This is a genomic window from Pseudomonas sp. (genome assembly GCF_049300855.1).
In the GTDB taxonomy this organism is placed as follows: domain Bacteria; phylum Pseudomonadota; class Gammaproteobacteria; order Pseudomonadales; family Pseudomonadaceae; genus Aquipseudomonas.
Genome location: NZ_JBAQKH010000032.1, coordinates 1 through 56,459 on the forward strand (window position 1 = coordinate 1; position 56,459 = coordinate 56,459).

The 56,459-nt window shown below is 59.7% G+C and carries 54 protein-coding genes (1 of these 54 running past the window's edge); 34 read left to right on the top strand and 20 right to left on the bottom strand.

Annotation, left to right across the window (positions count from 1 at the left end; all coding sequences use genetic code 11):
* Positions 1-102 precede the first annotated feature (102 nt).
* Both WA225_RS19015 and WA225_RS19020 read right to left on the bottom strand, forming a co-directional pair.
* The gene (locus WA225_RS19015) at positions 103-1,140 is read right to left on the bottom strand and encodes an alpha/beta hydrolase family protein (protein WP_064118184.1); all 1,038 of its coding nucleotides are present in this window, start codon (positions 1,138-1,140) and stop codon (positions 103-105) included.
* Positions 1,141-1,376: 236 nt separating this feature from the next.
* A complete protein-coding gene (locus tag WA225_RS19020; protein WP_422609123.1) occupies positions 1,377-1,988 on the bottom strand; it encodes an FMN-dependent NADH-azoreductase in 612 nt (203 codons plus the stop codon).
* Between the two features lie 125 nt (positions 1,989-2,113).
* Here WA225_RS19020 and WA225_RS19025 point away from each other — a divergent pair, with 125 nt between their 5' ends.
* Together WA225_RS19025 and WA225_RS19030 are read left to right on the top strand one after the other, a co-directional pair.
* Positions 2,114-3,022, top strand: a complete 909-nt coding sequence (locus WA225_RS19025) for a LysR substrate-binding domain-containing protein (protein ID WP_422609124.1) — start codon at positions 2,114-2,116, stop codon at positions 3,020-3,022.
* Positions 3,019-3,378, top strand: a complete 360-nt coding sequence (locus tag WA225_RS19030; RefSeq protein ID WP_422609125.1) for an MmcQ/YjbR family DNA-binding protein — start codon at positions 3,019-3,021, stop codon at positions 3,376-3,378. The genes WA225_RS19025 and WA225_RS19030 overlap by 4 nt, the downstream gene beginning before the upstream one ends.
* A gap of 34 nt (positions 3,379-3,412) precedes the next feature.
* Here WA225_RS19030 and WA225_RS19035 read toward each other — a convergent pair whose 3' ends face one another.
* Positions 3,413-3,844: a DUF1294 domain-containing protein gene (locus tag WA225_RS19035; RefSeq protein WP_422609126.1), complete on the bottom strand. Its 432-nt coding sequence runs from the start codon at positions 3,842-3,844 to the stop codon at positions 3,413-3,415.
* The gene (locus WA225_RS19040; RefSeq protein ID WP_422609127.1) at positions 3,841-4,671 is read right to left on the bottom strand and encodes an undecaprenyl-diphosphate phosphatase; all 831 of its coding nucleotides are present in this window, start codon (positions 4,669-4,671) and stop codon (positions 3,841-3,843) included. Before WA225_RS19040 ends, WA225_RS19035 begins: the two co-directional genes overlap by 4 nt.
* Before the next feature lie 304 nt (positions 4,672-4,975).
* Between WA225_RS19040 and WA225_RS19045 the strand changes: the two genes are divergently transcribed.
* The 10 genes from WA225_RS19045 (at position 4,976) to WA225_RS19090 (ending at position 13,331) form a co-directional block, all read left to right on the top strand.
* Complete coding sequence (locus WA225_RS19045) at positions 4,976-6,610, top strand: methyl-accepting chemotaxis protein (RefSeq protein WP_422609128.1); 1,635 nt, start codon at positions 4,976-4,978, stop codon at positions 6,608-6,610.
* A gap of 270 nt (positions 6,611-6,880) precedes the next feature.
* On the top strand, positions 6,881-7,444 hold the full coding sequence (pnuC, locus tag WA225_RS19050) for a nicotinamide riboside transporter PnuC (RefSeq protein WP_422609129.1): 564 nt from the start codon (positions 6,881-6,883) through the stop codon (positions 7,442-7,444).
* Positions 7,441-7,965: an AAA family ATPase gene (locus WA225_RS19055; protein ID WP_422609130.1), complete on the top strand. Its 525-nt coding sequence runs from the start codon at positions 7,441-7,443 to the stop codon at positions 7,963-7,965. The genes pnuC and WA225_RS19055 overlap by 4 nt, the downstream gene beginning before the upstream one ends.
* 160 nt (positions 7,966-8,125) lie before the next feature.
* Positions 8,126-8,347, top strand: coding sequence for a hypothetical protein (locus tag WA225_RS19060; protein ID WP_422609131.1), 222 nt, complete (start codon positions 8,126-8,128; stop codon positions 8,345-8,347).
* Positions 8,323-8,772, top strand: a complete 450-nt coding sequence (locus WA225_RS19065; protein ID WP_422609132.1) for a hypothetical protein — start codon at positions 8,323-8,325, stop codon at positions 8,770-8,772. The genes WA225_RS19060 and WA225_RS19065 overlap by 25 nt, the downstream gene beginning before the upstream one ends.
* A gap of 1 nt (position 8,773) precedes the next feature.
* On the top strand, positions 8,774-9,349 hold the full coding sequence (locus tag WA225_RS19070) for an adhesin (protein ID WP_422609133.1): 576 nt from the start codon (positions 8,774-8,776) through the stop codon (positions 9,347-9,349).
* A 74-nt stretch (positions 9,350-9,423) separates the two neighbouring features.
* Positions 9,424-10,443: a heme utilization protein gene (locus WA225_RS19075; RefSeq protein WP_422609134.1), complete on the top strand. Its 1,020-nt coding sequence runs from the start codon at positions 9,424-9,426 to the stop codon at positions 10,441-10,443.
* Between the two features lie 63 nt (positions 10,444-10,506).
* Entirely contained in the window at positions 10,507-11,187 is a 681-nt protein-coding gene (locus WA225_RS19080; RefSeq protein WP_093432815.1) for a C39 family peptidase, read from the top strand.
* Between the two features lie 44 nt (positions 11,188-11,231).
* The gene (locus WA225_RS19085) at positions 11,232-11,978 is read left to right on the top strand and encodes a hypothetical protein (protein WP_422609135.1); all 747 of its coding nucleotides are present in this window, start codon (positions 11,232-11,234) and stop codon (positions 11,976-11,978) included.
* Positions 11,979-12,023: 45 nt separating this feature from the next.
* Positions 12,024-13,331 carry a hypothetical protein gene (locus WA225_RS19090; RefSeq protein ID WP_422609136.1) on the top strand — a complete coding sequence of 436 codons (1,308 nt, stop codon included), beginning with the start codon at positions 12,024-12,026 and terminating at the stop codon, positions 13,329-13,331.
* 64 nt (positions 13,332-13,395) lie between these two features.
* Here the strand turns inward: WA225_RS19090 and WA225_RS19095 are convergent, their stop codons facing one another.
* Positions 13,396-14,721: a sigma-54 dependent transcriptional regulator gene (locus WA225_RS19095; protein WP_064118198.1), complete on the bottom strand. Its 1,326-nt coding sequence runs from the start codon at positions 14,719-14,721 to the stop codon at positions 13,396-13,398.
* 355 nt (positions 14,722-15,076) lie between these two features.
* On the opposite strand from WA225_RS19095, the gene WA225_RS19100 reads away from it, so the two are divergent.
* The 3 genes from WA225_RS19100 (at position 15,077) to nhaB (ending at position 18,508) form a co-directional block, all read left to right on the top strand.
* Positions 15,077-15,343: a hypothetical protein gene (locus WA225_RS19100; protein ID WP_422609137.1), complete on the top strand. Its 267-nt coding sequence runs from the start codon at positions 15,077-15,079 to the stop codon at positions 15,341-15,343.
* Between the two features lie 278 nt (positions 15,344-15,621).
* Complete coding sequence (locus WA225_RS19105; protein ID WP_422609138.1) at positions 15,622-16,911, top strand: delta-60 repeat domain-containing protein; 1,290 nt, start codon at positions 15,622-15,624, stop codon at positions 16,909-16,911.
* Positions 16,912-17,005: 94 nt separating this feature from the next.
* The gene (nhaB, locus tag WA225_RS19110; protein WP_422609139.1) at positions 17,006-18,508 is read left to right on the top strand and encodes a sodium/proton antiporter NhaB; all 1,503 of its coding nucleotides are present in this window, start codon (positions 17,006-17,008) and stop codon (positions 18,506-18,508) included.
* A 60-nt stretch (positions 18,509-18,568) separates the two neighbouring features.
* On the opposite strand, the gene WA225_RS19115 is transcribed toward nhaB, so the two are convergent.
* Genes WA225_RS19115 through gnd form a run of 3 tightly spaced genes read right to left on the bottom strand, consistent with a single transcriptional unit; the run spans position 18,569 to position 21,887 of the window.
* The gene (locus WA225_RS19115; RefSeq protein WP_422609140.1) at positions 18,569-19,390 is read right to left on the bottom strand and encodes an HAD family hydrolase; all 822 of its coding nucleotides are present in this window, start codon (positions 19,388-19,390) and stop codon (positions 18,569-18,571) included.
* Positions 19,387-20,910, bottom strand: coding sequence for a glucose-6-phosphate dehydrogenase (gene zwf / locus WA225_RS19120; protein WP_422609141.1), 1,524 nt, complete (start codon positions 20,908-20,910; stop codon positions 19,387-19,389). Before zwf ends, WA225_RS19115 begins: the two co-directional genes overlap by 4 nt.
* Positions 20,907-21,887: a phosphogluconate dehydrogenase (NAD(+)-dependent, decarboxylating) gene (gene gnd / locus WA225_RS19125; protein WP_122609492.1), complete on the bottom strand. Its 981-nt coding sequence runs from the start codon at positions 21,885-21,887 to the stop codon at positions 20,907-20,909. Before gnd ends, zwf begins: the two co-directional genes overlap by 4 nt.
* A gap of 273 nt (positions 21,888-22,160) precedes the next feature.
* Between gnd and WA225_RS19130 the strand changes: the two genes are divergently transcribed.
* The 3 genes from WA225_RS19130 to WA225_RS19140 all read left to right on the top strand — a co-directional run bounded on the left by WA225_RS19130 (position 22,161) and on the right by WA225_RS19140 (position 24,729).
* A complete protein-coding gene (locus WA225_RS19130) occupies positions 22,161-22,340 on the top strand; it encodes a DUF6026 family protein (RefSeq protein WP_422609142.1) in 180 nt (59 codons plus the stop codon).
* Positions 22,341-22,536: 196 nt separating this feature from the next.
* Positions 22,537-24,285, top strand: coding sequence for a phosphoethanolamine transferase CptA (locus WA225_RS19135; RefSeq protein WP_422609143.1), 1,749 nt, complete (start codon positions 22,537-22,539; stop codon positions 24,283-24,285).
* A gap of 234 nt (positions 24,286-24,519) precedes the next feature.
* The gene (locus tag WA225_RS19140; protein WP_422609144.1) at positions 24,520-24,729 is read left to right on the top strand and encodes a hypothetical protein; all 210 of its coding nucleotides are present in this window, start codon (positions 24,520-24,522) and stop codon (positions 24,727-24,729) included.
* Positions 24,730-25,053: 324 nt separating this feature from the next.
* Here WA225_RS19140 and WA225_RS19145 read toward each other — a convergent pair whose 3' ends face one another.
* From WA225_RS19145 to zapE, 3 genes are all read right to left on the bottom strand, one after another.
* On the bottom strand, positions 25,054-25,551 hold the full coding sequence (locus WA225_RS19145) for a GNAT family N-acetyltransferase (RefSeq protein ID WP_422609145.1): 498 nt from the start codon (positions 25,549-25,551) through the stop codon (positions 25,054-25,056).
* A 116-nt stretch (positions 25,552-25,667) separates the two neighbouring features.
* Positions 25,668-26,249, bottom strand: a complete 582-nt coding sequence (locus WA225_RS19150; RefSeq protein WP_422609146.1) for a DinB family protein — start codon at positions 26,247-26,249, stop codon at positions 25,668-25,670.
* Between the two features lie 17 nt (positions 26,250-26,266).
* Positions 26,267-27,385 carry a cell division protein ZapE gene (zapE, locus tag WA225_RS19155; RefSeq protein ID WP_422609147.1) on the bottom strand — a complete coding sequence of 373 codons (1,119 nt, stop codon included), beginning with the start codon at positions 27,383-27,385 and terminating at the stop codon, positions 26,267-26,269.
* Positions 27,386-27,577: 192 nt separating this feature from the next.
* Here zapE and WA225_RS19160 point away from each other — a divergent pair, with 192 nt between their 5' ends.
* Positions 27,578-28,630: an aldo/keto reductase gene (locus tag WA225_RS19160; RefSeq protein ID WP_422609148.1), complete on the top strand. Its 1,053-nt coding sequence runs from the start codon at positions 27,578-27,580 to the stop codon at positions 28,628-28,630.
* A gap of 154 nt (positions 28,631-28,784) precedes the next feature.
* Here WA225_RS19160 and speB read toward each other — a convergent pair whose 3' ends face one another.
* Positions 28,785-29,744 (bottom strand): agmatinase, encoded by a 960-nt coding sequence (gene speB, locus WA225_RS19165; protein ID WP_422609149.1) that lies wholly within the window; start codon positions 29,742-29,744, stop codon positions 28,785-28,787.
* A 16-nt stretch (positions 29,745-29,760) separates the two neighbouring features.
* On the bottom strand, positions 29,761-30,852 hold the full coding sequence (locus WA225_RS19170) for a polyamine ABC transporter substrate-binding protein (protein WP_422609150.1): 1,092 nt from the start codon (positions 30,850-30,852) through the stop codon (positions 29,761-29,763).
* Between the two features lie 99 nt (positions 30,853-30,951).
* On the opposite strand from WA225_RS19170, the gene WA225_RS19175 reads away from it, so the two are divergent.
* The 3 genes from WA225_RS19175 to WA225_RS19185 all read left to right on the top strand — a co-directional run bounded on the left by WA225_RS19175 (position 30,952) and on the right by WA225_RS19185 (position 33,985).
* Complete coding sequence (locus WA225_RS19175; RefSeq protein ID WP_422609151.1) at positions 30,952-31,845, top strand: LysR family transcriptional regulator; 894 nt, start codon at positions 30,952-30,954, stop codon at positions 31,843-31,845.
* Between the two features lie 132 nt (positions 31,846-31,977).
* On the top strand, positions 31,978-33,444 hold the full coding sequence (locus tag WA225_RS19180; protein ID WP_422609152.1) for a nucleobase:cation symporter-2 family protein: 1,467 nt from the start codon (positions 31,978-31,980) through the stop codon (positions 33,442-33,444).
* 67 nt (positions 33,445-33,511) lie between these two features.
* Complete coding sequence (locus WA225_RS19185) at positions 33,512-33,985, top strand: LEA type 2 family protein (RefSeq protein ID WP_422609153.1); 474 nt, start codon at positions 33,512-33,514, stop codon at positions 33,983-33,985.
* 62 nt (positions 33,986-34,047) lie between these two features.
* On the opposite strand, the gene WA225_RS19190 is transcribed toward WA225_RS19185, so the two are convergent.
* A complete protein-coding gene (locus WA225_RS19190; RefSeq protein WP_422609154.1) occupies positions 34,048-34,971 on the bottom strand; it encodes a carbon-nitrogen hydrolase family protein in 924 nt (307 codons plus the stop codon).
* An 84-nt stretch (positions 34,972-35,055) separates the two neighbouring features.
* Here WA225_RS19190 and WA225_RS19195 point away from each other — a divergent pair, with 84 nt between their 5' ends.
* A complete protein-coding gene (locus WA225_RS19195; RefSeq protein ID WP_422609155.1) occupies positions 35,056-35,964 on the top strand; it encodes a LysR family transcriptional regulator in 909 nt (302 codons plus the stop codon).
* A gap of 6 nt (positions 35,965-35,970) precedes the next feature.
* Here WA225_RS19195 and WA225_RS19200 read toward each other — a convergent pair whose 3' ends face one another.
* The gene (locus WA225_RS19200; RefSeq protein WP_038363082.1) at positions 35,971-36,225 is read right to left on the bottom strand and encodes a hypothetical protein; all 255 of its coding nucleotides are present in this window, start codon (positions 36,223-36,225) and stop codon (positions 35,971-35,973) included.
* A gap of 154 nt (positions 36,226-36,379) precedes the next feature.
* Between WA225_RS19200 and WA225_RS19205 the strand changes: the two genes are divergently transcribed.
* Positions 36,380-36,697, top strand: coding sequence for a DUF883 family protein (locus WA225_RS19205; protein ID WP_016982860.1), 318 nt, complete (start codon positions 36,380-36,382; stop codon positions 36,695-36,697).
* A 182-nt stretch (positions 36,698-36,879) separates the two neighbouring features.
* Here WA225_RS19205 and WA225_RS19210 read toward each other — a convergent pair whose 3' ends face one another.
* Positions 36,880-37,920 (bottom strand): Ldh family oxidoreductase, encoded by a 1,041-nt coding sequence (locus tag WA225_RS19210; protein ID WP_422609156.1) that lies wholly within the window; start codon positions 37,918-37,920, stop codon positions 36,880-36,882.
* A gap of 236 nt (positions 37,921-38,156) precedes the next feature.
* Here WA225_RS19210 and WA225_RS19215 point away from each other — a divergent pair, with 236 nt between their 5' ends.
* Positions 38,157-42,998 (top strand): dermonecrotic toxin domain-containing protein, encoded by a 4,842-nt coding sequence (locus WA225_RS19215; RefSeq protein WP_422609157.1) that lies wholly within the window; start codon positions 38,157-38,159, stop codon positions 42,996-42,998.
* 67 nt (positions 42,999-43,065) lie between these two features.
* Here WA225_RS19215 and WA225_RS19220 read toward each other — a convergent pair whose 3' ends face one another.
* A complete protein-coding gene (locus tag WA225_RS19220) occupies positions 43,066-43,335 on the bottom strand; it encodes a PepSY domain-containing protein (RefSeq protein ID WP_422609158.1) in 270 nt (89 codons plus the stop codon).
* Positions 43,336-43,487: 152 nt separating this feature from the next.
* On the opposite strand from WA225_RS19220, the gene WA225_RS19225 reads away from it, so the two are divergent.
* Positions 43,488-44,489, top strand: coding sequence for a FecR family protein (locus tag WA225_RS19225; protein ID WP_422609159.1), 1,002 nt, complete (start codon positions 43,488-43,490; stop codon positions 44,487-44,489).
* A 54-nt stretch (positions 44,490-44,543) separates the two neighbouring features.
* On the opposite strand, the gene WA225_RS19230 is transcribed toward WA225_RS19225, so the two are convergent.
* Positions 44,544-46,892 (bottom strand): acylase, encoded by a 2,349-nt coding sequence (locus tag WA225_RS19230; RefSeq protein ID WP_422609160.1) that lies wholly within the window; start codon positions 46,890-46,892, stop codon positions 44,544-44,546.
* Positions 46,893-47,136: 244 nt separating this feature from the next.
* On the opposite strand from WA225_RS19230, the gene WA225_RS19235 reads away from it, so the two are divergent.
* Positions 47,137-47,514: a fe2+ zn2+ uptake regulation protein gene (locus WA225_RS19235; RefSeq protein ID WP_422609161.1), complete on the top strand. Its 378-nt coding sequence runs from the start codon at positions 47,137-47,139 to the stop codon at positions 47,512-47,514.
* An 18-nt stretch (positions 47,515-47,532) separates the two neighbouring features.
* Here the strand turns inward: WA225_RS19235 and WA225_RS19240 are convergent, their stop codons facing one another.
* Complete coding sequence (locus tag WA225_RS19240) at positions 47,533-47,721, bottom strand: hypothetical protein (RefSeq protein ID WP_064118226.1); 189 nt, start codon at positions 47,719-47,721, stop codon at positions 47,533-47,535.
* A 157-nt stretch (positions 47,722-47,878) separates the two neighbouring features.
* On the opposite strand from WA225_RS19240, the gene WA225_RS19245 reads away from it, so the two are divergent.
* The 6 genes from WA225_RS19245 (at position 47,879) to WA225_RS19270 (ending at position 55,351) form a co-directional block, all read left to right on the top strand.
* Entirely contained in the window at positions 47,879-48,019 is a 141-nt protein-coding gene (locus WA225_RS19245) for a hypothetical protein (RefSeq protein WP_007918111.1), read from the top strand.
* Between the two features lie 275 nt (positions 48,020-48,294).
* Positions 48,295-49,542 (top strand): MFS transporter, encoded by a 1,248-nt coding sequence (locus WA225_RS19250; protein ID WP_422609162.1) that lies wholly within the window; start codon positions 48,295-48,297, stop codon positions 49,540-49,542.
* Positions 49,543-49,553: 11 nt separating this feature from the next.
* Positions 49,554-50,684 carry an acyl-protein synthase gene (locus WA225_RS19255; protein ID WP_422609163.1) on the top strand — a complete coding sequence of 377 codons (1,131 nt, stop codon included), beginning with the start codon at positions 49,554-49,556 and terminating at the stop codon, positions 50,682-50,684.
* A 1-nt stretch (position 50,685) separates the two neighbouring features.
* A complete protein-coding gene (locus tag WA225_RS19260; protein ID WP_422609164.1) occupies positions 50,686-53,082 on the top strand; it encodes an acyl-CoA reductase in 2,397 nt (798 codons plus the stop codon).
* 41 nt (positions 53,083-53,123) lie between these two features.
* Entirely contained in the window at positions 53,124-54,425 is a 1,302-nt protein-coding gene (locus WA225_RS19265) for an AMP-binding protein (protein ID WP_422609165.1), read from the top strand.
* Positions 54,413-55,351 (top strand): GNAT family N-acetyltransferase, encoded by a 939-nt coding sequence (locus WA225_RS19270; RefSeq protein ID WP_422609166.1) that lies wholly within the window; start codon positions 54,413-54,415, stop codon positions 55,349-55,351. The genes WA225_RS19265 and WA225_RS19270 overlap by 13 nt, the downstream gene beginning before the upstream one ends.
* A gap of 60 nt (positions 55,352-55,411) precedes the next feature.
* Here the strand turns inward: WA225_RS19270 and WA225_RS19275 are convergent, their stop codons facing one another.
* Positions 55,412-55,939 carry a hypothetical protein gene (locus WA225_RS19275; protein WP_422609167.1) on the bottom strand — a complete coding sequence of 176 codons (528 nt, stop codon included), beginning with the start codon at positions 55,937-55,939 and terminating at the stop codon, positions 55,412-55,414.
* 384 nt (positions 55,940-56,323) lie between these two features.
* Between WA225_RS19275 and WA225_RS19280 the strand changes: the two genes are divergently transcribed.
* Positions 56,324-56,459, top strand: partial view of a methyl-accepting chemotaxis protein gene (locus WA225_RS19280; protein ID WP_422609168.1) — the start only. The gene runs 1,856 nt beyond the window's last position; only the first 136 of its 1,992 coding nucleotides appear in the window; its start codon is at positions 56,324-56,326; its stop codon lies beyond the right edge, outside the window.

The window sequence follows — 56,459 nt, forward strand, 5'->3', positions numbered from 1 at the left end:
GGGAGCGAGCTTGCTCGCGAAGGCGGGGAGTCAGTCAGCACATGTATTGACTGACACTACGCCTTCGCGAGCAAGCTCGCTCCCACAGTATTCTTCGGCTGACTATTGATCCGCAGTTTGCATCCCCGCGCGGGTCGGTTGACCCAACGCATGGGAGAAGAACCGCCCGGCCTCTGAGATGAGGTTGCGATGGATGTCCTCTCGATCCACGCCATCGGCATCGGTACACAACGCCGGCATGGCGCGAATCTGCTCTTCGTTGCACGGCGCCATGAACACGAAGTGCCCTGCCCCGGCCAACAATTTGAAATCCGGTGCGGTCGGCAGTTTGCGCGCCAGAGCCGCCGCATTCTTGTCGAAAGCCACCAGTTTGTCGCCATCGCCGCTGTAGAGCAGCACCGGCACATGCACGTCGGCCAGGGTGTGGCGGCCGAACTTCAGACTCAACGGCGCCATCAACAGCAAGGCGTGCACGCGTGGGTCAGCCACCGGTTGCAGGTCATCGCGATCGACGATCAGTTCACCCTGCGTGTTGCAGGCATCACGGTCATCCGGACGTTCCTGGCAATAACGCCGCAAGCGATCCAGGTCTGGCTGCGCGCCTGACAGAATCAACGCGGTCTCGCCGCCCGCCGAATAGCCGATCACGCCGACCTGATCGGCGTTGACGTAAGGCGCGAGCATGCGGTCGCCGAGGGTGGCGGTAATCGCTTCGGAAATCTGGATTGGCCGCCCGTAAAGATTGCTCAGGGTGCCGAGGCGGCTGTGGTCTTTGGAGTTGTCGCCGGGATGGATCACCGCAACCACGACAAAGCCTTTGCGCGCCAGGGAGGTGGCGAGGTCGTGCAAGGCCAGCGGCGTGCCGGTGTTGCCGTGCGAGAGCATCAGCATCGGAAAGCGGCCAATGGCGACTTTGGTGTCTTCGCCGGCTTCCACCGAATAGCCTTCGAGCAGGCTCATGTGCTCACGATCGCTGGACGGATAGAAGGCGATGGCGCGCATCGGTTGCAGGTCGAGCGGATCGAGGAAGGTCATCTCGTGATAACCGACGCTCCACACCGGATGCCGCCCAGGCGCAGCCTGCACTGAATTCAGGCTGCCAAGCAGGCAAATCAGTAACGCTGCACAAAGACGCATCATGGGATGCCCCACCCTGTTGTTACTCAATCGAGAGATCCGTTGCCTTGCGGGCCAGAAATGCCGGGGATTCGGCGTTTCGGTACGACACTGCACTCAGACGCTGATCGTGTGACTGCATAACCCGGGCCAGATTATGTAACAGTCAGAAACAAAAAACTCCGTAACTGGCCCTTGCAGAACCAGAATACAGAGTTTTTTGAGCGTTACCTGAACATCAGCTGTTCTTTACGCAAGCCTTACGCAGCGGCAAACAGTTGCTCGCTGATTTTCGCTTGAGCAGCGGTCATCGCGTTGTTGCGCACTTCGTCACCATACGCCAGGCCTTCAGCACGAACGATTTCGATGTCGGTGATGCCGAGGAAGCCCAGTACCAGCTTCAGATATTCTTCGTGAGCGATGCCGCTGGCCTGACCGGCATGGATGCCACCGGAGGTCGACACGATCACCACTTTTTTGCCACCGCACAGACCTTCAGGGCCGGCTTCGGTGTAACGGAAGGTCTGACCGGCAACGGCTACGCGGTCGATCCACGCCTTGAGTTGGGTCGGTACGGTGAAGTTGTACATCGGCGCAGCGATCACCACGGCGTCGGCAGCAATGAATTCGGCCAGGGTCGAAGCGCTCAGTTCGGCTTCGTGCTGTTGTGCGGCGTTGCGCAGTTCAGCGGTGGTGCCGGCGGCGACCAGAGTGGTCGACGAGAAGTGGCTGATGGCATCAGCGGCCAGATCGCGGTAAGTGACCACGGCGCTTGGCTCGGCGGTCTGCCAGGCTTTGACGACTTGGCTGCTCAACTGACGGGAAGCCGAATTGTCGCCCAGAATGCTCGAATCGATATGCAGCAGTTTCATGTGGAATCTCCTGGAAGGAATCGCCGGTGGCGACGGAATGGAGACAATCCTACGGAAGAAACCAATGGATGATTAGCCGCCGACAATGCGATAGTTCGTCCCACTGATAGAACAGTTGGAGCGCCATGCAAGATCTCAACGATCTCTACTATTTCGCCAAAGTGGTCGAGGCCGGCGGTTTCGCTGCGGCTGGCCGCTTGCTGGGCATACCCAAATCGCGCTTGTCCCGACGCATTGCCGAGCTGGAAGAACGCCTCGGCGCGCGGCTGCTGCAACGCACCACGCGTCAATTGAACCTCACAGCCGTTGGCGAACGCTATCTACGTCACTGCCAGGCGATGCTGCTGGAAGCGGAAATGGCCGATGAAGCGGTCGCCAGCATGTCCAGTGAACCGCGAGGACGCCTGCGGGTGTCCTGCCCGACCGGACTGGCTCGGGAAATGTTGCCGTGGGTCATCAGCGAATTTCTCGGCAAGTTTCCGCAGGTGCAATTGGAGGTGGTGCTGCTCAATCGCCGGGTCGATCTGGTCGCCGAAGGCTTCGATGTGGCGCTGCGCGTGCGTGAACTGGGCGACGAAGACCCGTTACTGGTCACCCGGCGCCTGCGTCAGGCGCAAATGGTCGTGGTCGCCAGCCCGGATTTTGTACAGGGCCAGTCGATCAACCATCCGCAAGACCTGAAAAATCTGCCGGTGCTCGGCGCACTGGAACCTGATCGCATGGTGCATGTGCGCTTGCTTGATGAGCAGGGTGAAAGCTTCGAGTTGAACATGGAAGCACGCCTGGGCATCGATGACTTTATTGTGCGCAAAGCCTGCGTGCTGGCCGGTCAGGGTTTTACCTTGCTGCCGATGATGTACTGCGAAGAAGAACTGAGAAACGGCACGCTGGTGCAATTGCTGCCAGAGTGGTCGCTGCCCGGCGGCTGGCTGCAAGCGGTGTATCCGCACCGACGCGGGGTGATGCCGGCGGTGCGCGCGTGGATCGATCACCTGGTCGAGTCGTTCAATGCCTGTGGAGAGCGGTTGTTATGAGCAAAGGGAAGATGAGCGAAGCCGACGTCGCGGCGTTCTGCCTGGCATTGCCCGGTGCACGAGAGGATTACAAATGGGGCGGCGTGCGGGTGTTTTCGATTGCCGGCAACAAGATGTTTGCGCTGCAGGGTTTGCGCGGCGATTCGCTGGCGTTCAAGGTCGACAAGGATCTGTTTCTCGGCCATTGCGACCGCCCGGGGATTCACCCGGCGCCGTATCTGGCGCGGGCACAGTGGATCATCATGCACCCGCCCTACCCGCTGGGTGCCGAAGAGTTGCAGGGTTTGTTGCAGCGCTCGCATCAGCTAGTGGTAAGCAAACTGCCAAAGAAAACCCAAATCGGTTTCTTGCTGTAAACCCGATCCCTGTAGGAGGGAATTGCGGTGCGGTTTAAAACAGGGTCAGCAAGTTCGAGCCGAGAAACAGCTGGTCGATCCAGAACACTTGATGCAGCAGCACAATCACCCAGAACAGAATCTGAAACGAGACCTTGCGCGTTTTGTGCCGGAACACCTGCTGGGCGATCAATGCGCCCGGCCAGCCGCCGGCCAGTTCCACAGCATGCAGGATATTCTCCGGGGTACGCCAGGCATCAGCGCGAGCCTTGCGCTTGTCGGCCCAGTACATGAAGAACGCCAGCACGCTGACGACGCCGTAAGCCGTTAGCGGCACCAACGAGATCCCGCGCAGCCACATCGACAGCGAGCCGAACAGCGGCAGCGCGCAGACGATCAGCAGAACCAGCAGTTTCAGCTTCAGATGCTGGATGTTGTTGCCGCCCGAAGGTCGTCCTTCGGGCCGGCGTGCGCGGGAGTCACTCATGGCTTGGCCGCCGCCCAGTCAACCCAGCCGAACTGCCAGGTCGCCAGAATCAGCAGACCAAACACAATCCGGTACCAGGCAAACACCGCATAGCTGTGGCTGGCGATGAACTTGAGCAGCCCGCGCACGGCGATCATGGCGAAGATGAACGCTGTGACGAAACCGATGGCGAACACCGGAAAATCCGCCGGGACGAACAAATGGCGGTACTTGAAGCCCGAGTAAACCGCCGCACCGACCATGGTCGGCATGGCCAGAAAGAACGAGAACTCGGTGGCGGTCTTGCGCGACAGGCCAAACAGCAGGCCGCCGATAATCGTCGAGCCGGAGCGCGAGGTGCCGGGAATCATCGCCAGGCACTGCGCGAAGCCGACTTTCAGGGCGTCTTTCCAGGTGATCTCGTCGACTGTTTCGGCGTGCACCTCATGCTGACGCTTTTCCGCCCACAACATGATGATGCCGCCCACGACCAGCGCGGTCGCGACGGTAATCGGGTTAAACAGGTATTCGTGGATCAGGTCGGCAAAGATCACGCCCAGCACCACGGCGGGCAAGAACGCGATCAGCAGATTGGCGGTAAAGCGCCGTGCACTCGGCTGGGTCGGCAAGCCGATGACCACGTCGAGAATCTTGCGCCGAAACTCCCAGACCACCGCGAGAATCGCGCCGAGCTGGATGATGATATTGAACGCCATGGCCCGTTCGCCGCCGAAATTCAGCAAGTCGGCAACGATGATCTGGTGTCCTGTACTGGAAATGGGCAAAAACTCCGTCAGCCCCTCTACAACTCCTAGTATCAGTGCCTGCAAGGCCGTCCAAAGATCCATCAATCCCCCAAAGAGCGATGCGCGCCGGCATGCCCCGATAGTATTTTTTTACGTTCACTGCGATCAGCGTAGCTGGTTATGGCTGTACCGATTCCGCACGCACAGGATCCACACGAAACGGTCAAAATTCCGTGAAATATCAATTTGGATTCAGGTTTTCACGCGCGGGGCCGAAATCCTAACAGACACGCCTTAATAGCGCTGCCGCGTTATACGACTTGGGTCGCGTATGCCCGCTCACAAATTCGTGGTTGGATGCTGGCGGTCGTTTATTACAAGAAAAAGAATCCGGAGTGACAGCGTTATGAACAGCTTGCGCAGTGTGTCGATCAGCCGACGCTTGTGGCTCATCTTGATTGTGGCGGTGGTCATGTTGCTGACCTTGGGCATGTTGATGCTCAAGCAGATCCACGACGACCTGTATCACGCCAAGGCCCAGAAAACCCAGCATGTGGTGCAGACCGCCAGCGGCCTGCTGACCTATTACCACGACCTCGAAACGGCCGGCACGCTGAGCAAAGAGGCCGCGCAGAAACAGGCCCTCACTGCGATTCGCGGTTTGCGTTACGACCAGAGTGATTACTTCTGGATCAACGACCTCACACCCGTGATGGTCATGCACCCGACCAACCCGAAACTCGAAGGCCAGAACCTCTCGGCGATCCGCGACCCGGACGGTTTTGCGGTGTTCAACGAAATGGTTGCCATCGCTCGCGCCAAAGGCGCCGGCATGGTCGACTACCGTTGGCCGAAACCGGGTGCCAGCGAGCCGGTGGCCAAGACCTCCTACGTCAAACTGTTCGAGCCGTGGGGCTGGGTGCTCGGTTCCGGGGTTTACGTCGACGATGTGCAGGCGGAATTCCAGGGCCAGGTGATCAAAGCCACCGTCATCGGTCTGGCGATTGCCGTGATCATGGCGTTGCTGGTGATCCTGATCGCGCGCAGCATCGTCCGGCCGCTGCAGGAAACCGTGAACGCCATGGCCAACATCGCCAGCGGCGAAAGCGACCTGACCCGCAGCCTCGATACCCACGGCAAAGATGAAGTGACTGAGCTGGCGCATCATTTCAATGCTTTCACCGCCAAGCTGCGTCGGGTGATCGGTGACTTGCAGGTGTCGGCCAGCGCGCTCGGTCAGTCGTCCAGCGAACTGGGCAACGACGCCTCGCAGGCGCAGCAACGCAGCCAGCAGCAATCGCAGCAGATGGAACTGGTGGCCACCGCGATCAACGAAGTGACCTATGGCGTGCAGGACGTGGCGAAAAACGCCGAGAACGCCGCCGCTGAAATGCGTGACGCCGAAGCGCAGGCGCAGCAGGGCCAGATCAACATCGATGGCAGCCTGCAGCAAATCGACAAACTGTCCGGCACGATTGATCAGGCGGTGGAAGTGATTCGTACGTTGGCCGCTGAAAGCACGCAGATTGGCAGTGTGCTGGAGGTGATCCGTTCGATTGCCGAGCAGACCAACCTGCTCGCGCTCAACGCCGCGATTGAAGCGGCCCGTGCCGGCGAACAAGGTCGCGGCTTTGCCGTGGTTGCCGATGAAGTGCGCTTGTTGGCGCAGCGTACGCAGAAGTCGACGGCGGAAATCCAGTCGATGATCGAGCGTTTGCAGAATCACTCCGAAGCGGCCGTGAAGGTCATCGGCGACAGCAGCAAGGCGTCGCAATTGACCATTGAACAAGCCGGGTTGGCTGGCGCGAGTCTGAATGCCATCGGTCAGGCATTGCGCAACCTCAATGGTCTGAATGCCTCGATTGCCAGCGCCACGCTGCAACAGGCGCATGTGGTCGAGGACATCAATCAGAACGTGACTCAGGCGGCCGGTCTTTCGCACAGCACGGCGATCGCTGCCGAACAATCGAGTGCGGCCAGCCTGAAACTTGGCCAGTTGAGCGAACAACTCAACGGCCTCCTGCGCCAGTTCCGCGTCTGATCCGTTTAACTTTGGTGAGCCCACCCCTCACCCCAGCCCTCTCCCGGAGGGAGAGGGGGCCGACCGAAGTGTCTCAAGCTATACGTCGACCTGAAAAATCGAGTCGATTATGGATTCAACGCAGAAGGTCAGGTCGGCGGATCTCGAACATCCAACCCGGTCAGTCCCCTCTCCCTACGGGCGGTCCGACGTTTCGGGAGGGTTAGGGTGAGGGGCTTGGGCGAATGCAGTACAATCCGCCCCCTTCTTTCACTCCCCCAAGGAACCCCCATGTCCGGGCTTGAACTGTTTGCCGCCGCCCTCGGTGTGATCGCCGTCTGGCTGACGGTCAAACAGAATCCGTGGTGCTGGCCAATCGGCCTGGTCATGGTGTTGCTGTATAGCTGGATCTTCTTTGAAGTGAAGCTGTATTCGGACATGTTGCTGCAAGTGATTTACGCCGCGCTGCAAGTGTATGGCTGGTGGCAATGGACCCGCGCCGGGACGATGCATGACGGTCGTGAGGTCACGCGTCTCGATCAACGCTCTATCCTTCTCGGCCTCGGTGCAGGTGCCTTCGGCAGCCTGCTGCTCGGTGCGGCCATGGCCCACTGGACCGACGCCGCGCAACCGTGGCTCGATGCCGCGCTGACCGGTTTCAGTCTGGTCGCACAATTGTGGATGGCACAGAAACGCCTGCAATGCTGGGCACTGTGGTTTGTCCTTGATGTGATCTTTGTCGGCTTGTTCATCTATAAAGGGCTGTACCTCACTGCGGCGCTGTACGGCCTGTTCACCTTGCTGGCGATTCAAGGCTTTCGCGAATGGCGTGCTGATCCGGCGTTGCGCACATGAAGGTCGTGGTTCTGACCGGCCCCGAATCGACCGGCAAGAGCTGGCTGGCGGCGGGCCTGCAACAACGCTTTGGCGGCTGGCGGGTGGACGAGTACGTGCGCCGGTTTATCGAGCTCAACCCGCGCGACACCTGTCTGGCTGATATCCCGGAAATCGCCCGGGGCCAATTGCAATGGGAAGATCAGGCACGGGCGCAACAGCCTGCACTGCTGATCCTCGACACGCACTTGCTGAGCAATATGCTCTGGAGCCAGACGCTGTTCGGCGATTGCCCGGCCTGGCTGGAAGCCGAACTGTTGGCGCGGCATTACGACCTGCACCTTTTACTCTCGCCAGAGCAAATTGACTGGACCGATGACGGCCAGCGCTGCCAGCCGGATCTGGACGAGCGACTGGCGTTTTACCAAGCCACCCGAGACTGGCTGGAAAACCACCACCAGCGTTTTCAGATCATCGAGGGCAATTGGGCCGAGCGCCAGTCGAAGGCATTTGCCGCCGTCGAGCAACTGCTGGCGCAGTGACCCGGTCAAGGGGTGCCTTTCCCACGCTTTTCCCCCTGTTTTGGGGGCAAAGTGTCCAATCCTGAAACACTCGCTCGCGTGCAAAGTGCCCGTTTCAGCACTGTTCACAGCTTTGTCATGCCGGTTGTTACGCGGCTGAAACACCCTGGCGCAAACCCTTGTGCCAGAGCTTTATTCAGCCAATAGACAGGTCAGCGCCACCCTGCGTGTATCAGTCATGAAACAGGCGGTGTATCAGGCCTGCGCATCGATTCCCCAAGCAATTGAAATTGAAAGCTATTTCAAAAGCGGCACAGCTTTCGCTCTCTCCTTCACAACGCTGACCAAGGGCAGCCCACTGAAGAAGGAATTGCAGCCGTGGGGAATATCAAAAAAGGTTTGACCTGCCTTCTGCTGATCGGATCAGCAGCCAGCACATTGATCAGCTTCAACGTGCAGGCAGAGGGTAACGGCGTGATTGTACTCAATCGCGATGTTCAACCCATTCCCATCGGTCGCAGCGGCGGCAAAGACCCCTACCCGACCACTGTCAATGCCAACCCTTCCGGCCGCATCAACCAGGCGATGAACAGCACCGAACTCAACGACGGTGATTTCGCCAGCGTGGCCAGTGGTTCGTCGATTCGCGGCGGTATGTCGACCGCCACCGGGAGCCTGCCGGGGACCAATGTGCTGACCAACCCCAACGGCCTGCCCGGCATGAGTGCCGGTCATGGCGGCGGCGGTGGCAGTTCCATCTCCAACACCGTCAACCGCGCAATGGGCGCCGGCCTCGCTCCGCTGACCCGCATGGCTGGAGGCCAATAAGATGAATCGCACCCTGCTCCTGCTCGCCCTCCTCGGTTGCGCCAGCGCCATGGCTGCCGACCCCAGCTCAGTGAACAACGCGAACATTCAGGACACCGGCATCCAGTACCGCGGCAACTACAACATCAACCAGGCCGCCGGCGACCAGATGCAACAGACCAACACCAAGGCCATTGCCATCGGCACTTCGGCCAGCGCCACCACCATTGTCCGCCAGCACATCGACACCCCGGGCAATCCGTCAACGAACGCCAGCGCGACCATTGGCGGCAACTCTTTCAGTAATGGCAACGGGATCCTCGGTGTGAACCAGGGTGCCGGCGCCAACAACCAGATGGCCAACGTGACACGCGTCAGCATCAGTGCTGCCCCGCAGAGCGTTGACGATAGCGCCCTTTCACAACAGAACGTGGTGCTTTTACCGAGCTCAGGAGCAACTGGTACCTCACCCGGCAGTCGCCAGGTCACGACAAGTGATCAGGCCTTCACCGGCAGCCGCGGGGTAATCCAGGTGAACCAGAGTGCCGGGGTGGGGAACCGTATGGCTAACACCCTGAGCATCCGGGTCGCTGACTGACCCAAACAACAAAAAGCAGTGCAATTAGAAAGTACCAACACTTAACCAACTAATAAGCACGATGGAGAAACACCATGAAACCTACAATGGCTCTCAAACCACTGGTTTTCGCACTTGCAGCAGTGATGGCAATCGCAGCACAGGCAGGCGGTCGTGATGATGATCACGGTCATGGTAACGGGCACGGCAACGGTCATGGCAATGGCCATGATCCAAAAGGCCCTACCCTGGAAGAACTGCTGCAAATCGGCGCTGGCGCCGGTGCCGCAGTGCTCGACGCACAAAACAGCGACGGCAACACCGTGCTCAATCAAGGCACAAAAAATAATGCCGGTATCGAAAACTCGGCAAACGGTTCCAACGGCAACCTCGGCATGAACAACGCCGGTGGCGATGGCAACCAACAAGACAACGCCGCTGCACTGGCCACCGCCGACGAAAGTTTCATCTTCGGCACCGCTGTCGCTGCTTCCAGCGCCACGCAGGTCAATAACAACAACGCTGTTGCAAACGCCTCCACCACCAACAATGCAAGCTTGAACAACGTGGGTAACGGCGGTTCCGGCAACATTGGCGTGAACAACGCTGCCGGCAACTTCAACCAACAGAAAAACAACCTGGCAATCGCCGTATCCGGTGGCCGTGTGGCCCAGGCAGCAGCCGCTGCCAACCAAAGCTCTACCGGTCTTAACGTAGGCAACTACGGTACTCAGACCTACAAAAAAGATACCCTTACTGGCACCGTCGCCGCCGCTGGCGTGTTCGGCGCCGTGGGCACCGCAACTACCAGAGATGACGATCACGGTCACGGTGGTGGTGGCGGTTATGGCAACAACGACCGTGGCCATGGTGGCAACGGTGGCGGTCAGTCTACCTCTGACTTCGTTGCCGTGGGTGTCTTCGGCCTGGCTGGCGTGACCACTCAACAAGTGATGACTCCAGACGGCTGGAAAAACCCTGTAACCAACAACGCTTCCGTCAGCAACGTTGGCAACAACTTCTCCGGCAACGCTGGCTTCAACAACGCCGCAGGTGTTGGCAACCAACAAAGCAACTCGCTGTCCATCGCTGCAGGTTGCAAAGCCTGCATGTAATCGCGATCGAAACGAAAGCCCCGGAAACGGGGCTTTTCCTCAGTCCGCAAAGGCGTATCGATCATGCGTAAGACGGCCCTTTTCGCTCTGCTTTGCCTGTCTGGCCTGACCCAGGCCGCGCAGATGCCAGTCGCTGCCCTCCCCGGCGGCGTACTCGTCTACAAGAACGTGCAAAGCATTCGTGAGCGCAAGTTTTCCGACATCGTCGAACAGAAAACCGATTTCAGCTGCGGCGCTGCTGCACTGGCTACGGTGTTACGCCAGGCCTATTGGCTCGACGTCGATGAGGAGCACATCATCAAAGGCATGCTGGTCAACGCTGACCAGGACCTTGTTCGTACTCAAGGGTTTTCCATGCTGGACATGAAGCGCTACATAGAAAGCATCGGCATGCGCGCCAGGGGCTACAAGATTCCACCGGAAAAACTCGACGCTGTAACCATCCCGGTGGTGGTACTGATGGAAATTCGCGGCTACAAGCATTTCGTGGTTCTGCAGCGTTCGGACAAGGATTGGGTTTACATCGGAGACCCGGTTTTAGGCCACAAGCGCTACAAACACGATGACTTTGTCAAAGGTTGGAACGGCATTGTCTTCGCCATCGTCGGCCCCGGTTATGACAAAACCAATGCATTGCGCAGCCCGCCGACACCGCTGACGGCGAAGAACAAGCTGGATAACTTCAACCCTGTCAGAGATGCTGAATTAATGGACTTCGGGTTCATACAGAGCGACTTCTTTTAATCGCCGATTATAAAGAATGGGGCTGGATGTCCCGGGAGCAGCAGATGAAAACCTCATACTGGCTGGCCGCCGCCTGCCTGGCAGCGAGCGCGTCAGGCTATGCCAATGCAGGATTCAAGCCTATCGAGATACAGGACAAGGAGTTGTCCGAGCTACGTGGACGTTACGTCATGCCGGGGCGGATTATCAGCTTCGGCATTGTCATGAGCAGCACCTGGCGCAACGCCGGTGGCGATCTGATCGGGGCCGCGACCTCGATGCAACTTCAAGCAGCAACGGTCAAACCCGAACTCTACGTGCAGACAATCAAGGAGCACGGCAACGGCAGTACCCTGCCAACGGGCACCGGCACGATCACCGGTGGCGCCGGCCTCGACAGCAGCCAGGGCGTGACGCAAAGCGTGCGTGCCGCTGGCGACAGCAACACGGCTTACAACAACGTCGCCATTAACGTTTCCGAAGCCAGTCAGGCCCCGGCGCTGGTGCCCGCACAAGGGCAGGCACTGATGGCCGGGCAGACTATCGGCGGCAGCAATGCTGCCGGCAGCGTGGCTGTTTCGGCCAACGGCGGTGGCGTCCAGATGGCCATTCAGGCCGCTGGCAATCAGGGCACCGCCCTGCAACAGGTCGCCCAGGGTGGCTTGCTGCAGAACACCCGTTTGCTGGGCAGTGCCAACGTGGTCAACAACATGACTCAACTCAACGTCGTCCTGAACAATAACGGCATGAGCGCCGGCGCACTGGACTGCAACCTGACGCAACTCAGGGCACTACGCACTATTGGATATTGAACTACGCTGAGTCTCGATCATTGGGCTTAAAGGGACGGCTTATTCATGTATCGATCAGTATCACTGCGTGCCGCTGTTTGTTTGAGCACTCTTCTACCTGCAGCGATGCTGCAAGCGGCACCGGACGCCGATGTAGAAGTCCTGAAACAAGAACTTCTGGAGCTGAAGCAACGTTACGAAGTACAACAAAAAGCCCTGGCGGTGCTCGAACAACGAGTCCGTCAGGTCGAAGATCAACCGGCGGCGCCGCAACCCAAACGTCTGGCCAAGTCGCCGGCGGATATGAAAGGCAATCCCAAAGTGGCCACCGGTACCGGGGCCGCCGCAGCGTCGGGGGGCGCCGCCGGGGGCAGTGGTGCTTCTTACGGGCAATCGCTGGCAGATGATTCGCAACCGGCACAAAGTGTGTCCAACCTGTACGACGAGGCCAGTGGTTTCTTCGGCGGTGGCAAATTCAGCTTCGAAACCGGTATCACCTACTCGCGCTACGACACCCGTCAGTTGATCCTCAACGGCTTTCTGGCACTGGACTCGATTTTTCTCGGCAACATCAACCTTGACCGGATCAAGGCCGACACCTGGACCCTCGACCTCACGGGCCGCTACAACTTCGACAATCGCTGGCAGTTCGACCTGAACGTGCCGGTGGTCTACCGCGATTCGACTTATCAATCCGGCGGCGGCAACGGAGGCGCTTCCAACGTCACCACCGAACAGGACGTGACGCGGGATCCAACCATTGGCGACGTCAACTTCGGCATTGCTTACAAGTTCCTCGACGAGTCGGCCAACACGCCGGATGCGGTCGTGACCTTGCGCGTCAAGGCGCCAACCGGCAAGGATCCGTTCGGCATCAAGCTGCGCCAGACCGACGCCAACTCCAACCTGTTCGTGCCTGACACCCTGCCTACCGGCAACGGCGTCTGGTCGGTCACTCCGGGCATCTCGCTGGTCAAGACGTTCGACCCGGCCGTGCTGTTCGGCAGTTTGTCCTACACCCACAACCTGGAGGAGTCGTTTGACGACATCAGCTCGACGGTCAACCAGAAAACCCCGGGCAAAGTGCAAATTGGCGACAGCTTCCAGATCGGCGCCGGTATTGCGTTCGCTCTGAACGAGAAGATGAGTATGTCGTTCTCGATGTCCGACCTGGTGCAGCGTAAAAGCAAGCTGAAGCAGGATGGCGGGGATTGGCAATCGGTGGTGTCGAGTGACGCCAACGCCGGCTACTTCAACGTCGGCATGACCATTGCGGCCACCGACAACCTGACCATCGTGCCGAACTTGTCGATCGGTTTGACCGACGACGCTCCGGACTTTTCCTTCAGCCTGAAATTCCCGTACTACTTCTAAACGTGCAGCCACACAAAAGGCCCGTTGCGATCCTCTCGCAACGGGCCTTTTGTGTTTCTCCGCCCTAGCGGATCTGGTGCTTGTGCAGCAATCGGTAAAATGTCGGGCGTGACACGCCGAGGACTTTTGCGGCAACACTGAGGTTATCGCTGTGCCGGTTCAATACGTCGCACAACGCCTGGCGCTCGGCACGCGTCTTGTAGTCTTCCAGCGTGCCCATCGGGGTGGCGATCGAATGCTGGCTGATCAAGCCCAGATCACGCGCCTCGATCTGCCGGCCCTCGGCCAGAACCAATCCGCGCCGCACACGGTTGGCCAGTTCACGCACATTGCCCGGCCAGTCATGCTTGCCCATGGCAATCAGCGCATCCTCGCTGAAACTGCGTGGGCGGCGACCGGTTTCATGGCTGTAGAAGTGCGAAAAATGGTTGGCCAGCATCGACAGATCACCGTGACGCTCACGCAGCGGCGCGGTGACCACTTGCAAGACGTTGAGCCGGTAGTACAGGTCTTCGCGAAAACGCTTCTTCTCGATCGCCGCCTCAAGATCAACGTGGGTTGCCGCCAGAACGCGGACATCCACGGGGATCGGCTGACTGCCGCCGACCCGTTCAATGTGTTTTTCCTGGAGAAAACGCAGCAGGTTGGCTTGCAACTCCAGCGGCAGATCACCGATTTCATCGAGAAACAGCGTGCCGCCGTTGGCTGCTTCAATGCGCCCGACCTTGCGCTGATGCGCGCCGGTAAACGCGCCTTTCTCATGACCGAACAGCTCGGACTGAATCAGATGCTCGGGAATCGCCCCGCAATTGATCGCCACGAAGGGTTTGCTGTGACGCTGCGACTGTCGATGCAAGGTGCGCGCAACCAGTTCTTTACCGGTGCCGCTTTCGCCGCGAATCAACACCGGCGATTCGGTCGGTGCCAGTTTGCTCAGCAACTTGCGCAGTTCGCGGATCGGTTTGCTGTCACCGAGCAACTCATGCTCAGGCTGGTCGACGTGAATCGTGCCCTGCCCGCGCAAACGCGCCATGCCGAACGCGCGGCCGAGGGTCACTTGAACTCGCGACACGTCAAACGGCAAGGTATGGAAATCGAAAAACCACTCGCACACAAAGTCGCCGACATTTTGCAGACGCAAGACTTCCTGGTTCAGCACGGCGATCCATTCAGTACCACTGCGGCTGATCAGTTCTTTAACGGCTTCGGGGCGTTCGAGATGAAAAGGTTGTAATCGCAACAAGCCGACGTCACAACTGCGGTCGGCGGCATTTTCCAGGGAACAACTGTCGACATCCCACCCTACCGCGCGCAAACCGGGTAATAAGCGGTGACAGTCGTCGCACGGATCGACCACCAATAAACGTCGTAACGCAGGCGCTTCGCTCATGACTGTTCCTTGGCGCCAAATTTTAGGAAAAGGTTGTAAAAACAGTCATTTGGCAGACCTGGCTGTAACATTAGCAAGAATTTGACAGCACCTTGTATCGATTGCTTATAGGTGTACAAGCTAACTAGTTATAAGGCGCCGCTTTGTTAGTTAGCTATCGACTGATTCTTGCAATAAAGCTTTCATTACGCTTTCAAAAGCACGCACAAAATCCGGCCTATGAAAGAAAGTGGAAATTTCTTTGTTTCGAGTGTGACCCGCTAGCGGGTTGCGTGCATCAGTACAAGTAACCAGCCGAGCGGTAAGCCCAACCGACGGCAGATCATTTGATTGGGCACTACAGAGAGAAGACCCCATGACCGCCCCGCTCCGTATCAACGAAGCTCTTTTGATTGCCAACCACGCGTTCAAACCTTTCCAGTGCGTGGCCTGGGCGCCACAAGACGGCAATGGCGAACTTAGCCTGACCGTAATCGACCGGACCAATTCACATATTGGCCGCCAGCAAATCCCAAGCAGTGCCTACTCCGATCCGGCGCAACTGGAACAACTGCTGCAGCAAGCCCGCGCTGAACTCAGCAAAGAAGGCTACCGCTTGCAATCGTGGTCGATGCCACACTAATCGCCGGATCATGCGGATGACTTCAAGGTCATCCGCCCGCTTCGCTTAGTTGTAAACTTTTTATCGCCAGCTACTTTTGTACAACTATTTGCAACAGGCTCAGGCTTTACTGCTTGGCAGGCTTGCAATTGGTTCAAAAAGACACTGTTCTGGCACAGTGCGACCCTCCACCTGTTAGTTCTTACAGTTGTACTTCCAGCTGTTCAGGGATTGAATGTTCCGCTCATGCAGTTACCCAGCCGGTCCCGGTCATGGTCAACTCGCAAGGAGATGCGTGCATGTCCAGCCTGAACGCTTATGCGCTCCCGACGTTATTGAATAATGCCGGTCAACTCGACTCTACTTTCGCCGTGAATGGCGTTGCCCAGGTGTATTTCGCCGGCAGCGTTTCCAGCCTGACTCAGGGTGTCGCGCTCGATGCGCACGGTCGAATTCTCGTCGCGGCAAAAGTCGGCAGCACCGCAGGCAGCCGTTTCGGCCTCGCCCGTTTGCTCGCCGACGGGTCCGCCGATCTGACCTTCGGCGCACAGGGCAGCGTGATTAACACCTTTGCCCCAGGTTTCGAGGCCACAGCTGCCAAGGTGCAGGCGCTGCCCGATGGGCGAATTCTGCTGGCCGGCCTGCATTATGAAAACAGCCATCGCACCCTGCCCGCCCTGGCCTTGTTCGATGCGCAGGGTAATCCCGATCCATCGTTTGGCGAGAACGGCCGTCAGGTGGTTCGCCTGCCTGGAAACCTGTCCATGGGCTCGCGCGATAACTGGCTGCCGCCGGGCGTACCGGGCGCTGAAGCCTGCGATTTCGCGGTACAGCCGGACGGCCACATCTTGCTGATCGCCAACCATCACTTTGAACTGGCCGACCATGCCGGCATGCTGATTCGCCTGAAACCCGACGGGCGTCTGGACGAAACATTCAACGGTCGCGGCTTCGTGATGATCCGGCACCTGCTGCTCAACACCTGGCTCAGCAGTTTGTTGCTGCAGGACGATGGACGCATCGTCGTCGCCGGCTCCATCGATTTCCCCCAGGAGGGTTTATTGGCGCGCTATCTGCCTGACGGCCGTCTGGACGAACGTTTCGCGGTGGACGGCTTTCTCGCCTTCAAGGCTCATGGCAAAAGTGCTCAGGTCAGTCAGGTACTGGAATCGGCGGACGCCCTGCATTGTTTTGGCAGCAGCCGCGACCCGATCCGGTGCCTGGCGTTCAGCCTGCACCCCAACGGTCGCCCGGACCTGCACAGCCATGGCGGTCAACCGCATCTACTGGAGATCGGCCCGAGCGGCTGCCAATGGAGCGCAGCGCAGTGCATGGTGGACGGTCGAATCATCGCTGTCGGTGCGACGATTGGCGGCGTCGAAGCTGATTTCATTGTCGCTCGTTACTGTGCCAACGGCTGTCTGGACGACAGTTTTGGCGGCGGCCGCGGCTGGTTGCGTACGCGCCTTGGCCGCAGTCTTGACACCGCCAATTCGCTGGCATTGCAGGCGAACGGCGCGATTCTGGTGGGCGGTTATTCACTCGATGGCAACTACCGGGCGATGGTCGCGCGCTATCTCAATCTGTAAACCCCTTCTACCGGGGTATTTTTTCGCCCGTTACAACTTGAACTTGTCCGACACATGCGGCAACTTGCGCGCTTCTTAATACAAGGAGCAACCGATGTCCGGTTCAATGGCCCAGGCGTTCGCGCAAAACTTCCTCGGACACTCGCCACGCTGGTACAAGGCGACCATCGTCGGCTTCCTGATCCTCAATGCCCTCGTGCTGTTCACCGTCGGCCCGGTCGCTGCCGGCTGGTTGCTGGTGATCGAATTCATTTTCACCCTGGCCATGGCCCTCAAATGCTATCCGCTGATGCCCGGCGGTTTGTTGTTGATCGAAGCCCTGTTGTTGAAGATGACCACGCCGCAGGCGCTTTATGATGAGCTGGTGCACAACTTCCCGGTGATCCTGCTGCTGATGTTCATGGTCGCGGGCATCTACTTCATGAAGGACTTGTTGCTGTACCTGTTCTCGCGACTGTTACTCGGTGTGCGTTCGAAAGCTGCACTGGCGTTGATGTTCTGCTTTTTGTCAGCGTTTCTCTCGGCGTTTCTCGATGCCCTCACCGTGACGGCGGTGATCATTAGCGCTGCTGTGGGTTTCTACTCGGTGTATCACCGGGTGGCCTCGGGCAATGATCCGCGTCAGGACAGCGAATTCGGCGATGACCAGCACCTGCCGAAACTGCATCATGACGATCTGGAACAATTTCGCGCGTTTCTGCGCAGCCTGTTGATGCACGGCGCGGTCGGCACAGCGCTGGGTGGTGTGTGTACGCTGGTCGGCGAACCGCAGAATTTGTTGATCGGCCATGAGATGGGCTGGCACTTCGGCGAGTTCTTCCAGAAAGTCGCACCAGTGTCGCTGCCGGTGTTGGCGGCGGGCCTGGTGACCTGCGTATTGCTGGAAAAACTGCGCTGGTTCGGTTACGGCACACTGCTGCCGGACAACGTGCGCGCCGTGCTGGCCAACTATGCCGCCGAAGACAACGCCGAACGCACAGCGCGCCAACGCGCGGCGCTGTTGGTGCAAGGCGCCGCGGCATTGATCCTGATCGGCTGTCTGGCCTTTCACATTGCTGAAGTCGGCCTGATCGGTTTGATGGTGATTGTGTTGATCACCGCGTTTACCGGCATCACCGACGAACATCGGCTGGGCAGCGCGTTCAAGGATGCGATGCCATTTACCGCGCTGCTGGTGGTGTTCTTCGCCGTGGTCGCGGTGATTCACGATCAACAACTGTTCGCGCCGCTGATTCAGTGGGTACTGGCACTGCCGGTCGAGCAACAGCCGGGCATGTTGTTTATCGCCAATGGCTTGTTGTCGGCGATCAGTGACAACGTGTTTGTCGCGACCATTTACATCACCGAAGTGAAGCAGGCGTTCCTCGCCGGGCACATGAGCCGCGAGCATTTCGAAACCCTGGCGATCGCGATCAACACCGGCACCAACCTGCCGAGTGTGGCGACACCGAATGGTCAGGCTGCGTTTCTGTTCCTGCTGACCTCGGCGATTGCGCCGCTGGTGCGTTTGTCTTATGGGCGGATGGTGTGGATGGCGTTGCCGTACACGTTCGTGATGGGATTGCTGGGCTGGTATGCGGTGAGCTACTGGCTGTAATCAGCACTAAAAAAACCTGTGGGAGCTAGCTCGCTCCCACAGTGGGTTTTGTGTGTGTGTTCAGCGTGGCAGGATATATTTCTCGATGGCCAGGGCCACGCCGTCTTCGGTGTTCGGCGCGCTGACCACGTCAGCCTGGCGCTTCACCGCCTCCTCCGCCTGCCCCATGGCAATCGACCAGCCTGCGCAATGAAACATCGCCGGGTCGTTGCCGCCATCGCCGATGGCCGCTGTCTGCTCCAGTGGAATACCGAGATGTTCGGCCAGCGTCGCCAGCGCGGTGCCCTTGTTGGCCTCCAGCGCTGTCACGTCGAGATAAACCGGTTGTGAACGTGACACTTGCGCCATGCCGTTGACCTTGTGCAGCAGTTGCGCCTCCAGCTCGATCAACAGCTCGGTGTTGTGACTGGTCGCGACGATCTTGTCGATGCGCTCCAGATACGGCTCGAAACTCTCGACCACCACCGGCGGATAACCGAGACCGTGCTGTTCGCGCGGCACCATCGGCCCGTGCGGATCCTTGAGCAACCAGTCGCCACCGCTGAACACCCAGATTTCCACATCCGGCTGATCGGCAAACGTTGCCAGGGCAATCAGCGCCGTCGTCGCCGGCAGGTAATGTGCGACCAGCAAACTGCCATCCGGATTGACGATAGTGCCGCCATTGAATGCTGCCGTCGGCAAATCAACGCCCAAAGCTTCGATCTGCTGCAGCATGGCTTTCGGTGGGCGTCCGGTGGCGAGACTGAACAACACGCCGGCCTCACGCAAGGCGCGAACGGCATCGATGGTGCGCTGGCTCAGCGTGTGATCGGGCAGCAACAGTGTGCCGTCCATGTCACTGAGCAGAAAACGGATGGGGTGTTTCGGCGCCTCACTCATCCGAGACCATGCCAGACGCGACCATCGCGAGTCAGCAAATCTTCGGCGGCTTGCGGGCCATCTTCACCAGCGGCATAAGTCTGCACACTGGCGTCCTGCTGCCAGGCGTCGAGGAACGGTTGCACCGCTCGCCAGCCGTTCTCGATGTTATCGGCACGCTGGAACAGCGTCTGATCGCCGGTCAGGCAGTCGTAGATCAGGGTTTCGTAACCGGTTGACGGCTGCATTTCGAAAAAGTCTTTATAAGCAAAACCCAGCTCGATGTTGGCCATGTTCAACGCCGGCCCCGGCCGTTTGGCCAACAGGTCGAACCACATGCCTTCGTTTGGCTGGATCTGGATGCGCAGATAGGTCGGCTGCAATTCGTCGACTTCGGTGTCGCGGAATTGCGCATACGGCGCCGGTTTGAAGCAGATGACGATTTCGGTGTCGCGCACGCTCATACGCTTGCCGGTGCGCAGATAGAACGGCACGCCAACCCAGCGCCAGTTGTCGATCATCACTTTCAGCGCCACGTACGTTTCTGTGCTGCTGTCCGGCGCGACGTTGGGCTCTTGGCGATATCCGGTCAGGGACTTGCCGTCCACCGAGCCGGCACTGTACTGGCCACGCACCGAGTTGGCCCGAGCCTCTTCAGTGGTCCAGGGACGAATCGCGCCAACCACTTTGGCCTTCTCGCCGCGCACCGCATCGGCGCCGAATGCTGCCGGCGGTTCCATGGCAACCATGGCGAGCAACTGGAACAAGTGATTGGGCACCATGTCGCGCAGTGCACCGGTGTGTTCGTAAAAGCTGCCACGGGTTTCTACGCCAACGGTTTCGGCGGCGGTGATTTGCACGTGGTCGATGTAATGGTTGTTCCAGAACGCTTCGAACAGGCTGTTGGAGAACCGGCTGACGAGAATGTTCTGCACGGTTTCCTTGCCCAGGTAGTGGTCGATCCGATAGATCTGCTTCTCGGACATCACCTTGAGCAAACAGGCGTTCAACGCCTCGGCGGTTTGCAGGTCGGAGCCGAACGGCTTCTCGATGACCACCCTTCTGAATGCTTCCGGGGTTTCCTCAAGCAAGCCGGCGCTGCCGAGACGGCGCACCACTTCACTGAAAAAACGCGGCGCGGTGGCCAGGTAGAACACCGCATTGCCGGTGCCGCTGTCGGCGATTTTCGCCGCCAGCGCGGAATAAGTGCTGTCGTCCAGGAAGTCGCCCTGGACGTAGCTGATACCTTTGGCGAGCTTGGCCCACAAGGCCGGATCAAGCATCTGATCGCCCTTGCCGACCTTCGCCGCCACTTCGGTACGGATGAAGTCTTCGAGCTTCTGCGCGAAGGCTTCATCGGTAATGGCGTTGTGGTCAACGCCGACGATCCGCAGATTGTCGTCAAGCAAGCCGTCGCGACTGAGGTTGTACAGCGCCGGCATCAGCAAGCGCTTGACCAGGTCGCCGTGGGCACCGAACAAAAACAGCGTGGTCGGTGGTGCGGGTTCTGCCTTGGATTTTCTGCGGATCGTATGGGTCATTTCTTCGGTGTCTCCACATGGCCGCCAAAGCCGAAGCGCTGGGCCGAAAGAATCTTGTCGCCAAAGGTGCCCTGGCCGCGCGAACGGTAGCGCGAGAACAGCGAGTTCGACAGCACCGGTACCGGCACCGCTTGTTCCATGGCCGCTTCGATGGTCCATTGACCTTCGCCGCTGTCCGCTACGGAGCCGGAGAAACCGTCGAGTTTCGGATCGCTGGCCAGTGCATCGGCGGTCAGGTCGAGCAACCACGACGACACCACGCTGCCACGACGCCAGACTTCGGCGATGTCGGCCACGTTCAGATCAAAACGCTGATCTTCCGGCAGACGTTCGCTGGATTTGGTCTTGAGGATGTCGAAGCCCTCGGCGAACGCGGCCATCATGCCGTACTCGATGCCGTTGTGAATCATCTTCACAAAGTGCCCGGCACCGGCGGGACCGGCGTGGATGTAACCGTGCTCGGCGCGGTGGTCGTCGGACTTGCGATCCTTGGTGCGCGGGATGTCCCCCATGCCCGGTGCCAGTGCGGCGAACAGCGGGTCGAGGCGCTGCACGGTTTCAGCGTCGCCCCCGATCATCATGCAGTAGCCACGCTCCAGGCCCCAGACGCCGCCGGACGTGCCGACGTCGATGTAATGCAGGCCCTTCTCGGCCAGGGCCTTGGCCCGGCGGATGTCATCCTTATAGTTGGTGTTGCCGCCGTCGATGATGGTATCGCCGGCTTCGAGCAGCGTGCTCAGGGTGTTGATGGTGTCTTCGGTCGGCGCGCCGGCCGGCAGCATGACCCACACCGCGCGCGGTTTGGCCAGGCCGGCAACCAGTGCCGGCAAGTCGGCGACGCCAGTGGAGCCCTCGGCGACCAGGTTATCGATGAAAGCGGTATTGCGGTCGTAAACAACGGTGGTGTGACCGTTGAGCATCAGACGTCGCGCAATATTGCCGCCCATGCGGCCCAGTCCAATAATCCCGAGTTGCATGTGCTGATGCTCCTTACTACAAATAAATGTGTGTCATTGGTTATAGCCCAACGCGACTGATGGAGGTTAGTCCAGAGCGTTGCGATGAAGTTTCCGGGCATTGTGCCCGATCCAGACTGATAACGCCCCGAATCCTGTCGAAGACACACCGACCATGAAAAATAAAAAAGTTCCATTCATAGGCAAAAGAAATCAAAATCGGCGCCGATAGTAAGTCTGCACCCGCCGAGCGGGGCGACCTACAGTTGATGCACGCCATTTGCGAGGTGAGCAATGGGCACAGTACACACAGCAATGCCGCCACAAACCCTGTACGTGACGATTCGTCGCGATGAATTGCGCCAGTTGAAAGACGAGCGTGACCAGTTGAAGCAGCAACTGGCCCAACTGCAATCGGCTTATGGCCTGCAGTCGCAACCCTTGCCGGTCGTTCAGCGTCACCCGCACGCCTGATCCTCCCCTTCCCTCGGGAACCGCAGCCGCTGTTCCCGATGCGACACCCGCCGGGCTGTTTTCGGCAACTAACAAAACTTTCACACTCGCTTCGTGATACTCCGCTCCCATTCTGGCCGTGCCTCCGCGTACGGTCTCCGTTCGTCGGCTTCATGGATGTTCCGGCGGTGGTTGTAACGAGAAAGCTGGAGCGCCAATGGCATTGTTCAAACGCAGCAAAACGACTGCGACAGGTTTCGATTGGGCCGGTCTTCTCTGGCTATTTGTATTTTTCTGGTACTTCTCGGGTATCACCCAACTGCTGATCCAGCTGACCGGCACCTCCGGCTTCAGCGGATTCCGTCAGGCGTTCTTCATGAGCGCGCTCTGGCTGGCGCCGATGCTGCTGTTCCCCAAGCGCACCAAACTGCTCGCGGCCGTGATCGGCGTGGTGCTGTGGGCTTGCTCGATGGCCAGCCTCGGCTACTTCTTCATCTATCAGCAGGAATTCTCGCAGAGCGTCATCTTCATCATGTTCGAATCGAACATCTCTGAAGCTGGCGAGTACATGACGCAGTACTTTGCCTGGTGGATGGTCGCGGCGTTCCTCGCCCACACCGCGTTCGCCTACTTCCTGTGGACACGCCTGCGCCCGGTGTACATGCCCCGTGGCCGCGCGCTGGTAGCAGCGACGGCAATCGTGATCGCCGTGGTCGGTTATCCGCTGGTCAAACAAACCCTGCGCATGGGTTCATTCGCCCAGGGCTTCGAGAAATTCGAAACCCGTATCGAGCCGGCGGTGCCATGGCAGATGGCGGTGGCTTATCACCGTTACCTCGATACCCTCGCCGACATGCAGGGCATGCTGCATAACGTCAGCAAAATCCCGCCACTGAAAAACCTCAAGGAAGTCGCGGCCGATCAGCCCAAGACCCTGGTGCTGGTGATCGGTGAGTCGACCAACCGTCAGCGCATGAGCCTCTACGGCTATCAGCGCAACACCACGCCGGAACTGGACAAGCTCAAGGATCAACTGGCGGTGTTCGACAACGTCGTCACCCCTCGCCCGTACACCATCGAGGCGTTGCAGCAGGTCCTGACTTTCGCTGATGAAGAAAACCCGGATCTGTACCTGTCGACACCGTCGCTGGTCAGCATGATGAAACAGGCAGGTTACAAGACCTTCTGGATCACCAATCAGCAGACCATGACCAAGCGCAACACCATGCTCACGACCTTCTCCGAACAGGCCGACGAGCAGGTTTACCTGAACAACAACCGCAACCAGAACGCCGCGCAGTACGATGGCGACGTGATCGAGCCGTTCAACAAGGCGCTGGCAGACGCGGCACCGCGCAAGCTGATCGTCGTGCATTTGCTCGGCACGCACATGAGCTACCAGTACCGTTATCCGCCGACGTTCGACAAGTTTCAGGATCGCACCGGCGTACCGGCCGGTGTGCGTGACGACCAGGTACCGACCTATAACAGCTACGACAACGCCGTGCTGTACAACGACTTCGTGGTGTCGAGCCTGATCAAGGATTACGCCAAATCCGATCCGAACGGCTTCCTGCTGTACCTCTCGGATCACGGTGAGGATGTGTTCGACTCGGTCGGCCACAAGACACTGGGCCGCAACGAAAACAAACCGACCGCGCCGATGTACACGATTCCGTTCATGGCCTGGGCATCGCCGAAGTGGAAGGCCAATCACGACTGGAACTTTGCCGCTGATCTGGATCGTCCGTACAGTAGCTCGCACCTGATCCACACCTGGGCGGATCTCGCGGGTCTGAGTTTTGATGAGCTCGACCGCAGCAAGAGCCTGGTCAGCGACAGCTTCAAGGCGCGTCCGCTGCTGATCGGTGATCCCTATCAGACCGAACAGCGCGCGTTGATCGACTTCAGCCTGATGAAGCCGAAAAAACCCGATGCGGCCGTCGCAGCCGCTAAAGAGCAGTAAAACCAAGGGGCCCGGAGCGGCCCCTTTTTCATGCCCGACAGATCCTCGAATAGTCTCCCAAGGCGCGGCAAACCTTTGTTTCAGGTGTGCTGCGTCTGTCTGATAGTGCCCCGCAACAGGCTGCAAAACCTGAACTCAGCAGGCGTTAACCCGGTGTTAATTCATGCCGCACAGACTCTCTTGCGAGATCTGCTTCATGGACGAACGGCTCCCACTTGTTCAGTAGGAGGCACCATGAAAATCACTACCGCAATTCTTGCCGGGCTCTTTGCCCTGGGTTCTGCCAGCGTTTTTGCCGAAGGCGGCGCTGAGCGCATGCACTATTACTACGACAACTTCCCGGTCCAGCAGGCCCAGAGCGCGCAGAAGAGCGACGCCAACGCGAAAGAAATTCGCGTTCCCGCCGATCAGACGGCGCAAGTGACCGAGTCGTACCGCGACTGAGATTGACCGAGCAACCGATGAACCTTCCATGGCTCCGCTCTGGCCTGGGAGAAGACAGTTTGGCGCCCTGATTGGGGCGCCTTTTTTATGGGCATTGAGCTGGGTGTTCGACCTTATGCTGTCGCGAGTTCGCAGATTGGGTTGGGTCAGCAAGATCCAACCCCCTCACCCCAGCCCTCTCCCCAAAGGGGCGAGGGGGAAAGGGAGCCGATTTTCATGCTTTTCAAAACCTGAGTTCGGCTTGATGTTTCAGGTCGGCGTACTTCGCCCAAACACCTCGGTCAGTCCCCTCTCCCTTTGGGAGAGGGCCAGGGTGAGGGGCTTCTAGGCTTGGAGGTTTTTGATCCAGAACAGCATCTGCCCGTGCTCCGGGTCGAACATCCCCGGCGCGAAGCCGAACTTGCGGTAGGAGCCCTGCGCCACGGCGTTGCCTTCCAGCACTTCGAGGGTGATCTTGCAGCAACCGCGCTGACGGGCGATTTCTTCAACTTTTTGCAGCATTTTCTGGCTCAGGCCGAGGCCGCGAAACTTGCTCACCACGGCCACGTCATGCACGTTGACCAGCGGTTTGCAGGCAAACGTCGAAAACCCTTCAAAGCAGTTCACCAGCCCGGCCGGTTCGCCTCCGACAAAGGCCAGCACACTGAACGCATGCGGACGCCGGGCCAGTTCTTCGGGCAGTCGGCGCAGCAACTCAGGGTCGATCGGATGACCGCCGCCCATAGGGTCTTCTGCGTAATGATTGAGCACGATACCGATGGCCTCGGCGTGCGTTGGATTGCTGTAGCTGGCCTGAAGTACAAGAATTTCTGCGGAATCCATTTCCATCCCCGAACACACAAAAGCCCCGGCGCGCAAAATGCGCGCTGAACGGCTGTCTGACCTTAGCGCGGGCGTGATCCGCCGGGCAACCGGCAAATGCAAAGATCTTTCGCTGATCAGTGGCCCCAGATCAGCTGTTCGGTCCAGCCCAGTTCGGCAAAGTCCTCGGCACGCAAAGCGCTTTCGCCGGCGCAAAAGAACTCATCCAGTTGCGGCGGCTGCACCGGCGTATCGCTGAGCATCGCGTGCACCTGGCCACGGTGATGGATCTGATGCTCGAACAGGTGCGAGAGCATGCGCAGACGGCTGTCGTGCTGCGGTGTGTCGCGGGCGATGGTGACGATACGGGCCAGTTCGGCATCGCGCAGTTGCTCGCAATAGGCGATCAGTCGTCGATCGACGTGAGCCTGCTCGGTGCGTAAGAGTTCAGCGTCGGTGAACGGCTCATCCTGATTGAAAAACACATAACAATCCGGATGCGGCTCCGCACCGCGCAACTCGCGTTCCAGCGCATCGACGTAGAACCAGTCGCAGGTCAGGATGTGATTGAGGGTCAGGCGAATGCTCGGAAAGAAGCTCACCCGCGGCGCCGCCAGATCCGCCGCGCCAAGTTGCGTCCAGGCCTTGGCCAATCGGTGATTGGCCCAGGCATTTTGGTAAGCCATGGTGAGCAAATGATGGGACAACGGCTGGGTCATGATTGCGCCCTCTTCACTCAGGCTTGGGCAAAGCGCTGCAACTGCATTTCCTGCAAACGACTGAGGGTGCGGCGGAACGGGAATTCCAGATAACCCTCGGTGTACAGCGCGTCCATCGGCACCTGCGCCTCGACATACAACGGCACTTTGCGGTCGTAGCACTCGTCGACCAGGGCAATGAAACGCCGCACACCGTCGTCGTGAACGGACAACTGCGGCAACTCACGATCCCCCGCGACCACGCGTTCGGCGCCATCTTCGGTACCGCGCGCGATGCGCCCTTCGCGCTTCTGTGCGCTGAGGTTGGGGACGTCGCTCAACAGAATAGCTCGGTAGGTGTCGCACAGCGTGATGAAATCCATCGCCGCGAAGGGTTGCTCGCAGAGGTCGGCGTAGCGACACCACAGTACCGTTTCGCTGGCTTGCACCACGTTCAGCTGTCGATGGCCGACCGACACCGCCTCAGCGTGAGCCGATTGTCCCGCCGTCAGCGTTGCAAAGACTTGCTGTAAAGCACTGGCCGAGCCCGGCGTGGCAACAAAGTAGCGCTGCTCCAGCGCCCCCGGATGCAGCCGATGATCCTCGGCGCCGTTTACCGCGACCACTTGCATGTGCGCCTTGATCGCGGCAATCGCCGGGACAAACCGGTCGCGGTTGAAGCCATCGGCGTACAAATCATCCGGCGGCAGGTTGGACGTGCAAACGATCACCACGCCTTCATCGAACATCACCTGAAACAGACGACCGAGAATGATCGCGTCACCGATGTCGTTGACGAACAGTTCATCGAAACACAGCACCCGCACTTCACTGGCCAGCTCTTTGGCCAGTGCGCGCAACGGGTCGGCAATCCCGCTGAGCTGAAACGAGCGCTGGTGCACCCAGCCCATGAAATGGTGGAAATGCTGTCGCCGCGCCGGCACCCGCAGGCTCTGATAGAACTGGTCCATCAGCCAGGTCTTGCCGCGCCCGACCGGCCCCCACAGATAAACGCCAGTGACCGAGCGGGCACCGGCGTGCAGGGCTTCATGGCATTTTTGCAGGGCAAAGACGGCATGTTCCTGAGCTTCATCCTGGATGAAACCCTTGTGTTCGATGGCGTGCTGCCAGGCACTGAGGGGGGAGTCGAAAGTCATGCGCGGCAGTATGCCACGACTGGTACTGCGACAAGATCAGGATCGGCAACCGCCCCCTTCGTCACCTCGCCAACCAGCTCGAGTGACCGCTGAGTAACCAGGCGCTTGACGCTGAATATTACCGACATCATATTGATCAAATATGTTGCTCGTAATTTTACTCCTGCCACTTTTTCTACCTGGAGCGTCGCCATGCATTACAAAGTCTTTGGCCGCAAAACCGGTCTGCGTGTTTCTGAACTGGCGCTGGGCGCCGGCAATTTCGGCACCGGCTGGGGCCATGGCGCCGAACGTGATGAAGCCAAACGCATCTTTGACGGTTTTCTCGATGCCGGCGGCAATTTCATCGATACCGCCAACGGCTATCAAGGCGGCCAATCGGAAACGATGCTCAGCGAATTCATTGCCCCAGAACGTGATCGGCTGGTCATCGCCACCAAGTACAGCATGGGCACGACCCCTGCCGACGGCATTTCCCATACCGGCAACAGCCGTAAAAACATGGTTCGCGCAGTTGAGGAAAGCCTCAAACGCCTGAACACCGATCACATCGATCTGTTCTGGGCCCACGTGACCGATGGCGTGACGCCGATGGAAGAAATCCTGCGCGGTTTTGATGACCTGGTGCGCGCCGGCAAGATTCACTATGGCGGTTTGTCGAACTTCCCGGCGTGGCGCATTTCCCGCGCTGACGTGTTGGCAGAACTGCGTGGCTTTGCGCCGATTGCAGCGATTCAAGTCGAATACAGCCTCGCCGAGCGCACTGCCGAGCGCGAATTGCTACCGATGGCGGAAGCACTTGGCCTGGCGGCAACCCTGTGGTCACCTTTGGCCGGCGGCTTCCTCACGGGCAAATATCGCGGCGGCGATGACAATAATCGTGCGAGCAAACTCGGCATGTTGGTGCATGCAGAAAAAGGCGCCCGCGAAACTGCCCTGCTCGATACGCTGCTGGCCGTAGCCGCAGAAATCAACGCCAGCCCAACCCACGTCGCTATCGCCTGGTTACGCGAAAAAGCCCGACGTTCGACCACCGCGCTGATCCCGATCCTTGGCTCGCGCACCCGCGAACAACTGGATGCCACCCTCGGCGCACTCGACGTGCAACTGAGCGAACAGCACATGGCGCGGCTTGAGGAGATCAGCGTCGTGCCGGCCGGCGTACCGCACGAGACGATTGCCAGCGCCACACCGCGCTTTACCGGCCCGCAAACGCTGGACCTGCCGATCATCCCGGTCGCCTGACCCGAGCCCTTCGAAAGCAGGCTCCTGCAAGGGATCGAGGAACCCATGTGGGAGCGAGCTTGCTCGCGAAAGCGGTCTGTCATTCAACAGCGAAGGCGCCTGAATTGACGCCTTCGCGAGCAAGCTCGCTCCCACAGGGATTATGTTGTGCTGATTAAATATCGACTTTGTGTCTGGCGGCGTACAGGCAGAGCATTTCCATCGCCAGTGTGGCAGCGGCCAGCGAGGTGACCTCGGCGTGGTCGTAGGCTGGGGCGACTTCCACCACGTCCATCCCGACCAGATTGATCCCACGCAAACCACCGAGAATTTCCAGCGCTTGTACGGTGCTCAAACCGCCGCAGACAGGCGTTCCGGTTCCGGGTGCAAACGCCGGATCCAGGCAATCAATGTCGAACGTCAGATACACCGGGTTATCACCCACCCGCGCGCGAATCGTTTCGACAATCGCCTCACAGCCCCGCCGATGGACCTGCCGCGCATCCAGCACCTGGAAACCCATGTGATCGTCATTGGTGGTGCGCAGACCGATCTGCACCGAACGCGCCGGATCGACCAGCCCTTCGCGCGCTGCGTGCCAGAACATGGTGCCGTGATCGACCCGCTTGCCCGCCTCGTCCGGCCAGGTGTCGCTGTGTGCATCGAAGTGAATCAGCGACAGCGTGCCATGTTTGCGCGCATGGGCCTTGAGCAGCGGGTAGCTGATGAAATGATCGCCGCCAAAGGTGAGCATCGCGCTGCCGGCATTGAGAATGTGCTCGGCGTGGGCTTCGATACTTTCCGGGATGCTCTGCGGCGAGCCGTAATCGAAATCGCAGTCGCCGTAATCAATCACCGCCAGATGATCGAACGGGTCGAACGTCCACGGCCAGTGGCGTTCCCAGGCGATCCCGGTGGATGCGGCGCGAATCCCGCGTGGCCCGAAGCGTGCGCCCGGGCGGTTGCTGGTCGCGGTGTCGAACGGCACGCCGCTGACCGCGACATCGACGCCGCGCAAATCGCGGCTGTAACGCCTGCGCATGAAACTGGTGATCCCGGCGTAGGTGCTTTCGGCGGCGGTGCCGTAAAGGCTGTCACGGGTCAGGGCCTGGTCGTTTTGCATGGGCACATCCATCGTGGTGCTCCTGTTGTTATTGATGGCTACGGAAAGTGGTCCACAAACGCGTGCGCTGACGCATGTCCTTGAGGCTCATGCTGCGATCGGCATAGAGCCGCGCGCGCACCTCGTTGGGTGGATAGATGTCGGGATCGTTGCGCACGGCTTCATCCACCAATGGCGTCGCGGCCTGGTTGGCGGTGGCAAAAAACAGCGTGTTGGTCAGCTCGGCCACCGAGTCCGGGCGCAGCATGAATTCGATGAACGCCCGCGCGGCTTCGGGGTGCGGCGCATCCTTGGGGATGGCCAGATTGTCTTGCCACACCAGCGTGCCTTCCTTGGGGATGCGATACGCCACTTCGAAGGGTTTGTTGGCCTTGTGCGCCTGATCAGCGGCCATGCTCGCATCGCCGTTATAGGTCAGCGCCAGGCACACGTTGCCGCTGGCCAGGTCATTGATCTGCCGGCCCGTGGCCACGTAGAGCACCGACGGCTGGAGCTTCTGCAACAACGCTTCGGCGGCGGCCAGGTCGTTTTTGTCCGTGCTGTAGGGATCTTTTCCGAGGTAATGCAGGGCCAGACCGATAACCTCCTGCGGCGAATCCAGAATCGCGATGCCGCAATCCTTGAGCTTGCTGGCGTATTCGGGCTTGAACAGCAAATCGAGACTGTTCAGCGCAACGCCCGGCAGACGCTGTTGCACCGCCTCGACGTTCATCCCCAGGCCTAGCGTGCCCCACGTGTAGGGCACGCCATAACGATTGCCGGGGTCGACCGCCGCGAGTTTTGCCAGCAAATCCGGATCCAGATTGGCGTAGCCCTTGAGCCCCTCGTGCGCGATGTCTTGCAGGGCGCCAGCCGCCAGGCCACGGGCCAACACGCTGGACGACGGCACCACCACGTCATAGCCACTGCCGCCGGTGAGTAACTTGGTTTCCAGCACCTCGGAAGTATCAAAGGTGTCGTAACGCACATGAATACCGGTCTCCTGCTCAAAACGCTGCAGGGTTTGCGGCGGCACGTAATCAGCCCAGCTGTAGAGGTTGAGGGTTTTGTCTTCGGCCTGAGCCTGGAGAGCCACGGACAACAGCAGCGCGGGGAAACACAGCTTGAACACGGGAGCCATGACGAACACCTGACCGGAGGAAGTGGTATCAGGATGCGCCGCCGGATACATTAGAAAAATTGCCGAATAGTTATCCTGACTTTATCCGGGAGTAATGTGATGTTGGGTCAGCTCCACGATGTCGATTTGCAGTTGCTGCGCCTGTTTGTCCGCGTGGTCGAGTCCGGCGGCTTCAGTGCCGCGCAAGGCGAGCTGGGCCTGAGTCAGTCGAGCATCAGCCAGCAGATGGCCAAGCTGGAAACCCGTTTGGGTTACCGACTGTGCAGCCGCGGCAAGGGCGGCTTCAGCGTCACGCCCAAGGGTGAGCAGTTGTTGATCGCGGTGCGCACGTTGTTTGAGTCGATCGAAACCTTTCGCCATCAATCCAACGGCGTCGCCGGACGCCTGATCGGCGAAGTGCGTCTGGGCATTTCCGAGGCGGTCGATCAATCGGTGCTGCAACGCGTCGCCGCCGCGATCCGGCGCTTTCGTGAGCGCGATGAATCGGTGCGCATCGAGCTGATCAGCGCGATGCCCGGGGAAATGGAACGCCTGCTGCTGCAACAGCGCCTGGATCTGGCGATCGGTTATTTCTCGCAGGTGCAGAGCGCGTTCGACTACCGCCAGCTATTCAGCGAAACCCAGCATTTGTATTGTGCGCCGGGCCATCCGCTGTTCACTGATGAGACGCCCGACGATGCGGCTCTGGAGGCCTGTGACCGGGTCGATCACCCCTACCGGTTTTTGCGCAGTGACGAGCCGTTTCAAGGCAAAGTCTGTTCGGCGCGGTCGGAACAGGTCGAAGGCACCCTCGCCTTCATTTTGTCCGGCAAACATGTCGGTTATCTGCCGGATCACTATGCGCGCAGCTGGCAGGACAAAGGTTTGCTGCGCACCGTGCGTGAGGGCGTGCTGAGTTTCGAGGTGGCGTTTCATCTGGCCCGGCACCGGGCGCAGGTCCCGGGGGATGCGCAAAAAGCCTTTGAAGAGGATCTGCTCAGCGCATTTGCATGAAACGATTTAACGCCCGACACCTGAAAAACCTGACCTTTCAGGCAATTATTGCTCGTTGCCCTCGCCGCCCTCTTCCGGCATCCTGCGCCTCCATTTTCTGACCCGGCCCCGCCTTGCGGCACGCAAACCACCATGACCGCCTCTGAAAAAGCCCCGCGCAACAACGACCTGATCTACGGCCTCAACGACCGTCCGCATCTCACCGCCACCGTATTCGCCGCGCTGCAACACGTGCTGGCAAGCTTCGTCGGCATCATCACCCCGACCCTGATCATGGGCGGCGCCCTCGGCCTGCAAAGTGAAATTCCGTACCTGATCAGCATGGCACTGTTCGTTTCCGGCCTCGGCACCTTCGTTCAGGCCAAGCGCTTCGGCCCGATAGGTTCGGGATTGCTGTGCCTGCAAGGCACCAGTTTTTCCTTTATCAGCGTGATTCTCAGCGCCGGTTTCATGGTCAAGGCACGCGGTGGCGGCACCGATGAAATCCTCTCGACGATCTTCGGCGTGTGCTTTTTCGCCGCCTTCATCGAAGTGGTGCTGAGCCAGTTCATCGGCAAATTGCGCATGCTGATCACCCCGGTGGTCACCGGCACCATCATCACCTTGATGGGCCTGTCGCTGATCAAAGTGGCGATGACCGACATCGCCGGCGGTTTTGGTGCGCCTGATCTGGGCGCTGCCAGCCATGTGTTTCTGGCAGCACTGGTGATCGGCACCATCGTCGTGTTGAACCGCGTTGATGTGCCGTTCCTGCGCCTCGGCGCGATCGTCATCGGCCTGACCCTCGGCTACGTGGTGGCATGGCTGATGGGCACGGTGGACTTCGCCTCGATGCCCGAAGTGCCACTGGTCAGCGTGCCGGTGCCGTTCAAGTACGGTTTCAACTTCGACTGGGTGGCGTTCGTGCCGGTGGCGGTGATCTTTCTCGTGTCGCCGCTGGAGGCTGCGGGTGATTTGACCGCCAACTCGATGATCTCGCGGCAACCGGTCAAAGGCCCGCTGTACATTCGCCGGATCAAATCCGGCCTGCTCGCCGACGGTCTCAACTCGGCGATGGCTGCGGTGTTCAACAGCATGCCGATGGTGACCTTTGCGCAGAACAACGGGGTGATTCAGCTCACTGGCGTGGCCAGCCGTTACGTGGCCTTCTTCATCGCCGGTTTGCTGGTGCTGCTGGGCCTGTTCCCGATGATCGGCGCGGTGCTGCAACTGATGCCGAAACCGGTACTCGGCGGCGCCGAACTGGTGATGTTCGGCACTGTAGCAGTGGCCGGGATCAAGATCCTTGCCGAGGCCGGCCTGCATCGGCGCAACATGCTGATCGTGGCGATTTCGCTGGGCATGGGGCTGGGCATCGCTGCCGTGCCAGAAGTCCTGCGCGAACTGCCGCAAGCGCTGCGCAACATCTTCGAATCGCCGATCACCGTCGGTGCGTTGTGCGCTATCGTGCTGAACATTTTCCTGCCGGAAGAATTCATCGAGCTGGAAGAAGACGACTTCGACCCGGAAGCTTCTATTCTTCAAGTCATGGAAAACCCGGATATGCCAGCCAAAGGTGAACCTGCCCAAGCGGCGGCTGTCGCACAGTTGAACCGCTAACGTCTGGCCTTTGATAGAAAGGGCTGAGCCGGTAACGGTTCAGCCCTTTTTTGTTGAGAGTCCGTTTATGCGCCGTGTCCAAGCCGTCATTCTGTCGTTACTGTTGTTGTCGCTCAGCGCCTGCGCGCTGTTTCCCAACCGTGATCCGGTGAACATCAACGTGGTCGGCCTCGAACCGTTGCCAAGCCAGGACATGGAAGTGCGCTTCGCCATCAAGTTGCGCGTGCAGAACCCCAACGAAACCGCCATCGATTACAACGGCATCGCGCTGGATCTGGAGGTCAACGGCCATTCGCTGGCCTCGGGCGTCAGCGATCAGAGCGGCTCGATCCCACGCTTTTCCGAAAGCATTGTCAGCGTGCCAGTCAGCATCTCGGCGTTCTCGGTGCTGCGCCAGACCCTCGGCCTGAGCCAGACGCAAACCCTCGATAACCTGCCTTACGTGCTGCGCGGCAAACTCGCCGGCGGCCTGTTCGGCACCATGCGTTTTGTCGACAGCGGCAAACTCAGCCTGCCCAAGGCCAGTGCCGCGACCTGGTGAAAATACGTTAGCCTGCTGCGTTCATTAAAGGCATTCAGGGAGGGTTCTCTATAAAAACGGGGTCATGTGTTGAACCGCACGCCCGGTTTCGCGCGCTCATCCACTGCAAGCTCAAACACATCCGGCCGCGCGTAGTGACCGACCACATCGTAGTCATACCGTGCGCGCGCCAGTTCATCGGTGTCAATTTGCGCCGTGAGCAAGCCCGCCTCGCCGCGCAACGGCCCCGCCAGCACATCGCCCATCGGCCCGACAATCACACTGCCGCCGGCAATCAACGGCCGATCCGCCGGCCAATTGGCAATCTCCACGCCCAGTTCGTTCGGCGAAGCCTGCACCTGACAGGCACTGATCACGAAGCAGCGGCCCTCGTGGGCGATATGGCGCATGCTGACCTGCCACATCTCACGCTCATCGACGGTCGGCGCGCACCAGACTTCGATGCCTTTGGCATACATCGCTGTGCGCAACAGCGGCATCATGTTTTCCCAGCACACCACGGCGCCGAGTTTGCCAACTTGGGTGTCGAACACCGGCAACGTCGAGCCGTCACCCTTGCCCCAGATCAACCGCTCGGTGCCAGTGGGCATCAGTTTGCGGTGTTTACCGACAAGCCCTGCCTGCGGGTCGAAATACAGCGCCGTGCAATACAAGGTGCTGCCGGCACGTTCGATCACCCCGATGACCAGATTGGCCCCGGTGCGCGCCGACAAGCCGGCCAGTGCTTCGGTTTCTGCGCCCGGCACATCGATCGCATTGGCGAAATAACGCGCGTAGGCCTCGCGCCCCTCGGGCAAGCGATAACCCAACTGCGTGCCGAAGCCCTCGCCTTTCGGATAGCCGCCGAGCAAGGCTTCCGGCATCACCACCAGCGCCGCTGCGGATTCACGGATAGCGCTTTCCCAACCGAGAATCTGCTCCAGGGTTTCAGCCTTGCCACCGGGCAAGGCACCGATCTGCAACGCAGCAACAATTGATTTTGGCATCACGCTTACTCCATCAGGTTCCGATGTTGCTGATTCTCCGGCGCCAAGCGATCATGAATAAAGCCCCATTCACTGCTGAATGATATGAGCCAAATGAATATCGCCACCGTCGACCTCAACCTGCTGAAAGTCTTCGAAGCCCTGCATGAAGAATCCAGCGCCAGCCGCGCCGCCCTGCGCCTGGGCGTCACGCAATCAGCGGTCAGTGCCGCATTACGGCGTTTGCGTGAGGTCTATGGCGATCAATTGTTCGTACGCACCGGACGCGGTCTGGCGCCGACGCTCAAGGCCAATCAACTGAAACCGGTGGTCAGCGAAGCGCTGAACAAATGCCGGCAGAGCCTGGCCATGGTCGACCCGACGACCGAGCAATACGACGGTCGCTCGGTGACGGTCGGCCTCTCGGATGATTTCGAAATCGCTTACGGTCGGCGCCTGATCGAGGAAATTGCCCGCCGCGCACCGAAACTGCGGCTGATCTTCCGCCAGACCCACAGTCAGATCGTCGCGCGGGCATTGATGGAGCGCAGCATCGACCTGGCGATCACTGCCGGTGGTTTTGCCGAGCGCATGCTCAGCCGTCAGGTGTTGGGCGAAGGCGGCTACGCCTGTCTGCTCGACCCGGCAAGCCTGGCGTCTGGGCAACAACAGATCGGTCTGGAGGAGTTCGTCGCCCGCGAGCACCTTCTGGTGTCGTCCGGCGGTTTTATCGGGATTACCGATGAGGGCTTGGCGGCGTTGGGCCTGAGCCGGCGAGTGTGCGCCTCGACCACGCATTTCGCCGCGTTGCCGTATCTGCTCAAGGGCAGTCGGGCGGTGGCGACAATTCCGACCCACGCCGCCGAAAGTATTGCTGAGCTCAGCGGCCTGGCGCTGCTGCCCTGCCCGCTGAAATTGCCGCGCTACCCGATCGAACTGGGCTGGCGCACCAGCACGCAGATCGATCCGCTGGTGGTCAAGGTGCGCGAAGCGATTGCCGAGACGTTCACCTGAGGGGGGTTACTTGTTGGCGGCCATCAGGCGATTGACTTCACTGCGCACCATGTTGGCAAATTCCGGCGGCGACATGCCGTCCAGTTCCGCACGAACCCACTCGGCCCATTTGCCCTTGCGCTTGGCACGCTCGCCGAACAACCGCGCGGCTTCGCCTTTGGCTTTGCCCAGATTGTTCTGCCAGAGTTCGAACAGACGGGATTTCTCGTCTTCCAGCGCGGCGCGCTCTGCGAGGGATTTGTCGGCCAGATTGAAACTCATGGGGAATTATCCTGCTGCGTAAAATGGCGACATCTTACACGCTCGACGGAAATCTCCGGCGCAGGTTTTTCTTTCTGGCCTAAATTCAGTGCAACTTTTCAGCAAGCGCCACACTCCATTGTTCACTGTCCATTCAACTGCAAGGAGTCACCCAATGGCCCGGAAATCCGCCGTGCAAGCCGCCGAAGACCAAATCAAGGATCAAGCCTTCAGCGAACTTCAGGCTCTGATCGAAGAGTCGGACAAACTGCTCAAGAGCAGCGCCTCACTGGTCGGTGAGGAAGCGGAAACCTTGCGCGGACAAATCGCCCTGAAACTGCAACAGGCGCTCGACTCGGTGTCGAGTGTTCGCGATCGCACCAAACCGGCGGTTGATGCGACCGAAAGCTACATCGGTGGCCACCCGTGGCAGACCGTGGCGATTTCGGCCGGTTTCGGTCTGGTGGTCGGCTTGTTGCTCGGCCGTCGCTGAGTCAGGCGCGCAAAAAAAAGGCGAACCCGGTGGGTTCGCCTTTTTCATGCCTGCAAGGTTCGCACAGCGTTAAGCTTTCAAACCTGAGTTCAGCTCAATCTTTCACGTCGACGCACCTCGCCGATTCACCTCAATCAGTCCCCTCGCCCTCCGGGAGAGGGTTAGGGTGAGGGGCTTTTGATTCATACACCCGCGAGCTCACGCAAACTCGCCAGTGTCGACGCATCCAGCACGATGCCTTCAGCCTGCGATTTGCTGCGCTGCCAATGCCGACGATCCCCCGGCAGCCGCTTGAGTCCGACCCCGTGCATCTGTCGCACCAGCTCTTCACTGCGCTCGGCAAAACTCTGCCCGGCGGCCTTGCTCGGATCGATCACGATCAGCAACTGCCCGGTCCACGGGGTTTTCGCCCCGGGGTGGTTCGACCAGTCAAACTCGAAGGAGAAATTGCCGCCGGTCAACGCCGCCGCCAATAACTCCACCATCATCGACAGCGCCGAACCCTTGTGCCCACCGAACGGCAACAACGCGCCACCTTCCAGAATGGCTTTCGGGTCCTGGGTCGGTTGACCGAGGCTGTCGACGCCGATCCCCGCCGGCAGTTTTTCACCCTTGCGGGCGGCGATTTGCACATCGCCATGGGCAATGGCACTGGTCGCCAGATCGAACACGATTGGCGCCGCACCGGCCCGTGGCGCGGCAAAGGCAATCGGGTTGGTGCCGAACAGCGGCCGGTCGGCACCATGCGGCACCACGCAGGTCATGCTGTTGACCACACTGAGCGCCACCAGCCCTTCCTCGGCGAACGGTTCGACATCGGGCCACAGGGCCGCGAAGTGGTGCGAATTGCGAATCGCCAACACGGCGATGCCGGCATTGCGCGCCTTCTCCACCAACAGTGAGCGGGCGGCGGCCAGCGCGGGCTGGGCGAAACCGTTGCCGGCATCGACGCGGACAAAACCCGGCGCAACATCTTCAACCTGCGGCACGGCATGGCCATTGACCCAACCGCTTTTCAGGGTGGACACGTAACCGGGAATGCGAAAGACACCGTGGCTGTGTGCGCCATCGCGCTCGGCATTGGCGCAATTGGTGGCCAACACTTGCGCTACTTCGGCGGACGTACCGTGGCGCAGAAAAATCGTTTCGAGCAATTGCTTCAACGCGTCGAGCGACAGCGCGGGCGAGACAGCAGCAGAGACATGATCGTGTGGCGCAGACATCTGAAGCTCCAGAATGATTATTGGAGGGAACAACAGCGTACGAACAAACGGCCAACCGATTAACCATGGCCGACCCGCCGGCTGTCAACCTTTCGATTCTGCAGTGCGCGCAGAACCCCGCAGCGTCACAGCTTTACCGGGCGCCTGCGGTAACTATCTACCACCTGCCCCGCGCGCCCTCGCCCTAGCCTTGAGCCTTAATTTCGCGCCGCAACGCGCCTTACCGAGACTCGAAGATGCCTGTGCCCATTGCGCCATTGCTGTTTCCCGAAACCCTCAATTCCCCCGGCCTGTGGAAGACGCTGGGCAAAGCTCACTCGCTGGCCGACAGCGATTTCAACTGGCTGGCACATGTAAAACTGGTTACCCACGCGCTGCGCAACGTGCAAAGCCCACCGATGGTCGCGCAAACCATTCGGATCAGTGTCGATACGCAGCCCGCCATTAACCTGGCCGGCAGTTTCATCCTCGGTGGTAGCAGCGAAGATAAACCGGCCTTCCTCTACACCCCTTACGATGGCCTGAAAAAATACGAAAGCCTGGAAACCCTCAAGACACTGCTCAAGGTTCGTTTGAGCAAGGCTGTGGAAGACGATCAACTGCTCGCCTTTCTCGCACTGGCGCAGCGTCGGCAGCTCACCGAACAGAGCACGCTGACCCTGACGTACGAAACCATTCAGGGCGATATTTTCGAACACCAGAAAGCCGCGATTCAGGCCTGCCAGCAACTGAACGCCGAAGCGCTGCTGGCCGAGCTGAAGCAATTGCCGGCGTTGACCTCGTTGCTGGAAAAGATCCTCGATGATTTGTTGAAAAGCCGTTTGCCCGGGCTTCAACAGGGGCAAACCCGGGTGAATTTTTACACGCACGCCGCAGACTCGACACACGCCAGACAATGGCACGATTCAATCACCCTGGCTGAAGCCTTGTTGACGCTGTACCGCCATCGAACCTGGCCGGTTAAACAACTGCACGAGTTTGCCAACCCTGAACAGCTACCGACCTCCGGCGATCAGGACGTTTGGGAAGCCACACTCAAACAGGCCTCGGACACACTGCGCGTGTCGTTGTTCAGCGAGATGGAACGGTACTGGGCCGAGCCCGCCGCCGCAGGATCGCCGCGTCGCGTGTTGTTCGCCGAGGTGTTGCAGGAACAGGCCCGCGCGGAGCTGATGCTCAAGCGAGAAGCCGGCATCATCGACGCCAGCCAGTTCGCCGTGTTGCACCAGATGATTCGATACGACACCTTGCCGACCCGTCGGCCCACCCTCGAGAACGTGCGCTTGTGGGAATACCAGGCCAATTATGTCGAGCTGGCCGGTAGCTTGATGATCAGCCACAGCGATGCCTGCCTGTACACCCCGACTCAGGGGCTGCAAGTCCTCAAGGACTACAAAGACCTGAAAGATACCGTGCTGAGCAAGTTTCGTGCGTCCGGTCATCAGGACGAATTCTACGGTTTATTGAGTCTTGAAGAACGTAAACGCTTTGTTGGTTTCGACCGCCCTCACGTGACCGGCGAGACCATTGGCGGCGAGATTTTCACAGTGCTGTTCGAGGCGATCATCACCAAGCAGCGGCAGAACATCGAGTATGCCTTGCAGGTTTTCCGGCACAGCGATGGCGCGGTCGACATCCACGCCCTGTTCGACAAGGCTCTGGATATTCGCGCCATGGTTCATGAGCGGTTGTTGCAACTCGACGCCGGTGAGCGTTGGTCCACCCGGCCAGTGCTCGCGGGTGTGCAACAACCTTCCGCGGTGCTGGCGCATAAAGCCGAAGAGATCGAGCGTTCGTGCAATGACATCGACGCCTTGCTGACGAGCTCATTCAGAGGTCAACCGACCGACAAGGTCCCGGAGCAACGTCGTTACCTCGAAAACATGAAGTCCCGTCTGGCGCATTCGCTGTTTCTCGGCGTGACCCACGAAGCCGAATTGCGCCAGCTCAGCGGCTCACTCAACGCCGCTGAACGAGCGATCGTCACCACCGTGTTTCATGCCGACCAGGCCAGCCGCGACAATCGGCGTTCGCTCAATGGCTTCCGCCCCGATGCCTGGTCACTCACGCTCCAAAGCCCGGGGGCAAAGAAAGCGCTTTCCCTGGCCAATTGCGTTCTGCTCACCGAACGTGGCGGCCTCGACGACACTCATTCGGGAAGAGTGATTTTATGGACGCCCGCACTGGGGCTGGAGGTATTTACCAGCATCGCGGCGGCACGTCGAGCGCTGGGGCTGCGCCTCAAGGACAGCGTCGGGCGCCTGTCACTGCTGGAAAATCTGCTGCCGGGCGAACGGCAACATCATCAGGCATACACCTTGGGCGCACTGCGTCTGATTGAAGGCCATGTGCTGGACGATCGCATGCAGTCAGCCATCGAGCATTTCCTCGCGCGCTGCCACGCGATTCGTCAGCGCCTGAAAGGCCAGACCGCGCTGACCGCAGCGCTGACGACGGAGAAAAGAACGGCGATCGATACCAATCTGCTGCGCACCATCAACCTGGCGCAAGCGGTCAGGCAGCAACAGTCTCTGCCGGCCTGGCTGGGCATGGCGCCCGTGGCGGAGCAGCAACTGCACCTCGAATTGCTTGAGCAGTGGCGCCACAGCGTGATTGATCACAAAGACTATCTCAGCGGCCTGCCCTCGCTGGGCGACTATGTGACCGAGACCTTGAAGTCGCTGCTCGACGCACGCTTCAAAGGCAGTGCACTCGACCCCGGGGACATCCAGATCACGCCCAATCTGGCGCTCGCCGGCCCGCCGCGGACGCTGCCCGAATTTGCCCTCAACCATGTCAACATCGCCCAGGGCACCGGGTTCACCGTGGCCTCCAGAACCCATAAGAAACTGCCGGACGGCCTCGACCAGAGCGCGGTGCGCCAACTGTTGCTGTCACTGGCCATCCCCACGACCTTCGCGCAGAAAATTATCGCCGCATTGTCCGAAGGGCATGCCGAAGCCAAAGAGCGCAAGCAACGTTTTCTGCGGCAGACGCCCTGGCAGTTGCTGCAACACGCCCACGGCTTGCAGTTGCAGCAAAAACTGTCGAGCAGCGCGTTCGACTATCTCCTGCAAGTGCTGGACATTCCCGACGGCATCGCGCGCGCAACCGTCGCCGGCGCCCATGCCATTGCCTACCCGTTGTCATTGATCAAGACAGCAGGCTCAACCGCGGTCGAGACCTTGGGTTTGTATTTGGTCGGCCCGGGCAGTGGCCATCAGGGGCCGCTGGTGCTGTATGCGCCCTATGCCGAACAGCTGTTTCGCGAATTTGCCGACGAGGCCAGCGTGATCGCGGCCGTGAACACCCCGGGCAGTTTTCAGGACCTGCTGATTCGCCGCTTGCCACTGGACCAGCAATCGGTGTTTCGCGGGCTGTTCCAGGCGAGCGCCGGCGAAAGCAGTGAAATGAAACTGGCGGGCAGCACCATCAGCGGCAACCTGTTACAGCGTTTTTTCGCTGACAACCTCAAATTGCTGCCGCAATTATTGGGCTGTCAGCCAGAGAGCAACGCTCAGGCCGATTGGGAGGCGGCGAAAAACCTGTTCAGCCATGGCATCAACCTGATCTCGGGTCTGCTGCCGGGCAAAATCTCCTACGTCACGTTTCTGTGGGAGGCGTACAAAGCCTTCAAGGATTCGGCGGAAAACCTGCAGGATCATCATTGGTCGCAAGCCCTGAAGTCATTTATTGCCGGGGCGGTGCAGATGATCAGTCTGGGGCGTCTGGCCACGCGGGAGGGAACGCCTGAGTGGCTTGAAGCCCGTGCCGAAACGCCGGCCACGACGCCCGCCCCACCTGACGCCACCGACACCGGCAGCGACACAGCGGCGAACCCCGCGCCGCGGGTTGTAGCGGATTGGTCGCGGATCCAGCCGACCTCACCGCTGCGCACTGAACTGCAGGGCCTGGAGGCAACCGACGTGGCGCTTGAGGACCTCAAGCGCGACTCGAAAAATGGCACCTACACGGATCCGCTCAGCAAGCACACCTACGCCGCTATCGACGGCAAGGTTCATCGCGTCGAACAACCGGGGGCGGTGTGGCAGATCGTCAAGGATGAACAACCCGGGCCCTCGCTGCGCCAGAGTGGCGCGCGGCTGGTACTGGCGCCCGATCGCCACGCGGTTCACTACGGCAAAGCGATTTCGAAACTCTACCAGCACTTCGACACTGAACAGAGTCGCAGGACCATGCTCAACATCGAAGCGATCGGCATGCAGGAGATTCGGCGAATTTATCCCGCCAAGGCCCGAATGATCCAGCAGACGATCGACCTCGCGCGCTTCTATGCCTTCAACTGCCTGCATAATCTGGCGCAGTTGAAAGCCAATGTTCCAGGCACACGGCTGGACGGCTTTCTCAAGGTCTTTTTCGGCGTGCCCTTTGTCGATGCCGGATTACTGGCCAAACTCAAGACTGCGATTGTGCCGATCTGCCAGGCATTGGTGGACCCCAACGATGATTTGATCGACACCGAACGTTTCGTGGTGGGTTCCAATGCCCTTATTTCATCGGTGATTGCGTTCGTGCTGAACAACGACCATCGAAAAATGGTGCATTTCACCGAGCATTTTTTCAATCCTCAGCTGGATTGGTACAAATCGTTTCTCGCTCAAGCCTTCGACATCGATGGCCATGCTCGTGCCGCGACGCTGATCCACGAATTCGCCCACCAATTCTCCAAAGCCGAAGATTTCGCTTCGCTGGAGTCACGCCGCCCCTTTGCCGATCTGATTACGACCATCACGCTCTACGGACTGACCGTCAGGCACCAACTGGAGGTATTTCAGTCCACGGCACTGTCGCTCAGTACGCCACGCCAGGAGCTGTTTGCACGCTGGAGCAAACGCAGGGGATCGTACGTCGGCTTCGAGACGGTTGCCGCTACCAGGCAGCTCAGCCAGGAAATTCTCGCATTGACCGGTAGCCCGACCCTGGACGATGCACGAAATGCGTTCCTTGATCCGCAATCGCCGGGGGCGCGCATCGATGTGATTTTGCACAACGCAGACTCCATCGCCCGCCTGATTTGCGAGATGGGCCGAACGCTGGATCCGGTGCCGATTCCTTGAGCACAGGCAAAAAAAAGCGCAGGTCTGAACCTGCGCTGTGTTGGCCGATAGCCGTGGTGTTGCGCGATCAGTCTTTCTGATCACGCAGCACGTTGCCCGAGGCGCCGTCGATGCGGAATTCATAGACCACACCATCGGCCTTGCGCCCCTCGCCTTTCCAGTAACCGTTGTTGTCCGCTTCGATCTCGTAAACCTCGACGTAGCCGGCCTTGGTCTTGACGATTTCGATGGCTTTCTCAATGGTGACCCAGCCTGCACCCGGCTTGTCCGCCATGGCCGCGCCGGCGCTGAGCAAACCTGCAGAGATAATCAGCGCTGTGAACGTCTTTTTGATCATTTTTTCACTCCATTTGTGGATAGTAGTCATTCGCGTCCTGTTTTTTGGGCGCCTGAGAGCAAAATAAGTTCCACTTTGATGGGTAATTGCCATGACACAGGTTCTCGGCAACTTCCTGCAAAGGTTAGAATGTGCGAAATCAGGACGAGTCAATGACCCAAGACACTCTCTCGGAAGCCGAATACGATGCGATTACCGATGCCGCCGCGCATTGGTGCATGCGTCTGCACGCCGTCGACTGTACGGATCAAGAGCGTCGCGACTTCGAACAGTGGCACGACGCGCATCCCCTGCATGCTTTCGAATATGAAGCGATGCTGGAGATCTGGGAGGTTGCCGAACACCTGCCACGGCCCGAAGTCGCTGGGATGGTGCCGCTTGGCCAGCCTTCGCGGTCATGGCGACGCTACGCGCTAGCCGCGGGTGGCTGCGCCCTGGCACTGCCGCTGGCGGCGGTCGCAGGCTGGAATCTTGGCTGGTTGCCCAACAGCTATGAGCATTTCGCCGCCACCGACAATGTCCGTCAGGTGACCCTGAGTGATGGCAGTCAACTCGAACTGAACCTCAATACCGAGCTGACCTTCAGCAACTACAAAGACGAACGCCGTGTCACGCTGAAAAAAGGTGAAGCCTTCTTCACCGTCAGCCACGACATGACGCATCCGTTTGTGGTGCGCGCCGGCGAAGGCAAGATCCGCGTCACCGGTACGCGATTCAATGTCTGGCTGTATGAAGATCAGGTGCGGGTCAATCTGATCGAAGGCTCGGTACTGGTCAGCAGCAACACGGCACTGCCCGGCGACGGCTTGCGTCTCGGGCCATCCATGCAGGCCCGTTACAAGCAAGGCGACTACATGCCGCAAATCAGCCAGACCTACCCGGGCGACACCTCACTGAGCTGGCGCAACGGCAAACTGGTGCTGGATAACCTGGCGCTCAACGACGCCCTGCCTTTGATCAACCGCTACCTCAACACCCCGTTGATGCTGGCCGACAGCGGCACCGGCCTGATCCGCGTAGGTGGCATCTACAACATCAAAGAGCTGCACAACCTGCCCAGTGCGCTGCCCAAAGTGTTGCCGGTTTACCTGACGCGCAACAAGGAAGGCAACCCGGTGATCAACTCGCTCCCGCAGCAACCGCCAAAAAGCTGAAGGCCGCGCTCTTTGAGGAGCGCGGCCTTCATGTTTACCCGGTAATCCCAGCCTTTACTGCACGGCCACTTTACCGCTCTTGTCCAGCGCTTCGCCGACGGTCTGCACCTGATATTGCGGATCAGCCTTGATCTGCTGTTCGGTAAACGGCAGCACGCTCCATTGCTTCTTCGAGAACGCCTGGGTCTGATCGCGCGAGTATTTTGACTCAGGATCGCTGGACAGCGAGAACGCCAACAGCCCCTGCGCATGCGGCCCTTTCTCGTCGAACGTCACGACTTGCAGGTAACTCGTGCCGCCGACCACTTCCAGTTTGCCGTCCTCGCGCGGCACACTTTGAATCGCATTGTAGATGCCCAAGGTCCCCGGCCCGCCGTGAATCGGGGTCTGCTGGCCACCGCTGCTGACCACCTGGATATCACCCCAGCGCATGTCTGGCTTGAGACCCATTTTGTCAGCCGTGGCGACTGAGGCCAGCATCGCTGCGCGCACGGCGTTGGCGACCGCAGGTTGCTCGACCGCCAACCCGCGCGGAGTGTGTTGCGCATCCTTTGGATCGAACGCGACGCGCCAGCTATCCGGGGATTGTTGCAATGCCTGCATGATGTTCTGGAAGTGCACCAGGCCCAGCCCCGAATCGAGATTGGCCCGGCCATCCCACGCCTTGAGGCTGGCACACACCGGTTTCAGCGCTTGCGCATCGGTACCGAGGTCACCGGCACAGAACTTCAGCAGATCCGGCACCACCTGCGTCGCCAGATACACCTGATCGTCCATGACCATCTGTTGCAGATCCTTCACCGCCAGCGGACCTTTTTTGCTCAGGCTGCCCAGACGATCCAGCGCAAACCGTGAACGCAAGCCCAGCGGCTGGCCCTCCTGACTGATCAGTGGCGAGAAACCGGTCAGCGGTTGCGCCGGGTTGGCCAGCCACGCGGAATCGTTGGAATGCTGCACGAAATCCTTGCGCAGCAGTTGCGGCAGTTGGCTGGCCGCATAAATGCCCTTCTGCGCAGCCTTCGGGTCGATGTCCCAGGCGCAGGCGCTGTTGGAACCGTCGAGGACGATCATTTGCGTGCCGACGCGTGGATCGCTGCACTTGGCCAGTTTGTCCGCGCTGACGTTCGGCACCACCGACAGGTTCATGTACAGCGTCTGCCCTTTGTCATCGACGGCCAACGTGTTGACCCACGGGATGCCCTGAATCTTGTGCACCGAATCCTGCAGTTGCTCAAGCGTGGTGGCCTGATTCATCGCATACCACTGCTGCAGCACCCGATCATTGTCCAGGTTGGCATCGCGCAGGCTATAAGCGTATTGCCTGTCCCAGTCGAGCTTGCCCGGCCATTGCACAATCGGCCCGAACTGCGAGCTGTAGATGTCACGCGACACCGCCACCACCTGCCCGTCCGCCTGCTTGACCTGCACGGTCACAGACTGCTTGTGCAGCGGCAGCGACTTGCCATCGAGCAAGTAGCGCGTCGAATCCTTCGGGTCCAGTTGCAGGCGATACAAGGTGAAGTGTTTCGACGAATCGACGGTGTGGGTCCAGGCCAGGTGCTGGTTGAAACCGATGTTGATCATCGGCAGGCCCGGCAACGCGGCGCCCATCACATCGAGCTTGCCGGGAATGGTCAGGTGCATTTGATAAAAACGCATGCCGCCGACCCACGGGAAGTGCGGGTTGGCCAACAGCATGCCGCGGCCATTGAACGAGCGCTCGCTGCCCACCGCCACGGCGTTGCTGCCACGATCAAGGGCAAAGCGTTGCTGGCGTGCATCCGCCAGACGGTAGGCCTGCGCATCGTGCGCGATCGCGGCGGTTGCCTGTGGCGGTGTCGCGCCGGCCAACGCCTCGGCGAACTGGCCAACGCCACCTTCGACCAGCAGACGGCGCGTGAGCTTGACCAGATCCTGCGGGGCAATATCGCGCACCCACTCGCCCTGGCATTGCTGTGGCAAGCCCTGCTGACGGCGCTCGGCAAGATACCGGTTGTAACCGGCGGCATAGCCCTCGACCAGATCGCGCACCGGGGCCGGCTGGGCTTGCCAGAACGCGGCCACCGCCTCAGGGGTGTTGAGCCAGGTAAAGAACACATCGCTGACGCGGTTTTCGCGCTGTTCAACCGTCAATTGCTCCGGACCGAAATAGCGCGAGCGCTCGCCGTTGACCGTCACTATTTCGTTGGCCAACAGGCACAGGTTGTCCTGCGCGTAGGCATAGCCAATGCCGAAACCCAGACCCCGCTCGTTTTCTGCCCGAATGTGCGGCACGCCAAACGCAGTGCGGCGAATATCGGCGCTAGCCGAGGCAGTGGACGGGGCCAGCGCATGGGCCGACAGACTCAGCCCGAAAAACATGCTGGCAACGGCCAGTCCGGTTAATTGCCTGGAAATAGTCACGCTCGCTCCTGATCGAAATGCGAAGAACGCCCACGCGTCGCGCGCAGTGAGCCTGATCAAGAAACGAAGCCGAAGAAAAAAATTTAGCCGGTGAAGTCGCCGGACTGAGCCCGGATTACAAGGAAAAGACGAATTGCCGACAAATTTTCTACATTTTTTCTTTCATGATTTGTCGGGCTGATACGTCTTGTTTAGAGAGAGCAAAATAACCCTTCCTGATCAGGCTCTGAAAAGGAGTAATCGCATGTACAACTCGCAACTACCAACGGACGGTAGCCAGGCGCAACAAGGAGCTTCGATGAGCCCCCACGCGAGCGATTTCGGGCAACGCGGCGAGCGTCACGGCAACGAACGCATCCGGTTGCTGCTGAAAAGTTTCGGGCTGCGCACCAGCCTGATCCGTCTGAAGGTCATTGATGCCCTGCTCCTGGCGGCGCAAACCGACCGCCGGCTGGGTGTGCGCGGTGTCCACAGCCAATTGCTGGATCTGGACATTCCGCTGTCGTTTCTCAGCGTGCGCGAAGTGCTCAAGCGGCTGTGCGCCGAAGGTGTCATCACCTTCAACGCAGACAAGAGCTACAGCCTGCATCCACAGGCTGCGGCCGTCCTCAACAACGATTGAAACGTGCCGCGATCGCCGTCAAGGCTTGACCTTGCGGCGCATCACGCCGTTGATCACCACCACAACCACTGCCACACCGATGGCGATGTACTGGAAGGTCTTTTCATCGATCTTCCCGGCGTTCTGCAGCCACGACAGGCCCAGCATGATGGCCAGTACCGACACGGCGATCAGAATCGAATATATCAAGCGTTGCTTGTGGGTCATTGCGGTTTCCTGAATCTTTGGAATGTATCCGGTTTGTATCCGATTGCATGCCATGCGCTTACCGTTTTACGGGGATGCGGCGCGGCAAACGGGGTCTCATATTACAGCCGCTGAAGAGTTTTGGCTTCATGACGGCGTAACCATGAGGATTTTTGAAATGCTGCGTCGAATCACCTGGCTGATTCCCGTTCTTGCCCTGCTGACCCTGAGTGGCTGCATCATCTTCCCCCACGGTGGCTGGCATGACGACCACCATCGTTACTATCAGGGCGGTCCGGGTTATTACCAACATCGTTAAAAGCGGATTGTTCGCCCCGCTCGCCTGGCCATTAACGGGTCGAGGCTGAACATTCACAAGTCCGATCAACTTCAAACAAAGCCCGCCCTGTTGCGGGCTTTTCTGTTTTCGCCGCCAGCGTTCGCTGCAGCGTTGTAACGGGTCTCGGGCAGCAAGTGCAATGAGTAAACAAGTTGCAAGCATTTGAAATCTAATGTCGCAGCAAAACAATAGGTCACGCGAGGCTCTGCAACTAGGCTCTGCCAACTTCCTTTCATTCACAAACAGGGATGTTTATGCAGAGAACACTTATAAAAATCGGCCCACGACACGTACTCGGATTTTGTTTTTCCATCAGCGCTTTTGAACTACTCACGTATCTGGCCAGCGACTTGATCATGCCGGCGATGTTGAGTGTCACAACAGAACTTCGGGCCGACGTGCGGCATGTTCCCTACGCCTTCAATCTTTATTTGCTGGGTGGCGTCTGCCTGCAATGGCTGATCGGTCCGCTGTCCGATCAATGGGGGCGTCGGCGCCTGATGTTGATCGGTTGCGCAGTGTTTGCCGTGGCCTGCACAGGAGCATTCGCCACGCAAAGCATTGAGGCCTTCAATGTGCTGCGATTGCTGCAAGGCATGGGCCTGGGTTTTGTGATTGCGGTCAGCTATCCGGCGCTTCAGGAGGTGTTCTGCGAGGCCGATGCCGTGCGCCTGATGGCCCTGCTCGGCAACATTGCCCTGTTGTCGCCGCTGGTTGGGCCGCTTCTGGGCATTGCCTTGTTGCAGTGGCTGTCATGGCGTGAACTGTTTCTGGGCCTGGGCCTTGTCGCTTCTCTGGTCTGGCTGGGGCTTTTTCTGTGCATGCCGGAAACGGTCGGCGTCATCCGCCGCGACGGGCATAAACAAAACGCGGTGCGCTTTTCCTGGCGCCAGACCGGACAGCGCTACCGCAGCCTGATGGGCAATGGCCGGTTCCTTGCCGCCAGCTTCGCGCTGGGGCTGATGAGTCTGCCACTGATCGCCTGGATCGGCCTGTCACCGTTGCTGCTGATCCAGTTGCTGGGGCTCACGCCGCTGGAGTACGCGTTGTGGCAGATTCCGATTTTCTCAGCGGTCATTACTGGCAATCTGATTCTTGACCGTTTGCTGCCCACACATTCCTTGCCGCAACTGATTTGCCTGGCGCTCTGGCCCTTCTGCCTGGGTCTGCTGGCGCTGATCGGCTGCGCGCTGTCAGGCGCCAGCCTCGGCGCGGTGGTGGCCAGTCTCGCGCTGTCCGCAATCGGGCTGGGCATGAGCAACGCGGCCCTGTATCGCCTGGCGCTGTTTGCCAGCGATGACAGCAAAGGCCTGGTCTCGGCGCTGGCCGGGATGATTTCGATGGCTGTAATGGGCCTCGGCGGTTCGCTCATTGCCTTGATCGGCGGTGGTGCACGCCTCGAACACTTCGCTCTCTTCGCCGCCCTCGGCGGCCTGATGTGCCTGCCGCTGTTACCGGGACTTTTGCAAGGCAAAAAACCCGATGGCACTTCTACTCGATAAAGGATTATTGAATGAACCACTTCCCCGCCAGCGATGCGCTCTGCGCGTTGCCGCACCCCTATTGCCCGGCTTCCGTGCCTGCGGGCCTGTTCGATCGGGCCATGGCCGAGATCAGCCGGTTTCATTGCCAGCACACCCCGGGCTACGAACATTGGCTCAGCGCCAACGGTATTGATGTGCAGACCCTGGACAGCCTCGAAGACTGGTCTCGACTGCCGCCGATTCTGGCCAGTTTTTTCAAACAGCAACTGTTGCTCAGTCCGACCGGGGAGAACGCTCTGGAGCTGACATCGTCCGGCACCCGTGGCCAGAAAAGCCGTATGCGCTACGACCTGCGCAGCCTCTCGGGCGCGCAGTTCATGGTCGAGCGGATATTCAGCCATTACGGCTGGTACTCAGCGCACACGCCGTGCAACTACCTGCTGCTGAGCTACGAACCGCAAGGTGCGATCACGCTGGGAACGTCGTACACCGATCAATTCCTTTGCCGTTTCGCCCCCGTCAACCGCGTCGCCTACGCATTGCGCAGCAACGGCGACGGCCATCAATTCGATGTGTTCGGGGTGATCACGGCGCTGCAATCGTTCGCCGAAGAAGGCCTGCCCGTGCGCATTTTCGGTTTCCCGGCGTTCCTCTGGCAGACCCTGCAACACATGCAAGCCACGGGCGTGCCTGAGCTGAAGCTGCCTGCCGAGTCGCTGGTGTTTTTCGGCGGCGGCTGGAAAACCCGGGCCAGCGAGGAGATTCCAAAACAACACTTGTACGCACGCATCACCCGGCAACTGGGTATCGAAGCGTCGCGTTGTCGAGACGGCTATGGTGCGGTCGAGCATGCGGTGCCCTACATCGAATGTGCCCAGCATCATTTTCATGTCCCGGTTTACGCCAGAGCTTACGTGCGCAGTCCGCAGGATTTTTCCGTTCAGCCCTATGGCCAGCAAGGTTTGCTGGGGTTCGTCTCGCCCTATATTTCGTCCAGTCCGGCACACGCGGTGGTCATGAGCGACCTGGCGACGCTGCATCCCGGTGCAAGTTGTGGTTGTGGCCTTGCCGGTGACTGGTTCGAACTGCACGGCCGCGCGGGCACCACGGCCGGCAGGAGCTGTGCGATGGCGGCGTCCGAATTGATCGGGAGGCACTGATATGTACTTGATCAACGGAGAACTGCACGCCGGGTTCGGTCTCGACCCAGCACTGGCGCAGTTGCGTCAGACGTTGCCGCTATACCTGAACACGCCGCTGCACAGCGCCACGGTGCTGACAGCCGCGGCAAACTTTGCGCAGCAACTGCACAGCGCCGAGCTGGCGCTGGATGACGAGCAACGCCAGGCATTGATCGAGTTCTGCCAGCCACACGCCCTGCAAACCAAGCTGGAGCGCGAACTGGGCGATCACGCTGAATCGCTGCGACGGGTCGATTACCGGCAATCGCGCTTTGAGCGCTGGAGCCCCTTGGGTCTGGTGGTTCACGTGACACCGGCCAACGCGCCGCTGCTGGCCTGCTGCGCCATGCTCGAGAGCCTGCTGGCCGGCAACATCAACTGGCTGCGCCCCAGCCGCAGCGACCAAGGCCTGACAGCGCGTCTGCTCCACGCATTGGTGCAATGCGACCCCAGCGGGCAACTGCGCCATTACGTCGCCGTGCTTCCAGTGGCGACCGGGCAGATCGGCCGTTTGTGCGAAATGGCCAATGGCGTCTCGGCGTGGGGTGGCGATACGGCGCTGCAAGCCATCCGCCAACAATTGCCGCCCGGCTGTCGCTGGATTGACTGGGGACAGCGCATCAGTTTTGCCTACCTGACGCCGGACGCTGCCTCGTCGCCGGCACTGGAGGCGATCGTCGATGAGGTCTGCCGACTGGATCAACAAGCCTGCTCCAGTCCGCAATGGTTGTTGGTCGACAGCGACGACCCTGCGACGCTGCAAGCCATCGGCGGCGCTTTGGCCGAGGCATTCGAGCGCCGCGCCAGGCAATGGCCAGCCTTGATACCGACGATTCACGAAGCCAGCGAAATCACCACCCACACCCTGATGACGCGCCTGGCCACGAGTTTTTCCGGCAACACCGGGCAAGTCTGGAGCGCGCCGGGCTGGCGGGTGATCTGGAGCCATGATCAGTCGCTCACGCCCTCGCCGCTGTTTCGCACGTTGCTGCTCAAACCGCTGCCACGGGCGCAACTGACGCAAACCCTGCTGCCGTGGCGCAACGTATTACAAAGTTGCGCGCTGGTGTGCGGCGACCTGCACGTCGCAGAACTGTCGCGCGCGCTGATCGCGGCAGGCGTCAGCCGCATTGCACCGATCAATGCGATTCATGACGGCTACGCCGGCGAGCCCCACGATGGTGTTTACGCGCTGCAACGCCTGAGCCGGCGCGTGTCGGTCAGCCTGGCGCCGACGCAGTTGCCCACGCACATGACCCTCGACCGGCCACCTCGCGCACTGCCCCCGGCGGGCCTGCCGCTCACTGACAAGGCAACGTTTATCGCGCAGCCGGCGACAGCGGCCGCGCAGTTGTTTTTCCGCTCCGGCGGCAGCAGCGGTACACCGGCGTTGTCGGGCTTCAGTTACCGTGATTTTCAACGACAAATGCGCGCGACGGCTGATGGTCTGTTCGCCGCGGGTCTCGATCCGGGCCGCGACAAGGTGATGAACCTGTTCTTCAGTGGCGGCTTGTACGGCGGCTTCTTCAGTTTTGCCAAAGTGCTCGAATTGCTGGGGGCAACGCACATGCCCATGGGGGCGCCGACGGACGACGATTACCGCGACATAGCGCAAGTGATCATCGAGCAACGCGTGACCGTCCTGATCGGCATGCCGAGCACCCTGTATCGATTGTTCCTCAATGAACAGCAGCGTCTGAGCAATGACGGCGTGATTGAAAAAGTCTTCCTCGGCGGTGAGCACATCAGTGATCAATGTCGCCAATTACTGCAGCGCTGTGGCGTCACCAGCATCCGCTCGGCGGTGTACGGCAGTGTCGACGCCGGGCCATGCGGGCATGCCTGCGCCGCCAGCGCCGATGGTGTGTTTCACCTGATGGACAGCATCCAGCATCTGGAAATCGTTGCTCTGGAGCAAGACGTGCCGGTCGTTGACGATGAAGTCGGCCGTTTGCTGTTCACCGCCAAGGCACGTGAGGGTCAGCGCGTACAGCGTTATGACGTCGGAGACACCGGCCGATGGCTGTCCGGCGACTGCGCGTGCGGGCTGAGTTCGCCGCGTTTCGAACTGCTGCAACGGCACGGCGGATTGCTGCGCATCGGCAGCGATTTCATTTGCCGGGACGAACTGGCCAGGCACCTGCAAGCGCCGTTTCAGCTGTACGTCGATCACGCCCCTGACGGCCTCGAACGCCTGCTGGTCCGCAGCCCCGGCGACCCCGCAGACATTCTCAGCCGTCTCCAGGGTTATTCGACGCTAGCCACGCTAGTGCGAAACGGGCTTCTCGCCCTACAGGCACGAACCTGCGATCCGCAGCATTTCGTGCGAAACAGACACAGTGGCAAGACACCGCCAGTGATCGATGCGCGCCGTTAACGACCAACATGGGTCACGGCCGGCACCAATAAGAGAACACCATGAATACAACACTTGAACTGAACAAGTTGCTCACCTTTGCCCGCGCACACTCAGCGTTTTACGCCAGACACCTGCAAAACGTTGCACCGCAGATCAGCGCACTGGATGAACTTCCGCTGATCGACCCGCAACACTATTGGGCAAACAGCGAACACTTGGAACAATGGCCAGTACTGACCTCCACCGTGCAAAGCGCCGTGGTGTTCAAAACGGGTGGAACCCTCAGCAGCGGTAAACTTTCGGTATTTACCCGTGAAGAATGGCAGACACTTGTACAGGCCTTTGGAAGCCAACTCAGCCAACAACTCAATCCGGGAGACCGGGTTGCAAACCTGTTCTTCGTTGGCGATCTGTATGCCAGTTTCATCTTTATCCACGATGCCCTGGCGCACGAAACAGCGGGTGTCACCGAATACCCGTTTACCGGCAACGTCGACCCTGCGGTATTGGCCGGCGCGATCCGCCAACACCGTATCAACGTGTTGGCCGGGGTACCCGCGCAATTGCTCGCGTTCGCCGGCGTGCTCGAGCGTCAGGCGCACACCCTGAGCGAGGTCGAAACGATACTTTACGGCGGCGAAAGCCTGTTCGCGGGACAATTGCAGGTGTTGCATCGGGTGTTCCCTAACGCGCGGATCGCCTCCATCGGCTATGCGAGTGTCGACGCCGGCTTCATCGGTGCCACGAGCCGCGATTGCGCCCTGGGCGAACACCGGATGCTGGCCAGTCACAGCGTGCTGGAAATTATCGATGAACACACCGGTGAGGTGATTGAACACTGCGACTGTCGCGGGCGGCTGGTGATTACCAACCTGAGCCGCCGGCTGATGCCGTTGATTCGCTACCCGGTCGGCGACCTCGCCTGCTGGCGTGAACCCGCCACGACGCCCTTGCGCAAGTTCGCCTTGATGGGGCGCAGCGCAAGCAGTCAGCGCGTGCGAGTGAGCAGTCTGACCCTGCTGATCGAAGACATTGCCAGCATCGTCCAGTGCGCCACCGCCAGTGAGGACTGGCAACTGCTCATCAGCCAATCGGCAAACGTCGACATCGTGTGTCTGAAGTGGGTGCCCGACGCGCTGAAACCCGAAACCGCTGACGCCAACACCGCGTTATACCGCGACTTGATCGAGCATTACCCGCTGATCACCTCACTGTGCGCCGAAGGTCTGCTGGATGTGCAGGTGGTTCGTTGCACGAGCGGCGCGCTCGCCCGACATCCGCGTTCCGGCAAACATCAACGCGTCGTCGACCTGCGCATCTACGCCACTCACCACCCGGAGCAACGCCCATGGACAACGTGACGCTGCGCGGCTACCGCCGCTCCGACGCCCGGGCGGTCAGCCGTCTGTTCCGGGACATCTATGGTGACCACTACGCACAGCCGCACGTGTATTTACCGTTGATGATCAACCAGAACCATGGCGATGGAAGCTGGCATTCATTGGTCGCGGAGTCGGGCAATAAAATCCTCGGCCACGCCACGTTGTGCAGAAACAGCGGTTCGCACCTCGCCGAACTGGCATTGAGCGTGGTCCATCCGTCCAATCGCAAACAGGACATCGCCACGCAGTTGGGCACCCGGCTGTTGATCCATGCGCAAGCACTGGGTTGCCACGGTGTGACCATCAAACAGGTGACGCAGCACGCCTACACACAGCGCATGGCTGACAGACTCGGCTTCTGCAGCAGCGGCTTGTTGCCCGACTATGTGCCCTCGCCGTTTGGCGAAACACTGCCGGAGTCCATCGTTATCGGTTACACCCCGGTCGATGGCCACCGCCGCCCGCTCCCGGCACTGCTCTGGCCGCCAGGCTGTCGTGATTTCATGGAGCACTTGTGCGAGGTCTACGGGACGCAGGACAAAGAGGCGCCCTGGGTGGGCCCGCCGATTCACGTTGAGCCGTGTACCGGGCGCTATGACGTGATGCTGAAAAAACTTGATGGCAGCCTGCTCAAGCAGCTCCAGCGATTGCCGGCACACTGGATGATCTCGATCAGGCTCAGACTGGCAACGGGGTTTACCAGCGCCGTGGAAAACCTGACGGCGATGGGCTTCACCTTCACCGGGATTGCCCCGAATGAGTGCTGCGCCGGTTGGCTGGCGTTGTTTCATCGCGGCTACCAACCGCGCTCGCTGACGCTGCATTGCCCGCACATGCAGCGCCTGCACGATCAGGCGCAACAGCACCTCGCCGTGCACCCCGACGCGGGGTTATCGCCCTCCTGAGCCAGGGTCGGCAGATCGGTGTCGCCCGTTCAAACCTTGGGCGGGCGACAAACCATAGTCTTACGCCTTGGAGCTGACGCCCTGGTCGGCCGGTTTCGCCATGTTGCCTTCGCCATAGGTCTTCAGGTTCTGCAGGACGTAGATCGCTTTCTTGAATTCGGGAATCAGGTTTTTGCCGTAGGCGTTGCCATTCAGACCATTGTTCTGGATAGCATCGAGTTGGGTCGCAAAATATTCCAATGCGTTGAATTTGGCGTCGATGTCTTTGGTCACGCCAAAACGGTCGAACTTATCGCCGGCGGCTTTCAAGGTGAAGGACGTGACCTCGGAGATTAACCCGCGGCTGCGCAGTATCTCGCTGAGATTGCCCAATTGCTTGACCGACACATTCGCCGGGTCGAAGCCCTTTATCGCCTTGCGCAAACCCTGCTTGTCCATTTCGGCAGTATTCAGCGCGGTGGGGTTGGTGCCGACCAGGGTGAGCATCTGCTGCACCTTGACACTCTGGGCCACCTCTTTCTTTGCGCCGGTGTTGCGAACCATCACCCCAGCCTTGCTCTCCCAGCCGCCGACAATACCGATCGTCATGAACAGACTCCCTGTGAAATGACCATAAAAATATCCGTGTGAAGCACCAATAATGGCCGCGAGTATCAGCGGGCGAACTGATGGCACCAACCTCTTTCTGCACTTTTTTACAATTCTTGTACATTCTCGATACAAAAGCGCAAACCCCTGTATTTCTTGCCCCGAAACTGTCATGCCACTGAAATGCAAATGACCTTTTCGAATGATCGAGCCGATACACCGCCGCCTATGTATCAAAGCCGATACCGACCAGTCATCGGCGCCGGTGATTTTTAGAACGTGCGTACCTAAAGCTTCCGGCCGCAACGACGATACGCTGTGGATACCCGCACTGTTTTACCCCTGCCCTCCCTAATAAGAATCGCAGCTCAAGGACCGGTCTCCATGCCCGCATTCCGCACCATTCAGGCTCGCTACACGTTGTTTCTGGTTCTGTTCATCCTGCTGCTGTCGGTACTGACGGTGGTCGGTATCAGCCAACTGGTTGCACCCAAGCTGCGTCAGACCGAAGAACAGGTCG

What these genes read in the sequence shown, in the direction of transcription:
- WA225_RS19015 (WP_064118184.1), bottom strand. Translation starts at nt 1,140, where the DNA reads ATGATGCGTCTTTGTGCAGCGTTACTGATTTGCCTGCTTGGCAGCCTG.
- WA225_RS19020 (WP_422609123.1), bottom strand. Translation starts at nt 1,988, where the DNA reads ATGAAACTGCTGCATATCGATTCGAGCATTCTGGGCGACAATTCGGCT.
- WA225_RS19025 (WP_422609124.1), top strand. Translation starts at nt 2,114, where the DNA reads ATGCAAGATCTCAACGATCTCTACTATTTCGCCAAAGTGGTCGAGGCC.
- WA225_RS19030 (WP_422609125.1), top strand. Translation starts at nt 3,019, where the DNA reads ATGAGCAAAGGGAAGATGAGCGAAGCCGACGTCGCGGCGTTCTGCCTG.
- WA225_RS19035 (WP_422609126.1), bottom strand. Translation starts at nt 3,844, where the DNA reads ATGAGTGACTCCCGCGCACGCCGGCCCGAAGGACGACCTTCGGGCGGC.
- WA225_RS19040 (WP_422609127.1), bottom strand. Translation starts at nt 4,671, where the DNA reads ATGGATCTTTGGACGGCCTTGCAGGCACTGATACTAGGAGTTGTAGAG.
- WA225_RS19045 (WP_422609128.1), top strand. Translation starts at nt 4,976, where the DNA reads ATGAACAGCTTGCGCAGTGTGTCGATCAGCCGACGCTTGTGGCTCATC.
- pnuC (WP_422609129.1), top strand. Translation starts at nt 6,881, where the DNA reads ATGTCCGGGCTTGAACTGTTTGCCGCCGCCCTCGGTGTGATCGCCGTC.
- WA225_RS19055 (WP_422609130.1), top strand. Translation starts at nt 7,441, where the DNA reads ATGAAGGTCGTGGTTCTGACCGGCCCCGAATCGACCGGCAAGAGCTGG.
- WA225_RS19070 (WP_422609133.1), top strand. Translation starts at nt 8,774, where the DNA reads ATGAATCGCACCCTGCTCCTGCTCGCCCTCCTCGGTTGCGCCAGCGCC.
- WA225_RS19075 (WP_422609134.1), top strand. Translation starts at nt 9,424, where the DNA reads ATGAAACCTACAATGGCTCTCAAACCACTGGTTTTCGCACTTGCAGCA.
- WA225_RS19080 (WP_093432815.1), top strand. Translation starts at nt 10,507, where the DNA reads ATGCGTAAGACGGCCCTTTTCGCTCTGCTTTGCCTGTCTGGCCTGACC.
- WA225_RS19085 (WP_422609135.1), top strand. Translation starts at nt 11,232, where the DNA reads ATGAAAACCTCATACTGGCTGGCCGCCGCCTGCCTGGCAGCGAGCGCG.
- WA225_RS19090 (WP_422609136.1), top strand. Translation starts at nt 12,024, where the DNA reads ATGTATCGATCAGTATCACTGCGTGCCGCTGTTTGTTTGAGCACTCTT.
- WA225_RS19095 (WP_064118198.1), bottom strand. Translation starts at nt 14,721, where the DNA reads ATGAGCGAAGCGCCTGCGTTACGACGTTTATTGGTGGTCGATCCGTGC.
- WA225_RS19100 (WP_422609137.1), top strand. Translation starts at nt 15,077, where the DNA reads ATGACCGCCCCGCTCCGTATCAACGAAGCTCTTTTGATTGCCAACCAC.
- WA225_RS19105 (WP_422609138.1), top strand. Translation starts at nt 15,622, where the DNA reads ATGTCCAGCCTGAACGCTTATGCGCTCCCGACGTTATTGAATAATGCC.
- nhaB (WP_422609139.1), top strand. Translation starts at nt 17,006, where the DNA reads ATGTCCGGTTCAATGGCCCAGGCGTTCGCGCAAAACTTCCTCGGACAC.
- WA225_RS19115 (WP_422609140.1), bottom strand. Translation starts at nt 19,390, where the DNA reads ATGAGTGAGGCGCCGAAACACCCCATCCGTTTTCTGCTCAGTGACATG.
- zwf (WP_422609141.1), bottom strand. Translation starts at nt 20,910, where the DNA reads ATGACCCATACGATCCGCAGAAAATCCAAGGCAGAACCCGCACCACCG.
- gnd (WP_122609492.1), bottom strand. Translation starts at nt 21,887, where the DNA reads ATGCAACTCGGGATTATTGGACTGGGCCGCATGGGCGGCAATATTGCG.
- WA225_RS19130 (WP_422609142.1), top strand. Translation starts at nt 22,161, where the DNA reads ATGGGCACAGTACACACAGCAATGCCGCCACAAACCCTGTACGTGACG.
- WA225_RS19135 (WP_422609143.1), top strand. Translation starts at nt 22,537, where the DNA reads ATGGCATTGTTCAAACGCAGCAAAACGACTGCGACAGGTTTCGATTGG.
- WA225_RS19140 (WP_422609144.1), top strand. Translation starts at nt 24,520, where the DNA reads ATGAAAATCACTACCGCAATTCTTGCCGGGCTCTTTGCCCTGGGTTCT.
- WA225_RS19145 (WP_422609145.1), bottom strand. Translation starts at nt 25,551, where the DNA reads ATGGATTCCGCAGAAATTCTTGTACTTCAGGCCAGCTACAGCAATCCA.
- WA225_RS19150 (WP_422609146.1), bottom strand. Translation starts at nt 26,249, where the DNA reads ATGACCCAGCCGTTGTCCCATCATTTGCTCACCATGGCTTACCAAAAT.
- zapE (WP_422609147.1), bottom strand. Translation starts at nt 27,385, where the DNA reads ATGACTTTCGACTCCCCCCTCAGTGCCTGGCAGCACGCCATCGAACAC.
- WA225_RS19160 (WP_422609148.1), top strand. Translation starts at nt 27,578, where the DNA reads ATGCATTACAAAGTCTTTGGCCGCAAAACCGGTCTGCGTGTTTCTGAA.
- speB (WP_422609149.1), bottom strand. Translation starts at nt 29,744, where the DNA reads ATGGATGTGCCCATGCAAAACGACCAGGCCCTGACCCGTGACAGCCTT.
- WA225_RS19170 (WP_422609150.1), bottom strand. Translation starts at nt 30,852, where the DNA reads ATGGCTCCCGTGTTCAAGCTGTGTTTCCCCGCGCTGCTGTTGTCCGTG.
- WA225_RS19175 (WP_422609151.1), top strand. Translation starts at nt 30,952, where the DNA reads ATGTTGGGTCAGCTCCACGATGTCGATTTGCAGTTGCTGCGCCTGTTT.
- WA225_RS19180 (WP_422609152.1), top strand. Translation starts at nt 31,978, where the DNA reads ATGACCGCCTCTGAAAAAGCCCCGCGCAACAACGACCTGATCTACGGC.
- WA225_RS19185 (WP_422609153.1), top strand. Translation starts at nt 33,512, where the DNA reads ATGCGCCGTGTCCAAGCCGTCATTCTGTCGTTACTGTTGTTGTCGCTC.
- WA225_RS19190 (WP_422609154.1), bottom strand. Translation starts at nt 34,971, where the DNA reads ATGCCAAAATCAATTGTTGCTGCGTTGCAGATCGGTGCCTTGCCCGGT.
- WA225_RS19195 (WP_422609155.1), top strand. Translation starts at nt 35,056, where the DNA reads ATGAGCCAAATGAATATCGCCACCGTCGACCTCAACCTGCTGAAAGTC.
- WA225_RS19200 (WP_038363082.1), bottom strand. Translation starts at nt 36,225, where the DNA reads ATGAGTTTCAATCTGGCCGACAAATCCCTCGCAGAGCGCGCCGCGCTG.
- WA225_RS19205 (WP_016982860.1), top strand. Translation starts at nt 36,380, where the DNA reads ATGGCCCGGAAATCCGCCGTGCAAGCCGCCGAAGACCAAATCAAGGAT.
- WA225_RS19210 (WP_422609156.1), bottom strand. Translation starts at nt 37,920, where the DNA reads ATGTCTGCGCCACACGATCATGTCTCTGCTGCTGTCTCGCCCGCGCTG.
- WA225_RS19215 (WP_422609157.1), top strand. Translation starts at nt 38,157, where the DNA reads ATGCCTGTGCCCATTGCGCCATTGCTGTTTCCCGAAACCCTCAATTCC.
- WA225_RS19220 (WP_422609158.1), bottom strand. Translation starts at nt 43,335, where the DNA reads ATGATCAAAAAGACGTTCACAGCGCTGATTATCTCTGCAGGTTTGCTC.
- WA225_RS19225 (WP_422609159.1), top strand. Translation starts at nt 43,488, where the DNA reads ATGACCCAAGACACTCTCTCGGAAGCCGAATACGATGCGATTACCGAT.
- WA225_RS19235 (WP_422609161.1), top strand. Translation starts at nt 47,137, where the DNA reads ATGTACAACTCGCAACTACCAACGGACGGTAGCCAGGCGCAACAAGGA.
- WA225_RS19240 (WP_064118226.1), bottom strand. Translation starts at nt 47,721, where the DNA reads ATGACCCACAAGCAACGCTTGATATATTCGATTCTGATCGCCGTGTCG.
- WA225_RS19245 (WP_007918111.1), top strand. Translation starts at nt 47,879, where the DNA reads ATGCTGCGTCGAATCACCTGGCTGATTCCCGTTCTTGCCCTGCTGACC.
- WA225_RS19250 (WP_422609162.1), top strand. Translation starts at nt 48,295, where the DNA reads ATGCAGAGAACACTTATAAAAATCGGCCCACGACACGTACTCGGATTT.
- WA225_RS19255 (WP_422609163.1), top strand. Translation starts at nt 49,554, where the DNA reads ATGAACCACTTCCCCGCCAGCGATGCGCTCTGCGCGTTGCCGCACCCC.
- WA225_RS19260 (WP_422609164.1), top strand. Translation starts at nt 50,686, where the DNA reads ATGTACTTGATCAACGGAGAACTGCACGCCGGGTTCGGTCTCGACCCA.
- WA225_RS19265 (WP_422609165.1), top strand. Translation starts at nt 53,124, where the DNA reads ATGAATACAACACTTGAACTGAACAAGTTGCTCACCTTTGCCCGCGCA.
- WA225_RS19270 (WP_422609166.1), top strand. Translation starts at nt 54,413, where the DNA reads ATGGACAACGTGACGCTGCGCGGCTACCGCCGCTCCGACGCCCGGGCG.
- WA225_RS19275 (WP_422609167.1), bottom strand. Translation starts at nt 55,939, where the DNA reads ATGACGATCGGTATTGTCGGCGGCTGGGAGAGCAAGGCTGGGGTGATG.